Annotated in this window: 33 protein-coding genes and 2 pseudogenes; 23 read left to right on the plus strand and 12 right to left on the minus strand. The window is 67.8% G+C overall.

Annotated elements, in window-relative coordinates:
* From ACIBQ1_RS58730 to ACIBQ1_RS58745, 4 genes are all read left to right on the plus strand, one after another.
* Positions 1–237, plus strand: a 237-nt coding sequence (locus ACIBQ1_RS58730; protein ID WP_397292026.1) for a transaldolase family protein, incomplete at its 5' end; no start/stop codon positions are given.
* A 70-nt stretch (positions 238–307) separates the two neighbouring features.
* Entirely contained in the window at positions 308–1,675 is a 1,368-nt protein-coding gene (locus ACIBQ1_RS58735) for a sensor histidine kinase (protein ID WP_397292028.1), read from the plus strand.
* Between the two features lie 117 nt (positions 1,676–1,792).
* Positions 1,793–3,667, plus strand: a complete 1,875-nt coding sequence (locus ACIBQ1_RS58740; protein ID WP_397292030.1) for a glycoside hydrolase family 15 protein — start codon at positions 1,793–1,795, stop codon at positions 3,665–3,667.
* Positions 3,651–4,532, plus strand: coding sequence for an MIP/aquaporin family protein (locus tag ACIBQ1_RS58745; protein ID WP_397292032.1), 882 nt, complete (start codon positions 3,651–3,653; stop codon positions 4,530–4,532). The genes ACIBQ1_RS58740 and ACIBQ1_RS58745 overlap by 17 nt, the downstream gene beginning before the upstream one ends.
* Before the next feature lie 399 nt (positions 4,533–4,931).
* Here ACIBQ1_RS58745 and ACIBQ1_RS58750 read toward each other — a convergent pair whose 3' ends face one another.
* Entirely contained in the window at positions 4,932–5,570 is a 639-nt protein-coding gene (locus tag ACIBQ1_RS58750; protein ID WP_397292033.1) for a TetR/AcrR family transcriptional regulator, read from the minus strand.
* A 140-nt stretch (positions 5,571–5,710) separates the two neighbouring features.
* Here ACIBQ1_RS58750 and ACIBQ1_RS58755 point away from each other — a divergent pair, with 140 nt between their 5' ends.
* From ACIBQ1_RS58755 to ACIBQ1_RS58775, 5 genes and pseudogenes are all read left to right on the plus strand, one after another.
* The gene (locus ACIBQ1_RS58755) at positions 5,711–6,001 is read left to right on the plus strand and encodes a transposase (RefSeq protein WP_397292035.1); all 291 of its coding nucleotides are present in this window, start codon (positions 5,711–5,713) and stop codon (positions 5,999–6,001) included.
* A 103-nt stretch (positions 6,002–6,104) separates the two neighbouring features.
* Positions 6,105–6,269 (plus strand): annotated as a pseudogene (locus tag ACIBQ1_RS58760) (cysteine--tRNA ligase); the annotation flags it as partial.
* A gap of 144 nt (positions 6,270–6,413) precedes the next feature.
* Positions 6,414–6,893, plus strand: a complete 480-nt coding sequence (msrB, locus tag ACIBQ1_RS58765; protein ID WP_397292072.1) for a peptide-methionine (R)-S-oxide reductase MsrB — start codon at positions 6,414–6,416, stop codon at positions 6,891–6,893.
* Entirely contained in the window at positions 6,890–7,444 is a 555-nt protein-coding gene (gene msrA, locus ACIBQ1_RS58770) for a peptide-methionine (S)-S-oxide reductase MsrA (protein WP_397292037.1), read from the plus strand. Before msrB ends, msrA begins: the two co-directional genes overlap by 4 nt.
* 820 nt (positions 7,445–8,264) lie before the next feature.
* Entirely contained in the window at positions 8,265–8,561 is a 297-nt protein-coding gene (locus tag ACIBQ1_RS58775; protein ID WP_397292038.1) for an HIT domain-containing protein, read from the plus strand.
* Here ACIBQ1_RS58775 and ACIBQ1_RS58780 read toward each other — a convergent pair.
* The 3 genes and pseudogenes from ACIBQ1_RS58780 to ACIBQ1_RS58790 form a co-directional block, all read right to left on the minus strand.
* A pseudogene (locus ACIBQ1_RS58780) lies at positions 8,555–9,064 on the minus strand (family 20 glycosylhydrolase); the annotation flags it as partial. The gene ACIBQ1_RS58775 and the pseudogene ACIBQ1_RS58780 overlap by 7 nt on opposite strands.
* A 36-nt stretch (positions 9,065–9,100) precedes the next feature.
* The gene (locus ACIBQ1_RS58785) at positions 9,101–11,242 is read right to left on the minus strand and encodes an alpha-L-fucosidase (protein WP_397292040.1); all 2,142 of its coding nucleotides are present in this window, start codon (positions 11,240–11,242) and stop codon (positions 9,101–9,103) included.
* Between the two features lie 224 nt (positions 11,243–11,466).
* A complete protein-coding gene (locus ACIBQ1_RS58790) occupies positions 11,467–14,964 on the minus strand; it encodes a ThuA domain-containing protein (RefSeq protein ID WP_397292041.1) in 3,498 nt (1,165 codons plus the stop codon).
* A 450-nt stretch (positions 14,965–15,414) separates the two neighbouring features.
* Here ACIBQ1_RS58790 and ACIBQ1_RS58795 point away from each other — a divergent pair, with 450 nt between their 5' ends.
* From ACIBQ1_RS58795 to ACIBQ1_RS58805, 3 genes are all read left to right on the plus strand, one after another.
* Positions 15,415–19,836 (plus strand): ThuA domain-containing protein, encoded by a 4,422-nt coding sequence (locus tag ACIBQ1_RS58795; RefSeq protein ID WP_397292042.1) that lies wholly within the window; start codon positions 15,415–15,417, stop codon positions 19,834–19,836.
* Positions 19,837–20,192: 356 nt separating this feature from the next.
* On the plus strand, positions 20,193–21,833 hold the full coding sequence (locus tag ACIBQ1_RS58800; RefSeq protein ID WP_397292045.1) for a CAP domain-containing protein: 1,641 nt from the start codon (positions 20,193–20,195) through the stop codon (positions 21,831–21,833).
* 217 nt (positions 21,834–22,050) lie between these two features.
* Positions 22,051–23,565, plus strand: a complete 1,515-nt coding sequence (locus ACIBQ1_RS58805) for a sigma-70 family RNA polymerase sigma factor (protein ID WP_397292046.1) — start codon at positions 22,051–22,053, stop codon at positions 23,563–23,565.
* Positions 23,566–23,717: 152 nt separating this feature from the next.
* Here the strand turns inward: ACIBQ1_RS58805 and ACIBQ1_RS58810 are convergent, their stop codons facing one another.
* The 7 genes from ACIBQ1_RS58810 to ACIBQ1_RS58840 all read right to left on the minus strand — a co-directional run bounded on the left by ACIBQ1_RS58810 (position 23,718) and on the right by ACIBQ1_RS58840 (position 35,084).
* The gene (locus tag ACIBQ1_RS58810) at positions 23,718–28,343 is read right to left on the minus strand and encodes a ThuA domain-containing protein (protein ID WP_397292047.1); all 4,626 of its coding nucleotides are present in this window, start codon (positions 28,341–28,343) and stop codon (positions 23,718–23,720) included.
* A 184-nt stretch (positions 28,344–28,527) separates the two neighbouring features.
* Positions 28,528–29,361, minus strand: a complete 834-nt coding sequence (locus tag ACIBQ1_RS58815; protein ID WP_397292049.1) for a sugar phosphate isomerase/epimerase family protein — start codon at positions 29,359–29,361, stop codon at positions 28,528–28,530.
* Between the two features lie 39 nt (positions 29,362–29,400).
* Positions 29,401–30,609 (minus strand): substrate-binding domain-containing protein, encoded by a 1,209-nt coding sequence (locus tag ACIBQ1_RS58820; protein WP_397292050.1) that lies wholly within the window; start codon positions 30,607–30,609, stop codon positions 29,401–29,403.
* Entirely contained in the window at positions 30,596–31,546 is a 951-nt protein-coding gene (locus ACIBQ1_RS58825; protein WP_397292051.1) for an ABC transporter permease, read from the minus strand. Before ACIBQ1_RS58825 ends, ACIBQ1_RS58820 begins: the two co-directional genes overlap by 14 nt.
* Complete coding sequence (locus tag ACIBQ1_RS58830; RefSeq protein ID WP_397292053.1) at positions 31,543–32,556, minus strand: ABC transporter permease; 1,014 nt, start codon at positions 32,554–32,556, stop codon at positions 31,543–31,545. Before ACIBQ1_RS58830 ends, ACIBQ1_RS58825 begins: the two co-directional genes overlap by 4 nt.
* On the minus strand, positions 32,557–33,987 hold the full coding sequence (locus tag ACIBQ1_RS58835) for a sugar ABC transporter ATP-binding protein (RefSeq protein ID WP_397292073.1): 1,431 nt from the start codon (positions 33,985–33,987) through the stop codon (positions 32,557–32,559).
* Between the two features lie 2 nt (positions 33,988–33,989).
* Complete coding sequence (locus ACIBQ1_RS58840; RefSeq protein WP_397292054.1) at positions 33,990–35,084, minus strand: Gfo/Idh/MocA family protein; 1,095 nt, start codon at positions 35,082–35,084, stop codon at positions 33,990–33,992.
* Between the two features lie 119 nt (positions 35,085–35,203).
* On the opposite strand from ACIBQ1_RS58840, the gene ACIBQ1_RS58845 reads away from it, so the two are divergent.
* The 10 genes from ACIBQ1_RS58845 (at position 35,204) to ACIBQ1_RS58890 (ending at position 46,411) form a co-directional block, all read left to right on the plus strand.
* Complete coding sequence (locus tag ACIBQ1_RS58845) at positions 35,204–36,397, plus strand: ROK family protein (RefSeq protein WP_397292055.1); 1,194 nt, start codon at positions 35,204–35,206, stop codon at positions 36,395–36,397.
* A 130-nt stretch (positions 36,398–36,527) separates the two neighbouring features.
* Complete coding sequence (locus ACIBQ1_RS58850) at positions 36,528–37,679, plus strand: inositol-3-phosphate synthase (RefSeq protein WP_397292057.1); 1,152 nt, start codon at positions 36,528–36,530, stop codon at positions 37,677–37,679.
* Positions 37,676–38,533: an SCO3242 family prenyltransferase gene (locus tag ACIBQ1_RS58855; RefSeq protein ID WP_397292058.1), complete on the plus strand. Its 858-nt coding sequence runs from the start codon at positions 37,676–37,678 to the stop codon at positions 38,531–38,533. Before ACIBQ1_RS58850 ends, ACIBQ1_RS58855 begins: the two co-directional genes overlap by 4 nt.
* On the plus strand, positions 38,530–39,456 hold the full coding sequence (locus tag ACIBQ1_RS58860) for a sugar phosphate isomerase/epimerase family protein (RefSeq protein WP_397292059.1): 927 nt from the start codon (positions 38,530–38,532) through the stop codon (positions 39,454–39,456). Before ACIBQ1_RS58855 ends, ACIBQ1_RS58860 begins: the two co-directional genes overlap by 4 nt.
* Positions 39,392–39,907, plus strand: a complete 516-nt coding sequence (locus tag ACIBQ1_RS58865) for an EboA domain-containing protein (protein WP_397292061.1) — start codon at positions 39,392–39,394, stop codon at positions 39,905–39,907. Before ACIBQ1_RS58860 ends, ACIBQ1_RS58865 begins: the two co-directional genes overlap by 65 nt.
* Positions 39,907–40,749, plus strand: coding sequence for a TatD family hydrolase (locus ACIBQ1_RS58870; protein ID WP_397292062.1), 843 nt, complete (start codon positions 39,907–39,909; stop codon positions 40,747–40,749). The genes ACIBQ1_RS58865 and ACIBQ1_RS58870 overlap by 1 nt, the downstream gene beginning before the upstream one ends.
* Positions 40,750–40,751: 2 nt before the next feature.
* Positions 40,752–41,864 (plus strand): metabolite traffic protein EboE, encoded by a 1,113-nt coding sequence (gene eboE / locus ACIBQ1_RS58875; RefSeq protein ID WP_397292063.1) that lies wholly within the window; start codon positions 40,752–40,754, stop codon positions 41,862–41,864.
* On the plus strand, positions 41,864–43,189 hold the full coding sequence (locus tag ACIBQ1_RS58880) for an alkaline phosphatase family protein (RefSeq protein ID WP_397292065.1): 1,326 nt from the start codon (positions 41,864–41,866) through the stop codon (positions 43,187–43,189). The genes eboE and ACIBQ1_RS58880 overlap by 1 nt, the downstream gene beginning before the upstream one ends.
* 153 nt (positions 43,190–43,342) lie before the next feature.
* On the plus strand, positions 43,343–44,998 hold the full coding sequence (locus ACIBQ1_RS58885) for an RICIN domain-containing protein (protein ID WP_397292066.1): 1,656 nt from the start codon (positions 43,343–43,345) through the stop codon (positions 44,996–44,998).
* Positions 44,999–46,411, plus strand: a complete 1,413-nt coding sequence (locus ACIBQ1_RS58890; RefSeq protein ID WP_397292068.1) for a sigma-70 family RNA polymerase sigma factor — start codon at positions 44,999–45,001, stop codon at positions 46,409–46,411.
* 766 nt (positions 46,412–47,177) lie between these two features.
* On the opposite strand, the gene ACIBQ1_RS58895 is transcribed toward ACIBQ1_RS58890, so the two are convergent.
* Positions 47,178–48,695 (minus strand): tyrosine-type recombinase/integrase, encoded by a 1,518-nt coding sequence (locus ACIBQ1_RS58895; protein ID WP_397292069.1) that lies wholly within the window; start codon positions 48,693–48,695, stop codon positions 47,178–47,180.
* Between the two features lie 609 nt (positions 48,696–49,304).
* Here ACIBQ1_RS58895 and ACIBQ1_RS58900 point away from each other — a divergent pair.
* Positions 49,305–49,541 carry a helix-turn-helix domain-containing protein gene (locus ACIBQ1_RS58900; protein ID WP_397292070.1) on the plus strand — a complete coding sequence of 79 codons (237 nt, stop codon included), beginning with the start codon at positions 49,305–49,307 and terminating at the stop codon, positions 49,539–49,541.
* Positions 49,542–49,875: the final 334 nt, after the last annotated feature.

Here is a 49,875-nt window from a genome sequence, read left to right on the forward strand (position 1 = left end):
ACCACCATGCCGGAGACGACTCTCCTCGCCGTCGCCGATCACGCCCGTATCACTGGCGACACGATCAGCGGCACGATCACGCAGGCGCGGGAGGTCTTCGCTCGACTCGCTGAGGTCGGTGTCGACCTGACCGACGTGTTCCAGGTACTCGAAGACAAGGGCATCGGCACATTCGAGAAGTCCTGGCTGGAACTGCTCGACACCGTGGCCGAGCGGCTCGTGAAGGTGAGTGCCTGACGTGGTGTCGCATGCGTCCGTCCTGCATCGGTTCGGCGTCCTCTACCCGTTGAGAGGCGGCGCGTCGCTTGTGGCACGCCCTCGTTCCATCCGGGCGCGGTGTACGGTCATCGCGGCTCTCTTCGCGCTGAGCATCCTGGTGGTGCTCGGCGCGACCCTGGACCTCACGATCCGCTACCGCTTCCAGTCCGACATCTTCCACCAGGCCGAACGGGTGGCGAGCCAGTGGAGCCCGGTCGCCCGCAGCGGCGTCGTGCCACGCCCGATCCCCGCCAACCCACCCGCCGATCTCATCCAGGTCGTGGACGCCCACCAGCGTGTCGTGGAGTCCAGCCGGACGGCCTCCGCGACCGTGCCGCTGAGCCGGCTCCGGCCTCCGCCCGACGCCCGTTACCAGCTCTACCGCGAGTGCTCACCGAACGACCGGTGCATCCTGCTGCACGCCATCCGCCTGACCCCGGCACCGGACGCGGGCGTCGTGTACGCCGGCATCCCGGAACCGGGCCTGCTGGCCACACACGACCTCGAATACACCATCATGACCGGGATCGCCCTGATCACCGCCGTCGCGGCCTGGACCGCATGGGTGCTGGCCGGGCGCACGCTGCGCCCCGTCGAGGCGATCAGGGCCAGGATCTCCCAGATCACGGTGAGCGAGCTCAGCCTGCGTGTTCCCGTACCGCCGGGCGACGACGAGATCACCCAGCTCGCCACCACCACGAACCAGACCCTCAGCCAGCTCGACGGTGCGGTGAAGCAGCTACGCCAGTTCGCCTGCACGACCAGCCACGAGCTGCGCACCCCTATCGCCGCCCTGCGCACGCAACTGGAGGAGGCGCTGCTCTACCCCGACGACGTCGACGCCCGGCAAACGCTCCAGACGGCGCTGACCACCGCCGACCGGCTGGAGGCGATCGTCAATGACCTGCTGCTGCTGGCCCGACTCCGGGCCGCCGACCCGTGCCCCCCGGAGAAGATCGATCTCGGCGAGCTCGTCGCCACCGAGGTGAGCACGCAGTCCAAGTCCGTGCCGATGAACGTCCACGCGCCCGCCGGGCTGGAGATCCGCGGCTTCCGCATGCAGCTGATCCGCGTGCTCGACAACCTCCTGGCCAACGCGCAGCGGCACGCCGAATCCTCTGTCGAGGTCACTGTCGAGCCGGCCGACGACAGGGTCGCGGTCACGGTGACCGACGACGGGCCCGGCATCCCACCGACCCACCGCGAACGCGTCTTCGAACGGTTCGTCCGCCTCGACGACGGCCGCCGCCGCGACCCCGGCGGAAGCGGGCTCGGCCTGGCCATCTCCCGCGACATCGCACACAACCACCACGGCACCCTCACGGTCGAGGATTCGCCACGTGGGGCCAGGTTCGTGCTGTGGCTGCCACTCATCAGCGGAGGTCCCGCAACAGCACACCAGGAAGCAGGAACCTGACGCGCACCAAGAGCCGCATTAACAGATAGGCCCGCCATGTCGGGATTGACGACACCGCCAGGATCCAGTTCGGACAGTTCGACCAGTTCTTGATGCCAATGGCAGCCGGGAGCACTGATGAGCACCACACCCATCGCCGACCTCGCGTTGGTGTCCGATCGTCATTCCGCCGGCCTGATCAGCCGGGATGGGTCGGCCGAGTGGCTGTGCTTCCCCCGGTTCGACGGGCCGTCCGTCTTCGCCCGCCTACTGGACGACGAGGCCGGGCACTGGGCGATCCGCCCGACCGTCCCGTATGAGACGACTCGCCGCTACCTACCGCAGACGATGGTGCTGGAGACCACCTTCCGCACCGGGAGCGGCACGGTCGTTCTCACCGACGCCCTGCTCACCGGCCCGGACGACGGCGGCCACCGGCTTGGCGTCGGTGTGCCGCACCTGCTCGCCCGACGGGTGTCCGGCGTCGGCGGCGAGGTGCCGATGGAGGTGGAGTACCGGCCCCGGCCGGAGTACGGCCTGATCAACCCGATCCTGTCCGTCGTCGACGGCGGCGTGACCGCCCGCGGCGGCGCCGAGTGGCTCGTGCTGACCACGCCGTTCCCCCTCGGCATCGGCGACTGCAGTGGATACGGCGTGTTCACGGTGCGAGAGGGCGAAACACGGCACTTCGGGATGCACCGCTCGACGCTACAGGAGACTCCCGCGCGGGTGTGGGACCAGGCGGAACTGGCGGCCCGGCTGGACGACACGATCGTCGCCTGGCAGTCGTGGTCCAGCCTCCACCAGGCCTACGACGGTCCGTGGCGCGACCAGGTGCACCACAGCGGGCGGGTGCTGCAGGCGCTGTCCTTCCAGCCCAGCGGGGCGATCGTAGCGGCCGCCACGACGTCGCTGCCCGAATGGGCCTGCGGCGAGCGCAACTGGGACTACCGGTACACGTGGGTACGGGACGCGTCACTGACCATGGGCGCCCTGTGGGTCGCGGCCTGCCCCGACGAGGCGAGCGACTTCTTCGCCTTCCTCACCACCGCCGCCCCGTCCCTGGGCAAGGACCGCGCGCTGCAGATCATGTTCAGCGTCCGCGGCGAGCACGACCTGAGCGAGCGCACCCTTCCGCACCTGCGCGGCTGGCGCGGCAGCCGACCGGTACGCGTCGGAAACGACGCGTGGAACCAGCGGCAGATCGACGTGTACGGCGAGCTGCTCGATGCGGCCGTGCGCCTCGAACGGCAGATCGGCGACATCGACGACGACGTCCGGCGCTTCCTCCGTGTCTGTGCCGACACCGCGGCCGAGCGCTGGATGGAAAAGGACCAGGGCATCTGGGAGACACGGGGGGAGCCGCGGCACTTCCTGTACTCCAAGCTCATGTGCTGGGTGGCGCTGGACCGCGGCATCGCCCTCGCCGGCCTCCTACGGGCGCAGGAGTGTGTCGAGTCCTGGCGGCGGACCCGCGCCGAGATCCGCGAAACCCTGCTGCGCGAGGGCTGGAACGACCGGGTGGGGGCGTTCACACAGGCCTTCGGCTCCGACGAGCTGGACGCCAGCGTCCTCATGGTGCCGATCGTCGGCTTCCTTCCCGCGGGTGACCCGCGAGTGCTTTCCACGATCGACGCCGTCGCGGACCGGCTCACCGACGACCAGGGCCTGGTCTACCGCTACCGCACCGCGGACGGTATCGACGGCCTCGCTGGTGAGGAGGGCACCTTCCTGTTGTGCTCGTTCTGGCTGGCGCAGGCGCTCGCCATGTCCGGGCAGGTCGGCCGGGCCAGGGAGGCATTCGAGCGAGCCGCCGCGTACACCAACGACGTGGGCCTGCTGTCGGAGCAGGTCGACCCCGGGAGCGGCGAGCTGCTCGGCAACTTTCCGCAGGCGTTCAGCCACATCGGGCTCGTCAACACCGCCTGGGCCATCGACGAAACCGAACGAACCGCACGGGCCGGCGGGGCGGCCGGCGCGGGCAGCGGGAACGGCGATGGCCGGATGGCGTGAGATCACCGCCGAGTTCGTCGGCACGGCGCTCCTGCTGCTGCTCGTCGTCAGTGCGATCGTCGCAGGCTTCGCGCCCGGCTCGCCGCTCGTCGATACGGTGCCGAACGAGGACCTGCGGAGGCTCCTGACGGGCGTCCTGACCGCCACCGCGGCGGCGGGGATCATCTACTCGCCACTTGGCCGGATCAGCGGCGGCCACCTGAATCCCTCGGTCACGACCGCGTTCTGGGTGCTGGACAAGATGACGTCAGGTTCGGCGCTGAAGTACGTCTCAGCGCAGGTGGCGGGCGCGATCACCGATGCGCTGGCGGCGCTTCTGGTGTGGGACGGCGCGGCGGCCAGCGTGCGGGTCGGCGCGACTGTACCCAGGCTCGGCGGCGCGGCCACCGCGCTGGTCGCCGAGGCCGTGATGACGTTCCTGCTCCTCACGCTGATCCTCACCTTCGTTGACCGCCCGCGCCTGATGCCGTACACCGCGGCCGCCGCGTCATCGCTCGTGGCCGTACTGGTGTTCACCGAGGCGCCGGTGTCCGGCACCAGCCTGAACCCCGCCCGCAGCATCGGCCCCGCGCTGGTCGGCGCCACTTGGACGGGACTGTGGGTATACCTCGTGGCACCGACACTCGGCGCGGTCACCGCGGCGCTGCTGCACCGGCGTCTGTGGGGGACCGTGGCCTGCGCGAAGCTCATGCACGACCAGGCCTACCCATGCCACTTTCTGAACTGCGCCTACACCTCACCCGACGACCGCATCCGGCGGCCCGTCCGCACCCGCTCCGCAGCTCTGTCGCCCATCCTCGCCGGCATCGGCCGGTGGCGACCGGGCGCCCGTCACCATCGCTCACGGAGGGAGCACCGAAGATGAAGGCGATCGCCGTATATCCCGGGAGGCGGACAGCGCCCACATCACGGACGTACCCAGGCTGGCCGCAGCGCCGTTCTTCCTCGTCGCCGCGCTGGCGCCGGGCATGCCGAGCGCGGACACGACGCGATCGTGAACGTGACCACGATGGTCGCCGGTTCGGCGTCGCCGGGATGGGCCTGTACGGGGCGAGCAAGGCCGCGCCGGAGCTGCTCACCAAGTCCTGGGCCGCCGAGTACGGGCCACGTGGCGTAACGCGTCAACACGGTCAGCCCCGGGCCTACCCGTACGGAGGGCACCCCGCGAGCTCTGACATGCCCATGAGGGTCGCCGCCGTCCTCACCTTACCCACCAGGCAGCACAAAATAAAGGACTATTTCGTCCATATGCGAGAGAAGCTGCTCAGGAGCCCTCATCGGCGGCGTAGGCGCGGATATGGTCGATCGCCATGTCCAGGGAGAGCTTCATGGGGCCCGGGTCGCGGGCCGTCTGAGCGAGCAGATAGCCGCCCTGCACGGCGGCCATCATCCCGGTGGCCAGCGCCGCGGGATCCGCGTCCGGCCGCAGGGTGCCGGAGTCTCGAGCTCTCTCCAGGCCGGCTCGGAGCAGCCCCTCCCACTCCTCGAAGTGCTGGGCGAGTGTCTTGCGGATCCCCTCGTCCTGGTCGGCGAGCTCGCTCGCCAGCGAGCCCAGGGGGCAACCGTACGCGCCCTCACGTAGGGCGACGCGTTCGACCAGCGCGTCCCGCCATCGCTCCAATCCCCGCAGGGACTTCAAACGCGTGAGGTATTGCTGGTGCCACTCCAGAACCTCGGAGGCTTGCAGCGTGACGACATCACGCATCAGGGCATCCTTGTCGGGATAGTGACGATACAGCTGTGACTTGCTCGTCCCGCTGGCTGTCCGGACATCGTCGAGGGTTGTTGCGGCCACGCCACGGACATACATCATGTCCGTGGCCGCTCTCAGGATGCGGTTGCGCGTGGCCCGCCCACGCTCGGTCAGCCGAGCATCGTTCTTGTCCCGCGCCTGATCCGCCACGGGATCCAGCCTAGTGCGAGCGAATCCTAAAAACTCCAATTATGGACTTCAAGGTTCTTTTTGGAAAGCTCTGCAGAGAACGACCGCAGGTGATCTCCGGCAGACGGGCCAATCCGCGGGGCGGATAACGAGAGGAGCTCGTGGTCGGCGTGTTCCTCGGCTACGTCTCCACTGGTGGCCGGGCTGTGCTCGATCGGGAGCTCTATCTGCCCAGGGAATCGTGGATCGCGTCGCCGGAGCACCGCGCGGCCGCACGCGTCCCCGAACAGGTCGGCTTCGCCACCAAACCTCAGCTCCTACGGGCCATGATCGAACGGGCGCTCGCCGCCGGCATGCTGTTCGGCTGGGTGACCGCCCATGAAGCCTACGGCCACAAGTGTGTACTTGTGCGGGCCAACGGTTCAGGATGTGCCGCATGTCCGGACATCTGAGGTCAGCGGTCGCATTTGATCAACTATGGCGTTGGCTTGAGATCGGGCACGGACTCGATGTGACGCTTGTGCGCAATGTCACCGACCTGGACGTGGCAAGATCCTGGCCGCAAGCAAGGTGGCTCGAATCCCGTGGTGGGCATGGGCGTACCGGAACGAGAGAGCGTTCGCACACGCCTACCAGACAATCGGCGTCCGCACTCCAACGTACGAGCCGCGAGCTACTGGCCGCATCGCTGACATGCTCGAGTTCATCGGCAGACTCGTCGACGCGGGCTTTCCGGACCTGACCCTTCCACCCGAACCTGAGATCGCAGTCACAGCGAGTTCTCAGGAACCCGGGACCAAAACGATTCTCTGCGATGTTACTTCCACTGACGCCGCAGCCAGCGACGTCAGAAGAGGAGATATCGTGTCGCACGACTACAGCAAGACTCCGGAGGCGCTGAGCCGCCTCACCGACAGCCAGTTCCGCGTCACTCAGAAGGACGGGACGGAGCCGGCGTTCCACAACGAGTACTGGAACAACCATGAGCCGGGGATCTACGTGGATGTGGTCTCCGGGCAGCCTCTGTTCTCGTCGACCGACAAGTACGACAGCGGCACCGGATGGCCGAGCTTCACCAAGCCGATCGTGGCGGCCGCCGTTCGCTCGGAGACGGACAGGTCGTTCGGGATGACTCGCGCGGAGGTGCGGTCCACCGGAGCTGACAGTCACCTCGGGCACGTGTTCGATGATGGTCCTGCCGACGCCGGGGGCCAGAGGTACTGCATGAACTCGGCGGCGCTGCGCTTCGTCCCGGTCTCCGAGCTCGAGACGCAGGGCTACGGCGAGTACCGCTCGCTGTTCGAGACGGCCGACACCACCAGCACAGAGGAGCACGCATCATGACCAGCGGAATTCATGACACCGGACAGATCACCCGCGAACCGGGCACCGAGACGGCCATCCTGGCCGGCGGGTGTTTCTGGGGCATGGAGGACCTCATTCGTCGGCAGCCAGGCGTGCTGGACACGCGCGTCGGATACACCGGCGGAGACAACGATCACGCCACGTATCGCAACCACCCCGGCCACGCCGAGGCGGTCGAGATCGTCTTCGATCCGGCGCAGACGACCTACCGTGACATCCTGGCGTTCTTCTTCCAGATCCACGACCCGTCGACGTTGAACCGTCAGGGCAACGACATCGGCACGAGCTACCGCTCGGCGATCTTCCCGCTCACCCCCGAACAGGAGAAGGTCGCACGTGACACGATCGCCGATGTCGACGCGTCGGGCCTGTGGCCGGGTAAGGCCGTGACGACGATCGAGCCCGCAGGGCCGTTCTGGGAGGCCGAACCCGAGCACCAGGACTACCTGATCGCGTACCCGAACGGCTACACGTGCCACTTCCCGCGTCCGGACTGGGTACTGCCCAGGCGCGCTGCGACCTCATCCTGAGGGCTCTATTGCGAGGGCGCGTTCACCACTGAGGTGATGAGCGCGCCCTCACCGGTTCCGTCACGAACGGCGCCGATCGTGTGCCCGATGGTGGTGTCGTCTCCGAGGCTGGCCACGGTCCCTGCCCTCGGTCCGGGAAGAATGACGAGTCAGTCCTTTCCGCGTTCAGCGGTTGCCCGCCGGAAGTATCAGGTCGAGACGGAGGCCGTCCGGCAACCGCTCCGCGTGGACCGCACAATATCGTTCGGATGCAGAGCGACGCCGACGTGCCTGGCACCGTTGGGGTTGGCATGGGATCTCACGGAATTCGACGAAGAGCTCACCCGCTTGGCTGGTTGGCAGCCTGATCCCGCACAGCAGCTCTACCGCGAGCAGGACCGTTGGCGTCAGGCTGTGCGTGATGTGAAGGAGAGCTTGCAACGCCTCAACAGAAAGCGCGAAGTTGGCCGCGCGGACGGAGACAAAGGGCAGGTCTCTTCCATCAAATCAGGACGGCGCCGACCAGATGGGAAGAATTAGTAGGCGCCATATTGTGCGCGCAGGACGCCGACCGACCTCGGCTGGGCGAAAGGCTCACGCGGGCTGGCCCGCATGATCAAGAAAACCTCGGTACCTTCTACGACGAGTACATCGCCCTGTTCCTGCGCTACAGCCGTAAGGCCGAAGAGGCCCGCCCGACGCCCGCCCCGTCTACGTCCGTTTCTTCACCCTGCCCGTGGACGAGGAGCGAGGCCGGCTTCGACCACCGCTCGACGGCACTCTCCCCAACCTGATCCGGCGTCGCTACGCTCTGGTTCGATCAAGTGGAGGAAAGGCGGTCATGACCAGGACCTGTACATTCTGCGGCATCGTTGCTGGGGAGATCCCCGCGGAGATCGTCTACTCCGACGAGCACGTGGTCGCCTTCCTTGACATCTCGCAGGCGACTCGCGGTCACACCTTGGTCGTCCCCCGCGAGCACTGTTGCGACCTGACCGACATCGGTCCGGACCGCGCGGGCCTGCTGATGCGGGGTGCTGTGCACACCGCTGCCCTGCTGCGGCGCGCGCTGGAACCGGGCGGGATGAACATCTGGCACGCCACCGGCCCTACGGCCTGGCAGATGATCTCTGCGTAGTCCTGCTTGGTGTAGTAGCCACCGGCGCCGCGGCCGACCTCGGTGCTGCCGCCGAAGGTGGCGAGCCGAGGCCAGCTGTCGATCTGGATGCGCCAGCCCTGGTCGTCGGTGAGATGCAGGTGCAGGATGTTCACCTTGTACAGCGCCGCCTGGTCGATGAAGCGCTTGACCTCGTCCACGGTGAAGAAGTGGCGGGCCACGTCGAGCATGACGCCTCGCCAGGCGAACCGCGGTTGGTCGGTGATCGAGACACCGTTGATCGTCCAGGGGCCTGGCTGGACGGTGAGGCTCTCCACCTTCGGCGGAAGGAGTTGCCGGAACGTTTGCACGCCCCGCATCAGCCCGTCCTGGGTGCGCGCGGTGATGGTGATCCCATGTGTGGTGACCTCGAGCTGATAGGCCTCCTGTGCCATGGTCGCGGCCCCGGACAGGGAGAGTTTGATCCCGGTACCGGACGTCGTGATCGGGAACGGCGCTCGGCAGGGGAAGCAACACCGCCGCAGTCGCGATCACGGCCAGGCGCCGTAAATGGGCCGATTTCATCTCGTACCTCCCACGTAGGTGTCGATGCGGTCGACGACCATGTACTGGCCGGAGCGCTTGACGGCTTTGAGGGTGTGCCGGCCGTAGGGCAGGTCGCGGCGGGAGTAGAGAAGCTGCTGGGACAGCCGGGTGGGGTTGGTGGTGTCGACGGCGGCTTGGTGTTGGCCGTCGAGGTAGAAGTCGACCACGCCTTGGTCGCTGTACTTCTCGGATCGGAAGTCGATGCCGGTGCCGGTGAAGGTGTAGGAGAACGCGTCATCGTTGGTCGTGGTGTAGTGGACGTCCTTGTTGTAGTCGTCGGCGTAGTGCCGGTTGACACTGGTGTGCCAGCTGCCGGTGTAGGTCATGCCCGGGGCGTCGTCGTTGAGGGTCGTCGCTGGATGGAGCTGGGTGGCTGGGACGATCTGCTGGGGTGTGTCCGGGCTGGACCAGAACAGTTTGGCGGCCGACGCGCCGCCGTTCTGGGTGACCTCCATGGTGATGGCGTGTCGCTTGCCGGCCGTGAGGGCGATGGTGCCTTTGTCGATCTTCGCGGCGTGCGGGGTGGTGTTGCTGATGACGAGCTGGTCGTCGATCCAGAGGCGGATGGTGTCGTCGGACAAGGTGGCGAAGGTGTAGGGCTGGCTGTAGCGAGGTTCGATCAGCCCGGTCCATCGGGCGGAGAAGTTCGTGGTGGGGATGGCTGGTGCGGGGGAGCCTTCGTACTTCCAGTCGGCGTTGATGGTGGGGTCGACGCGGGTGACTGCGGGGGTTCCGGTGAAGGTGTCGTTGGTCCAGAACTGCGCGGTCAGTCCGGTGCCTGTGCCGGCGGGACGGGCGGGTGTCGGCGTGAGGTCCAGTTCGATCACTGAGGCGATCGGGTCAGGGGCCGCGCCGGTCGGTCGCAGGTCGTAGCCGTCCCCGGAGGCGGTCACTGGCACCGTGGCACCGGTGGCCAGTACGCGGGCGCCGGTCACCGTCAAGGGCGCCTTGGCGCTCAGGTGCAGCGGTGTGCCCGAGGCGGGCCAGGTGTAGACGGAGGCGTAGAGCTTGTTGCCGTTGCGGCTGACCACTCCCCAAGAGGGCTTGGCGACCAGGCCGGTGTAAAAGGCGCCGTAGACGGCTGGTCCGTTCGCGCGAAGCCAGTCGCCCATCCCTTCAAGCCTGTCGAGCTGCGGCTGCGGGATGACTCCCTTGTCGTCGGGCCCGACATTGAGCAGGTAGTTTCCGCTGCTCGCCGCGATGCCCACCAGGTTGCGTGTGAGGTCGGTGGTGGACTTGTAGTTCGTGTCCCAGGCGGCGTATCCCCACGTGCCGTTGATCGTCATGCAGGATTCCCACAGCTGGCCGTCGGTCGGGGCCGTGGGAATCTCCTGTTCGGGGGTGCCGTAGTCGCCGTCCGCGATGCCCCGTTTGGCGACTCGGTTGTTGACGACGGTGGTGGGGGAGAGGGTACGGACGTACTCCTCCAGCCGCGCGCCCTCCTGCGCGGTCCACGGGTTCTCCCACTCGCCGTCGAACCAGAGGACGGCGATGTCCCCGTAGTTGGTCAGCAGCTCTTTGAGCTGCGCCTTCATCCGTGCTACGTACGCGGCGTAGTTGGGGGAGCCCGGCCGGGCGTCGGGGTCGTGCCAGTCCCAGATGGAGTAGTAGAAGCCGAGCTTCACGCCCTGGGTACGGGCGGCGGTGGCGAGCTCGGCGAGGATGTCCCGCTTGAACGGCGTGCGGTCGCGGATGTTCCAGTCGTTGACCTTCGTGGGCCACATCGAGAAGCCGTCGTGGTGCTTGGCCGTGATGACGAAGTACTTCTGCCCGGCGGTCTTCGCGGCGCTGATCACGGCGTTCGCGTCGAAGCCGGCAGGGTTGAATGTGGTGGCCTTCGCCTCGTACTCCGCCCACGGGATGGCGCAATTGCGCTTGATCCATTCGGCGTCACGGCAGACCGTGCCGTCGGGGCGCCGGTACTCGCCCCGGTAGGCGCTGTAGAGGCCGAAATGCATGAACATCCCGAAGTGCCCGTCCCGCCACCACTGTGTGCGTGACGACGTGAACGCATCATCGGGCACGTAGTTGTCACCGGGTTCGGCCCAGGCGGGCCCATTGGTCAGCGCGAGCGTGGAGCAGAGGATCAGCGAGCTCAGCACGGATCGGATTCGCATGACCTACCTCCTTGAAGGATTTGCTGTGCTCTCCCGCTTGGCGATGGAGCGGTACAGCTGCGACAGCGTGTCCCCGTCGACGGTGCGGGCCGCGCCCGCGTGCTCGGCAGTGTGACTGAACGGCTTCGTTCGGGTTGCCCAGTACCGGCCGGAGTCCGACCGCCAGACACGCCAGCCGGCGACCGGCGGTCTGGCGGTCGGTGCTCCGTTGTATGTCATCGAGGTCAGCTGACCTTGGTGAGGCGGAACTTCTGGTTGTCGGCGTTGGTGCAGTTCCATTGGATGACGGCGCCGCCGTCGGCCTGGGAGACGCCGTTGACGTCGAGGCAGAGCCCGCTCGCGGCGGCGGTCACCTTGTAGGTTCCATCGCTCGCGACGGGGAAGAACCGCTGGTGGACGAGGTGGGCGTGGCCGGATGGGTGGCAGGACCACTGGACAAGCTGGGTGCCGCCCGTGGTGGAGCCGTTGGGGACGTCCAGGCATTTGCCGCTCTTGACGTTCTTGAACTGGTAGCCGCCCTCGGCCACGGGGATGGCCTGCCATCTCTGCTCCGTGCCCGTACCCGCGGTCATCTGCACGATCGGCGCGACGTCGGCGACGGAGGCGTCCTTGGGGGTGACGTTCTTGCCGCTGTGTTGTGCGGTGATGGTGTAAACGCCGGCAGCGGGGCCGCCCTGGGTCTCGCCCGCCAACTGGATGGCGTCCAAGTCAAAGGCGTTGTTCTGGCTGTTCTTGAAGACCGCGTAGATGGACTTGGTGCGGACGTCCGACTTCACCGGGACGGCGGCGGTCATCTGGTAGTTGTCCCATCCGCCGGTGTTGTGGACGGGTGCGGTGGCCAGCAGGGTCCCGGTGGGAGAGTCGGCGTGGAGCTCGATGCTGCCGCCGCCGGACGGGCTGGAGATGCGGAAGGCGGCGGAGGTGATGGCGTTGAGGTCCATCGGGGTGAAGGCGATCCAGTCGTTGTTGCTGATGTCGCCGATGCGCTTGCCGCTCTCGGCGCCCGCCTGGTCGATGACGCGGATCCCGGACATGGTCGTGAAGTACTCGGCCTGCTTGCGCTTGGGCTGCAGGACGGCCTTGGTGTATCCGGTCAGCGGGTATTCGCCCTGGTCGGTGTAGTGGGCGTTGATGGCGTAGTAGAGGTTGGCGCCGGCGGGGTGGCCGCCGAGGTCACTGGTGGGGATGGTGCCTTCGCAGCCGGGCTTGTCGACTGTCTCGTGCTCGTGGTCGTCGTGGCCGAGCGCGGGGTTGACCATGACCTTCGAGCAGTCGACTGTGCCGCCGTCAGGGTCGGTGACCTTGACCTTGTACGGAATGTCCTGGCCGAACTCGATGAGTGTGCCGTTCAGGGGAGTTTCGATGGTCACCACGGGCTTGGAGTTGCCGACGGTGATCTCGACGTTGGCGAAGCCCTCCTTGCCCGTGGAGTCCTTCACACGTAGCTGGGCGGTGAAGCGTCCCTTGGCCTGGTACGTGTGCGACGCCTTGGCCGCGGTGGAGTCGACGGTGCCGTTGCCGTCGAAGTCCCAGGCGATGCTGATCGGATCGCCGTCGGGATCGGAGCTGCCCGCGCTGTCGAACTCGACCGTCAGGGGTGTGGGTCCGTCCGTCTTCGACGCAGTCGCCTTGGCGATGGGGGCGCGGGCGCCAGCGGAGTAGTCGATCCGGTAGAGGCCGGAGTCGCTGTTGCCGCCGCCGAACTGGCTTCCCCACTCCAGCAGGTACATCGACCCGTTGGGGGCGAACGTCATGTCCATGGGCTTGGTGAACGAGCCTAGGAACGGGTCGATTTTGAGCACGTTGTCCTGGTCGTCCAGGTGGATGGTCTTCACGAAGTGCCGGGACCACTCGTAGAAGAAGTTCTTGCCGTCGAAGTAGGCTGGGAACTTCGTGGCGGAGGGGTTGGCGGCGTTGTACCGGTACACCGGTCCGGCCATGGGTCCGGCACCGCCGGTCCCGAGTTCGGGGAAGGTCGGCGAGGCGCCGTAGCCGTACCACATGACGGGCTTCTGGATCGGCGGCAGGTCGGTGAGCCCTGTGTTGTTGGGGGAGTTGTTGACGGGTGCGGCGCAGTTGAACTTGGGGCCGACGACCTTCGTGTCAGGGTTGTAGGGGGCGTAGGGCTGGTTGTCGCCGTGGCAGAACGGCCAGCCGTAGTTGCCTGCCTTCTTGATGATGTTGTACTCGACCAGTCCCTCAGGCCCGCGGTCGGCCGCGTGCACGTATCCGGTCTTCTGGTCCACGGTGAAGCGGAAGGGGTTGCGGAAGCCCATGGCGTAGATCTCGGGCTTGGTCTTGGCCGTTCCCGGCGGGAAGAGGTTGCCCGCTGGGATGTCGTACGTCCCGTCCGTCTTCGGTTTGATGCGAAGGATCTTGCCACGCAGGTCGTTGGTGTTGCCCGCGGTGCGGGCGGCGTCGAGCATCTGCTGCCCGGGACGCCAGTCAAGAGGTGCGTACCCCTGCCAGTCGGGCGACAGATTCGGCGGGACGTCGTCGCCGGTGCTCAGATAGAGCGTTCCGTCAGGCCCGAACTCGATGGCGCCGCCGGTGTGGCCGGGCTCGGGATAGGTGCGCTGCCGGTACGCGGGCACCTCGAGGATCTTCTTCTCCGTGGCCAGGTCGATCTTGTCGCCGCTGACCGTGAAGCGGGAGAGCCGGTTGACATCGGTGGCGCTGCTCTCCGGTGACCAGTAGACGTAGATCCACCCGTTCTGGGCGAAGTTCGGGTCGAGCTCCATGCCGACCAGGCCGTCCTCACCACCGGTGTAGACGCTGAGCGTGGCAGCGGTGACTGTCGTGTGCGTGTCCGGCTTGAAGATCTTGATCTCGCCCTTGCGCTGCACGTAGAAGACCCGCCCGTCAGCGGCGACGTCCAGCTCCATCGGGTCGGCGGTGTTGTCGTCCAGCGTGACCTTCTCGAAGCCGCTGGTCACCGTGCCGCCGCAGTCGCCCTCCGCGGCGCCCGCGGCCCATTGGATGCCGCCGAGCACGTGCTGGCGGAAAAGGGGCTCGGCGTAGGCGGCGGTGTCGTGGCCCATGGCGGTGGCCCAGACCTTGCCGCCCTCGGCCTTGCGGCACCAGGAGATGGGGTGGTCGGGGCCCATCTTGGATGGCCCGGGGTCGTAGGTGGTCTCGTCGGCAGAGACCAGGACGTGCACGTTGCCGCGCGGGTTGGGCGAGAAGTTGTACCACTCCTCGGCGCGCTGCCAGCGCAGCGGCAGGTCCTTGGTGGAGGGGTGGACGCGGTCGGTCACCTTGGCGGTGCCCTGCAGCACGCCCGGAGAGTGGGCGGGCATGTGCGCGCCGCCGTTGATCAGGTCGTCCCACCAGGGGAACTCGCTCTCGATGCCCATGTCGAGGGTGTTGTGGATGCCGACGATGCCCTTGCCGGAGCGGACGTATTTCTGTACGGCCTGCCGCTGGGTGTCGTTCTCCCAGACCATGCCAGAGTTCTGCAGCATGATCAGCACGTCGAAGGTGGCGAGGTTGGCGTCGTTGAAGGCGCTGGAGTCGTCGGTCTGGACGACCTCGAAGTGGTTGGCGGCTCCAAGATCTTTGATCATCTGGATGCCGGCGGGGATGGAGCCGTGGACGTAGCCGACGGCCTTGGTGAACAGCAGCGCGCGGAAGAGGTCGTGCTGGGCGGTGGCGGCGACGGCTGTACCTGAAGGTAATAACAGCAGGAAGGGGGTGATCAGGGCAGCAAGAACTCGACGCATGGGGGTCTCCGGGGTCAGAGCTGGGGCGAGGGCTGGTCAGCCGGTGAAACAGTGCCAATGACGCCCCAGCGCAGGGCATCAGCCGATTTCCGGCCTATATCCCTCATATCGCCGGATGCTATGGCGGCTTATGTCGACCGTCAAGCATAAGTAGGAAAGTAGACGGCACAACCCTGCGGAGGTGTCTGCTCTGCGGTTAGTGGCTCAGGTGTGCCGAAAGATCTTGCAAATGCGCGTAATCGCCCAGTTCTCCTGCCACTCTCTCAAGATAGGAGAGTCCTGTCCGCGTGCAGCGGCGCCGTCTGCCATTCGGCGGGGCGCCCAGAGCATCGGATGATCAACGTGGGAACTTTCGATTTCTGTCAGCGAAACATGCTGGACTTAACCGCGCTCTGTGTCTAAATTCAGGTGAAATTCGCCGCAACCCCCTCGTAACGAAGGATCGCGCGCATGTTTCGTCGAACCCCCCGCTGGCTCGCTCGCCTGAGCGTCTTAGCCCTGGCCGTTTCTGGCATGACGGCCATGGCCCTGCCGGCCCGAGCCCACGACGCCATAGACTCAGCCGACTACCAGACCGTGACGCTGGCCAAAGGCGCCGCTGAAACAGGCGAACCCATGAGCCTCGCCGTGCTACCTGATCTGTCGGTCCTCCACACCTCGCGTGACGGGACGCTCCGCCGTACCGACAAGGGTGGAAACACCCAGGTCATCGGCACGCTGCCGGTCTACAGCCACGACGAGGAGGGCCTGCAGGGAGTGGCCGCCGACCCAGGCTTCGCCACCAACAGGACGATCTACCTCTACTACGCGCCCAAGCTGTCCACCCCGGCCGGTGACGCACCGGCCACGGGCACGGACTGGAGTGCCTGGCAGGGGGTGAACCGGCTGTCGCGTTTCACCTTGAAGACCGACTGGACGCTCGATGTCGCTAGCGAGAAGAAGGTCCTGGACGTCACCGCGGATCGGGGCATGTGCTGCCACGTCGGCGGCGACATCGACTTCGACGCCCAGGGCAACCTCTACCTGTCGACCGGCGACGACACCAACCCCTTCGACTCCGCCGGCTACGCGCCCCTCGACGAGCGGACCGACCGCAACAACGCCTACGACGCCCAGCGCACCTCGGCCAACACCAACGATCTGCGGGGCAAGATCCTCCGGATCAAGGTGAATCCCGCCGACGGGTCCTACACCGTGCCGTCGGGAAACCTGTTCCCGCCGGGCACGGCGAAGACCCGGCCCGAGATCTACGCCATGGGCTTCCGCAACCCGTTCAGGATGAGCGTCGACAAGAAGACCGGGGTCGTCTACGTCGGCGACTACGGCCCGGATGCGGGCGGCACCAATCCCGATCGCGGGCCCTCAGGGCAGGTGGAGTTCAACAAGGTCAGCCAAGCAGGCAACTTCGGCTGGCCCTACTGCACGGGGACCAACACGTCCGCGGAGACCTACAACGAATACACCTTCCCCTCCGGGCCTTCGGGCACCAAATACGACTGCGCAGGAGGCCCGGCCAACAACTCCTTCCGCAACACCGGCCTGACGAAGCTGCCGACCGCGCAACCGGCCTGGATCAGGTACGGCGGCGACGCGGGCAGCCCGCCCGAGTTCGGGACGGGGTCGGAGTCACCGATGGGCGGCCCTGCCTACCGCTACGACCCGGAGCTGCAGTCGGCGGTGAAGTTCCCGCAGGAACTGGACAACATGGTCTTCCTCGGCGAGTTCGGCCGCCGCTGGATCAAGGCCGTCAGCCTGGCCGACAACCACATCCTGAACTTCCCGTGGAGCGGCACCCAGGTGATGGACCTGGCCTTCGGCCCCGACGGCGCGCTCTACGTGCTGGACTACGGCACCGGCTACTTCAGCGGAGACGCGAACTCCGCTCTGTATCGCATCGAGTACATCAAGGGCCGCGACCGGAGCCCGACCGCCAAGGCGTCCGCGGACAAGACCTCGGGACAGCCACCGTTAACCGTCGCCTTCTCCTCCGAAGGCTCGAGCGACCCCGACGGCCAGGCCCTGACTTACGCCTGGGACTTCGGCGACGGCGGCACCTCGACCCAGGCCAACCCCACGCACACCTACACCGCCAGAGGCGAGTTCCAGGCGACACTCACCGTGAAGGATCCGGCGGGAAATTCAGGCACCTCAAGCATGCCGATCACCGTGGGCAACACCGCGCCGACGATCGCTTTCCAGACGCCGCGCGAGGGCCAGCTGTTCGACTGGGGCGACACGGTGCCCTTCAAGGTCACCGTGACCGATCCGGAGGACGGCACGATCGACTGTGCGGCGGTCAAGGTGACCTACATCCTCGGACACGACAGCCATGGCCACGCCATTACCTCGAAGAACGGCTGTGAGGGCACGCTGACCATTCCCAAGGACGGTGAGCACGACAGTGCGGCCAACATCTTCGCCGTGTTCAACGCCTCCTACACCGACAAGGACAAGCTGACCGGCAGCAAGGAACACATCCTGCAGCCCAGGCACCGGCAGGCCGAGCACTACGCCGCCGCCTCCTCGGGCGTCCAGCAAGAGAACAAGCCGACGGCCGCCGAAGGCGGCAAGACGGTCGGGTCCATCGAGAACGGCGACTGGATCTCCTTCAAGCCCTACGAGCTGAGCGGCGCCAAGTCGGCACGCTTCCGGGTCTCGTCAGCAGGTGCGGGCGGAAACATCGAGATCCGTACCGGCTCGCAGGGCGGGCCGCTGGTGGGCAAGGTGGCAGTGCCGAAGACCGGCGGATGGGAGACCTTCACGGACGTCGAGACCGCACTGACCGGCGTCACCACCAAGACCGACAGCCTGTTCCTGGTGTTCACCGGAGGCTCGGGCGCGCTGTTCGACGTCGACTCCTTCATCCTGTCGCCCGAGGCCGTGACGCCACCCGTCACCGGAACGATCGGCGGGCCCGGCGGCGGCTGCGTCGACGTCGCGGGAGCGAACACCGCCGACTCCACCAAGGTGCAGATGTACGAATGCAACAGCACCGACGCCCAGAAGTGGACCATCGACAGCACCGCCGGCACAATCAAGGCGCTGGGCAAATGCCTGGATGTCAGGGGAGCGGTCGCCGCTGACGGCACCGAGGTGCAGATCTACACCTGTAACAACACCAACGCCCAGAAGTGGACCGTGGACGGCACGTCCGGCACGATCAAGGCGCTCGGCAAATGCCTGGACGCCACCGACCGGGCGCAATTGGTCATCCGTACCTGCGACGGGGGTGCCAACCAGAAGTTCAGCCCGCCCGGCAGCTCGTCCGCCGACGGCGGTGACGTGCTGGTCTTCAGCCGCACGACGGGATTCCGGCACGACTCCATCGCGGCCGGCATCCAAGCGATCAAGAACATGGGCTTCAAAGCGACTGCCACCGAGGACCCAGGCGCCTTCACCACGGCGAACCTGGCCTCGTACAAGGCGGTGGTTTTCCTCAACACCACCGGTGACGTGCTGAACGCCGACCAGCAGACCGCCTTCGAGTCCTACATCAAGGCGGGCGGCGGGTACGTGGGCGTGCACGCGGCAGCCGACACCGAGTACGACTGGCCGTTCTACGGCGAGCTCGTCGGAGCCTGGTTCTCCTCTCACCCGGCGATCCAGCAGGCCAAGATCAAGATCGAGGATCGGGCGAACACGGCCACCGCTCACCTGGACACCACCTGGACCCGGACCGACGAGTGGTACGACTACAAGTCCAACCCGCGTGCCACGGCGCACGTCCTGGCCACGCTGGACGAGTCGTCCTACAGCGGAGGGTCGATGGGCGCCGACCACCCGATCTCCTGGTGCAAGACCTACCAGGGCGGCCGCTCCTTCTACACCGGTCTCGGCCACACCGCCGAGACCTACTCGGAGCCAGCCTTCCTGCAGCATCTCAAGGGCGGCATCGCGTACGCCATGGGGACCGCACAGGCCGACTGCCGTCCGGAGACCGGTTACACCGCCCTCTACAACGGCTCGACCACCGGCTGGGAGCAGGCCGGACCCGGCAGCTTCACCAACGCCGACGCCACGCTGACCTCCACGGGCGGCATGGGCCTGTACTGGTACAAGGCCAAGGAATTCACCAAGGGCTACTCACTCAAGGCCGACTGGAAGCTGACCGGAGACGACAACTCCGGGATCTTCATCGGATTCCCGCCCTCCACCGATCCCTGGTCGGCGGTCAACAACGGCTATGAGATCCAGATCGACGCCACGGACGCGGCCGACAAGACCACCGGCGCCATCTACGGCTTCAAGTCGGCCGACATCGCCGCACGCGACAAGGCGCTCAACCCACCCGGCCAGTGGAACACCTTCGAGATCAGGGTCGAGGGCGAACGCGTCCAGGTGCTGCTCAACGGAGTAAAGATCAACGATTTCACCAACACCGATCCGGCACGCTCGCTCAAGGACGGGCACATCGGCCTGCAGAACCACGGCAACGGCGACACCGTCTCCTTCCGCAACATCCGCGTCAAGGAACTCGGCGCGCCCACCGGCGACACCGTCATCCAGGCGGAGGGCTGGTCCCAGGCCAACGGCGTCCAGACCTACCCGCACACCCCGGCACACGGCGGCACCGTGCTCGGCTTCGTCAACCTGGGTGATTGGGCGGCCTACGACGAGGTGGACCTCACCGGCGTCACCTCCTTCACCGCCCGCATCGCCTCGGTCAACCCGACGGGGGGCTTCGAGATCCGCACGGACTCGCCGACCGGGACGGTGCTGGGCCGGGTGACCGTGCCCAACACGGGCGGATGGGAGTCCTACCAGGACGTCTCGAGCCGGCTGACCAACGTGCCCGGCAAGACCGTCAAGCTCTACCTCACCTTCGACGGCTCCAGTTTGGACGTGGACGACTTCACGCTTCGCCGCGACTGACTCCGAGACGGAGCCGGCGCAGGCTGACGCGCGGCGCCCCTGACGGCGACATTCGGTCCCGAGTGCGTCGGCAGGGGCGCGAGCCTCCTCCGGGATGGCACGTCGTGTCCCGTGCCAAGCGCGCCACGACGACCGAGTGCGCTCACGAAACCGCGTAATCCGTACGGGGCGACGAACTCCTTCTTGGTGAGCGAAGGGAGTGCTGCTGAGCGAGAGGAGATCGGAATCTCTTGCTGCCAATGGTGTCAAGAGCGGGTGCGCCGAATCGAATCACGCCACGCACGCATGTCCTCGCGATCCCTTTCCTGACGTCTGGGACGCAAGAGGCGTCCCACGACAGACCAAGGAGTTCCCCTTTGCATCGCATCCTCGCTGCCGGTGGCATCCTCGCGACCGTCGGCCTTCTGTCCTCGGCACTCATCGCTCCGGCTCAGGCCGCCCCTGAAGGGGCCCCCGCATCCGGAGAGCCGGTCGCCGCCCAGGACGCCTTCGATGTTGTCTCGTTCTGGCTGCGAAGCAACGGCAAGGCCCTCAAGGACTCCGAGGAATACCACCCGGACTACAAGGTCAACACCCGCACCGCTCGCCTGAAGTCCACGGGCGCTCCCGCGAGCGACGGCAAGCCGGGTGCCATCCCCGCGATCGGTGACGAGCGGACGAAGACCGCCAAGTCCAAGAACATCAACCTGCCCAAGACCGTGGGCAAGGTGTTCTTCGTTCGTGACGGCAAGCCGTACTGGTGCTCGGCCACTTCTGTGCAGTCCAAGTACCGCAACCTGGTCGCCACCGCCGGCCACTGCGCCTACGACACTGACGACGACGGCCATGTCCTCGACCGCTGGGTCTTCGTCCCGGGCTACTACCAGGGCAGGGCCCCGTGGGGTATCTACGCCGCCAAGCAGGCCTTCACCCACTACGACTTCGACGTCTACGAGGACTTCGACCGTGACTATGCGTTCGTCTCGGTCTACAACGGACTCAAGGTCAAGCTGGTCGGCAGGGGCAGCAAGGCAGAGTACGACGCCTATCTGGGTCCGAAGTGGACCTACAACGGCGAGTGGCGCTACGCCGTCTTGGAGGACGCCGGTCGTCTGGGTGACGCTGTCGGAGGTCAGGGCATGGCCTATAACATCAAGCCAGGCCAGAAGATCTTCGCGTTCGGTTACCCGGCCGGTGAGCACCCCGACGGTGACAAGCCCTACACCGGCGTCAGCCCCAAGTGGCTCTACGGCAACACCGGCAAAACAGCGGTCGACGCCACTCTGAAGATCGAGGAGCAGATCGTTCTCAAGGGCGCGGCCACTTACGGCTTCGACGGAGGCCCCTGGTTGCTGAAGTACAGCAACGACAAGCGCCTCGGCTATGTCAACGGCGTCACCTCCACCTTCATCGACGCCGACGACAACGGCCGCTACGACCAGATCGGCTCCCCGTTCTTCGACGGAGAGACGTACGGCGTCTACACCGCCGCCGCCAACGTCTGGTCCGGCAGCATCCTGCCCAAGGACCCGAAGGTGCCGGACTCAAGGCCCACCAAGGGGTCCCCCACGCCTGCGGCACCCTCACCCAGCTCCACCAAGACGCCCCCGCCGTCATCGGGACCCGTCGGCACGGCAGAGGAGAACGAGGTCGTCCGCCTGACCAACGCCGAGCGGGCCAAGGGCGGCTGCCAGCCGCTCACACCCGATCCGCAACTGCGCGCCGCCGCCTTCGGCCACTCCGACGACATGGCCAAGAAGAACTACTTCAGCCACGAATCAAAGGACGGCCGCAGCTTCATGGACCGCATCAGGGCGGCCGGGTTCACCGGAGGATCCGGCTGGGCCGAGAACATCGCCAAGGGCCAGTCGTCCGCGGCCTCGGTGGTCCAGAGCTGGATGAACAGCCCTGGCCACCGCAACAACATCATGAACTGCGGCTACACCCTGATCGGTGTCGGCCTGGCCAAGAACTCCAGTGGGACGAACCACTGGACGCAGGTGTTCGCCGCCAAGTAGTCCTGCCTGAGCGAGGCGCGTAGGTGGCTCATCCCACCGTCTCCGGCCTCATCTTGCTCGTGGGGCCGAAAATCTCAGAAATCGCGTAACCCGCAGGCGCGACGCAACTCACTCCTAATAGTGAAAGGAGCTCGGGCAAGAAGGTCATGGCCAGGTACGCCGGTGCGTCGTATCCGGGAGGGATGCACAGATTCTTGATCAGATGACGGAAGGTCGTATGTGCGAGGACGCGGAACTGACCCAGCGGGTCAGGACCGGCGACAGCCATGCCGTCGCGGAGCTGTATGAGCGGCACCACGCGTCCGTCCTCGCCTTCGCCCGCCGTCTGTCCCCGGATCCGCAGGCCGCCGAGGACCTGGCCAGCGAGGCGTTCACCCGAACCTTACGGACCGTCCGCACGGGTGCGGGCGGTCCGTCCGGCGGGTGGCGTCCCTATCTGTATGCCGTGGTGCGTAACACGGCGGCCGAGTGGGCGCGGACCGACCAGCGTCTGGTCCTGATGGGCGAGTTCAGGGCTGAGGAGTTCGCCGATCTGCTCGTGACAGAGCCTGAGGTTTCCGACGACCTCGTTGTCCGGGCCTACCGCTCGCTGCCGCCGCGCTGGCAGACCGTACTGTGGCACACCTTGATCGAGGAGGAGGAGCCCGAGCGGGTCGCACGGATCCTCGGCATCACTCCCGGGAATGTGAGCGTGCTGGCCTTCCGCGCGCGCGAAGGGCTGCGTAAAGCATACCTGGCCGCTCATGTTGTGGCTGGCTCGCCTGAGTGCCAAAGTTTCGCCGACCGGATGGCGACGGTTGTCCGCAAGCCCAGCAGTCGCATTCCCCGGGCGCTGCGTGCGCATCTCGACGTCTGCCCAAGCTGCGCACGGGCATTCGCCGAGCTGCGCGACCTCAACTCCACACTGCGGGCCGCGCTGCCGATCGTGCTGCTGCCGCTCGCCTTAGGGAAGGCCACCGCATCGAAGGGGGCCGCCATCGGGATGTCGGGCTGGGCGATCCCGGTGACCGCTGCGGTAGCGGTGGTCGCCGCTACCGCAGCAGCCGTCTTGACCCTGCCGCCGGATCCCCAGCTCCCAGCGGCATCACCCCCACAGGCGTCCGCCGCGTCGACGTGGAGGGCGGTACCGTCATCCACACCCACACCGAAGTCCACCTCCAAGCAGAAAGACACTCTGAAGCCGACCGCGGGCTCCACGGTCAGGACGGCCCCACGCACGCGAATCACCGACGTGGACCGATGCGCCGGGCGGGCAGGCGGCCAGGTCAAGGCACGGTCGTGCACCACCCCACGCCATCCCCGGAAGACCGCCACAGCCCCGCCCGGGCCCACGAAATTGGACATCGACCCGGTCACCACGAGCGCCCTGCGCAACGTCGGCACCCGACTCTGCCTCGACGTCCCCGAGGGCAGCCGCAACACCGTCGGGCAGATCTGGGTCTACAGCTGTAACGGCACGAGCGCCCAGGTGTGGACCAGAACGCCCTCCGGGCAGATCACCGTCTACGACGGCCAGAAGTGCCTGGACGCCGTGGAGCAAGGCAAGACCGACGGCACCGCGGTCGGCATCCGCGACTGCCAGGGAGGAGACAACCAGAAGTGGGCCTTGAACGCTGATGGCACGATCCGCGGAGTCGGCTCAGGCCTATGCCTGGACGTGGACGTGCCAACCTCCCGGGTCCAGCTCTGGTCCTGCTGGGGCGGCGACAACCAGAAGTGGCAGGCGATCTAGCGATGTGGCGGCCGGAGGCCTGTACCGTGCCCCAAGGTCGTCTTCGCCCTGACGTGCTGGTAGTTGCCCTCGGGTGTGTGAACTGGTTGAGAGCATGCCCGTGCCGCTGCCCCGCACGTGGCGGGGCAGCGGCTCATGAGGGCGTTCGGTTGTCAGCCGCTGATGACCGAGATCATCTTGTCGGCGTCGCGGGTGAGCACCTGGCGTACGTCGGCGCGCGGGACGAGCTTCCCGTCCGCGACGAGTTTCTTGAATTCGGCGAGGAGCCGCACCGCTGTTTCGTCCTTGCCGGATGCCTCGGCCTTACGGACCTGGGTCAGTTTCCTCGTCAGCTTGTCGTGTGCGCTCGCCGACAGCCAGCTGGTGGCCCGGAATCGGTCGAGCAGGTTCTGCATGTCCCGCAGCGAGGTGGTGACGTTGAATCGCACCGACGTGGTCACCGCGTTGCCGGCGTTGTCCGTTGACGTCACTGCGACCGTGTGCTTGGCCAGCTCCTGGGTGAACAGTGGCAGCACCGAGCCCGAGGTGTGCGGGGCGCCGTCGAGGGTGCCGGCCGTGGTGCGGATGCCCGAGGTGGCGTCCACGGCCTCCCAGGTGATCACCACGTCCTGTGAATCGCCGTACACCTCGCCGTCGGCCACGCCCGATACAAGGAGGATGGGCTTGGTGCCGTCGATCTTCAGCACCGCGGCCTTCTCTTCCTCGCGATTGCCCGCCGTGTCGGTCGTGCGGTAGCGCAGTTCGTGCTCACCGTCACCGTCGACCACCACGGGCGTTCCTGCGTAGGCCTTCCAGCCGCCGCCGTCGAGCGAGTACTCGATGAGCTTGACGCCGGAGTGGGTGTCCTGCGCGGCCAGCTCGACCGGGACCGAGTCCTTGCTCCATCCGCTCTCGTTCGGCGGGGCGAACGAGGCGGTGGTCTGCGGAGCGGTCGTGTCGATCTTGAGTGTGAGAGAGCGGGCCTGCTCGACGTTGCCCGCGCCGTCCCGCGAGCGGTACTCGAGGGTGCGCGCCCCGTCACCGCTCACCGCGAACGGCATGCTGTACGCGGTCCAGGCTCCGCCGTCGACGCGGTACTCGGTGGCGGCCACGCCGCTGCCGTTCTCCTCGTCCACCGCGGTCAGGGTGACCTCGACGGGAGCGGCGGTGTACCAGCCGTCCTTGCCGTTCGGCTCGGCCGGGTTCTGCTTCGCCGTGGTGGTCGGCGCGGTCTGGTCGGCTGGGCCACCGCCAACCTTGGTGAGGCGGAAGGTCTGGTTGGGGGAGGCTGTGCAGTTCCATTGGATCACCGCGGCGCCGTCGGCCTGGGAGACGCCGTTGATGTCGACGCACAGCCCGGTCTTGGCGGAGACGATCTGATAGAGGCCTTCGCCGCCGCCGGTCGGAACCACGGTGAAGTACTGGTTGGGCGCGTCCCCGCTGCCGCTGGCGTGGCAGGTCCACTGGACCAGCTGGGTGCCGGGTGTGGCCGTGCCGCCCGGAATGTCGGCACACTTGCCGCTGCCGACGTTCTTGAGCTGGTAGCCGCCGGGCGCGGTCATCAGTTCCCACCGCTGGATGGGGTCTTCGGCGGTGCCCATCTGGACGAGCTTGGCGTTGTCCGCGGTCGACGCGTTCTCGGTGGTCACGTTCTTGCCGCTGTGCTGGGCGGTGACCTTGTAGACGCCCGGCTCGATCGCGGGAGGGGGAGCCTCGCCCACGAACTGGACGGCGTCCAGGTCGAAGGCGTTGTTGGCGGAGTTCTTGAACACCACGTAGAGCGTCGAGGTGGTCGCGTTCGCCGCCACTGGGACGGTCTGGGTTTGCTGGTAGTTGTTCCAGCCCCCGGTGTTGGGGACGGCGGCGCTGGCCAGTAGCCGGCCGGTGGGGGACTCGGCGCGCAGCTCGATCAGCCCGCCGCCGGTTGGGCTGGACAGGCGGTAGTTCACGCCCTTGACGGCGTGCAGGTTCATCGGGGTGAACGAGATCCAGTCGTTGTTGCTGATGTCGCCGATGCGCTTGCCGCTCTCGGCCTCGGGTTGGTCGATGACGCGCACGCCGGTCTGGGCGTCGAAGAACTCGGCCTGCTTGCGCATCGGCTGCAGGACTGCCTTGGCACGGCCGGTGAGCGGCATTTCCTGCGAGCCGTCGGTGTAGTGGGCGTTGAGGACGTAGAACAGGTTGGCGCCGTCGGGGTGGCCGCCGAGGTCGCCGGTGTTGACGACGCCCTCGCAGCCGGGGATCTCCACGGTCTCGTGCTCGTGGTCGTCATGGCCGAGCGCCGGGTTGACGAAGACCTTGGCGCAGTCGATCTCGCCGTCCTCGGGGTCGGTGACCTTGATCTTGTACGGCACGTCCTGGCCGAACTGGATCGGCGTGCCGTTCAGCGGGGTCTCGATGGTCACTGTGGGCCGGCTGTTGCCGGCGGTGATCTCGATGTTGGCGAAGCCCTCCTTGCCGGTGCTGTCGGTGACCTTGAGCTGGGCGGTGAACCTGCCTGGGGTCTCGTACACGTGGGTGGCCTTGGCCTGGGTGGAGTCGACGGTGCCGTCGCCGTCGAAGTCCCAGGCGTAGGTGAGGGAATCGCCGTCGGGGTCGTAGCTGCCGGAGGCGTCGAACTCGACGGTCAGCGGGGTGACGCCGTCGACCCGTGAGGAGGTGGCCTTCGCCACCGGCGAGCGGGCGCCGGCCGCATAGTCGATCCGGTAGAGGCCGGAGTCGTTGTTGCCGCCGCCGAAGTCGGTGCCCCACTCCAGCAGGTACATCGCGCCGTCCGGGCCGAAGGTCATGTCCATCGGCTTGAGGAAGGGCGTGGTCCCCAGGAAGCTATTGATCTTGAGGACTTGGTCGTTGGAGTCGAGGTGGATCTCCTTGATGTAGTGGCGCGACCACTCGTAGAAGAAGTTCACGCCGTCGAAGTAGGGCGGGAACTTGGTCTTCGAGGGGTTGTCCGCGTCGTAGCGGTAGACGGGGCCGCTCATCGGCGCCGAGCCGCCCGAGCCGAGCTCGGGGAAGGTCGGGGAGGTGCTGTAGCCGTACCACATGACCGGCTTCTCGATCGGCGGCAGCTCGGTCAGGCCGGTGTTGTTCGGTGACTCGTTGACGGGGGCGGCGCAGTTGAACTTGGCGCCGATCTCCTTGGTGTCCGGGTTGTACGGCGCGTACGCCTGGTTGTCACCGTGGCAGAACGGCCAGCCGAAGTTGCCCGGCTTCTTGATGACGTCGTATTCCACCAGGCCCTCGGGGCCACGGTCGGTGGTGGGGCCGCCCCGGTCCGGACCGTAGTCGGCCACGTGCAGGTAACCCGTCTTGGCGTCGACGGTGAAGCGGAAGGGGTTGCGGAAGCCCATGGCGTAGATCTCGGGACGGGTCTTCGCGGTGCCCGGCGGGAAGAGGTTGCCCTCGGGGATGTCGTAGCCGCCGTCGGCCTTCGGCTCGACCCGCAGGATCTTACCGCGCAGGTCGTTGGTGTTGCCCGCGGTGCGGGCGGCGTCCAGCATGTGCTGACCGGGCCGCCAGTCGAGCGGCGCGTAGCCCTGCCAGTCGGGCGAAAGGTTCGGAGGGACGTCGTCGCCGACGCTCAGGTAGAGGCTGCCGTCAGGGCCGAACTCAACCGCGCCGCCGGTGTGGCCTGGCTCGGGATAGGTCCGAGCGCGATAGGCGGGAATTTCGATGATCTTCTTCTCGGTGCTCAGGTCGATGGTGTCGCCCTGCACGGTGAACCGGGACAGCCGGTTGACGTCTTGGGCACTGTCGGCAGGCGACCAGTAGACATAGATCCACCCGTTCTGGGCGAATTTCGGGTCGAGTTCCATGCCGACCAGGCCGTCCTCGCCACCGGTGTAGACGTTGAGGGTGGCGGCGGTGACGGTCATGTGGGTGTCGGGCTTGTAGATCTTCACCTCGCCCTGGCGCTGGACGTAGAACACCCGCCCATCGGGGGCGACGTCCAGCTCCATCGGGTTGCTGGTGTTGTCGTCCAGGGCGACCTTCTCGAAGCTGCTCCATACGGTGCCCCCGCAGTCGCCCGGCTGGGCGCCGGCCGCCCACTCGACGCCGCCGAGAACGTGCTCGCGGAACTCCGGCTCGGCATAGGCGGCCGACTCGTGTCCCATGGCGGTGGCCCACACCCGGGCGCCTTCGGCCTGGCGGCACCAGGAGATCGGATGGTCAGGACCCATGGCGGAGGAGCCGGGGTCGTAGGTCGTCTCGTCCGCGGCGACCAGGACGTGCACGTTGCCGCGCGGGTTGGGCGCGAAGTTGTACCACTCCTCCGCACGCTGCCACCGCTGCGGGAGTTTCTTGGTGGAGGGGTGCACGCGGTCGACGACCTTGGCCAGCCCTTGGAGCGTGCCGGGCGAGTGCGCCGGCATGTGGGCGCCGCCGTTGATGAGCTCGTCCCACCAGGGGAACTCGTTCTCGATGCCCATGTCGAGCGCGTTGTGGACGGCCACGACGCCCTTGCCCGACCGGACGAACTTCTGCAGCGCCTGTCGCTGGGCGTCGTTCTCCCAGACCATGCCGGAGTTCTGCAGCATGATCAGGACGTCGAACGTGGCCAGGTCGGTGTCGTTGAACACCGAGGAGTCGGCGCTCTGCACCACCTCGAAGTCATGGGCAGCGGCCAGCTCGTTCACCATCTGGATGCCGGCCGGGATGGAGGCGTGCACGTATCCCGCTGCTTTGGTGAACAGCAGGGCACGGAAGCCGTGGAGGGTGGCACTGGTCGCGTGGGCGGGAGCCGGCGCCAGCGCCAGCAACAAGGCTGGGAGTAAGAGGGCAGTGAGAAATCGTCGCATGGCGAATCTCCTGGGGGAGCGGCGACACCTCGGAACGAGGTGTGAAGGAACGCTGCTGCGAAGGCGCGCGCCACTGGGGGCGCACGCCGATGGGCGGTCAGGGGGTGCGCAGGTGAGCTGGAGTCGGACGGCGAGCAGGCGTCGGGGGCGCGAAGGTGACCCGGTGTCGGATGGGCGAGCGGTGTCAGAGGGTGCGCAGGTAGGCGAGCCCGTCCACGGCGAGCGCGTCCTGGCTTCGCGCGAGGGGCCGCCAGATGGAGGCTGCGGTGGCGATGGTCTGGTTGTGCGCGGTGAAGGACTCGATGACGAGCGGCCCCTGATAGCCGGCGTCGTGCAGAGCCCGGGTGAAGCCTGGCCAGTCGAATCGGTCGGCGCCCGGCGTGCCGCGGTCGCTGCCGCACACCTGCACGTGCGCGATCCGGCCGGCCGCGGCCCGTGCCGCGTGCGCGGGGTCTTTCTCCTCGATGTTCATGTGGTAGGTGTCGAGTGCCAGGTGGCAGTCCTCGGGCAGCGCGTCGAGGGCCTGTTCGACGGTGTTGATGAGGCTGGTCTCGTACCGGTTGAGCGGTTCGACCGCGAGCTTGATCCCGCGGTCGGCCGCATAGTCCAGGACGGGCCGCAGGTTCTCACGCAGTTCGGCGTAGGCGGCGCGGCGCTCTTCGGGTGACAGCCGCCAGGTGCGGCCGACCGAGGCGTACGCCGGCCCCCCGATCACGGGGGAGCCGACGGTCACTGCCACGTCGACGCAGTGCCGTAGATAGTCCTGGGTGTCGCGGATGGTTTCGGGGGAGGCGGCCACGAGTTCGCGCCCCGGCGGCATGACCAGCACCGCGGATGCGGTCAGCCCGTGCTCGGCCAGCACCGTCGCGGCCTTGTCCGGGTTCCAGTCGCCGGGTTGCTCGACGGGCAGTTCGATGACGTCGAAGCCCCACCCGGCGATGCGGGGCGCGAGCCGCGTCAGCTCGTCGTCGGTCAGCGGGGAGACCCAGACCCAGGTGTTCACTCCGATGGAGAACATGGCGTCCCTCTTCGTCGTCGAATGGGCGGAGGGAAATGGTCAGCTCTTCTTCCCGCCCCAGGTCTCCGGGAACCCGGGCAGGCTCTCGCAACCGCACAGCGCGTAGTGCAGCGGCGGCATGTTCGGCTTCAGGTAGGCCGACAGGTTCTCGCTGGTGACCTTCGGCTGCGGCAGGTTCCACATCTTGGGCACTTCCTCGCCCTTGAGGATCTTCAGCGCGGCGATGATCGGGGTGCGCCACTGGTAGGTCGGGTACGTGGGCGCGACGGCGGTGAGGTTGGCGTCCTTCCACTTCTGCAGGAAGTCCTGCTGGTCCTCGCCGTTGATCGGCGGCACCGGCACGCCCGCGTCCTCGAACGCCTCGATCGCCGCCACCGCCGTGGCGCCCGCGTCCATCCAGACGCCGTCGATCTTGCCGTACCGCTGGATGTAGTCGCTGACGATGCTCTTGGTCTTGGCGGCGTCGCCGTCGGTGAACTCCACCCCCGCCACCTGGAGCCGGCTCTTGTCGAAGACCACCTTCGCCGCCGACCAGCGGGTCTCCAGCACGTCCACGCCGGGCAGGATGCGCAGCGCCAGCACCTTCCCGCCCGCCGGCACCTTCTCGACCAGGAACTCGGCGGCGTCGGCGCCGAAGGCGTAGCCGCCGATGGGCTTGATGAACGTCACCGGGCAGTCCGTCTGCACGCCCCGATCGAACACGATGACGGGCACCTTCCCGCAGGCGGCCGTCACGGCAGGGGTGAGCGTGGCCGTGGTGTTCGGCGAGACGATCAGCGCGTCGCAGCCCTTGGCCTGCAGCTCGGCGATGTCGGAGATCTGCTTGTCGTCCTTGCCCTCGGCATCCAGCGCGGTGAACTTGGTGATCTCCTTGTGCAGGCCAGCCTCGGCCTGCATCGTCTTCCAGCCGACCTGGCGCCAGGGGTTGTTGACCGCGGCGTTGGAGAAGCACAGGTGGTACGGCCCGTCCTTCTTGTACTTCGCCGTGTCCGTCATCTTTGGGGCGATGGCCTGCTCCCAGGGCTTGTCGGAGGGACCCTCCGGGGTCTGGGTGCGCATGGCCAGCTGGGCGTCGAAGTCCGCCTGCACGAAGAACTTCGACTGCGCGCCCGTGCCCGAGCCCTGGGCACTCTGACCGGCGCTCGGGGCGGAAGCGGCGGGTTGAGTCGTGGCCGTCGGCTTGTCTGTGGTGCAGCCGGCGAGGGCGAGAACGGCGAACGCGGCGACTGCGGCCTTACGACGCGGCATGTGCGTCTCCTCTTCGGGGGGTGAACTTCCAGGGAAGTCGGACGGCTCCCGCCGCGACCGCGGCGATGATGATGACGCCCTGCACGGTGAACTCCAGCGCTCCCGAGATTCCGTACAGGTTGAGCAGGGTGAACAGCGCCTCCAGCGTGAAGGCGCCGGCCATGGCGGCGAGCACGGAGCCGCGCCCGCCGCCGAGCGCCACGCCGCCGAGAACCACGGCGGTGATGGCGGAGAACTCGAGCCCCTGACCCACCTGCGCCGATACTCCGGCGAAGCCGCCGAGCAGGATCGCCGCGACGGCGGCGGCCAGACCGGAGAGCATGAAGGCGAAGATCTTGGCCCGGTCGACCCGGACTCCGGACAGCGACGCGGCGCGCTCGTTGTCGCCGGTGGCCATCAGCGTTTTGCCGAAATCGGCGCGCATGAGCCAGATCGCCGCCGCCCCCATGGCCAGCAGGATCAGCACCGACCACGGCAACGGTCCGAGACTGCCGCGGCCGAAGGCCCTGAAGCCCTCAGAGAGGGCGCCGCGCGGTGCGCCGCCGGTCCACAGGAACACCGCTCCGGACAGGATGAGCAGCATGCCGAGCGTCACAATGAACGACGGCACCCGCAATTTGGTGGTGACCACGCCGTTGATCAGCCCGATGAGCAACCCGATGACGATCAGCAGGGCGATGACCGGCCAGGTCGCCGGTTCCTCGCCGTCGATGAGCCGCGCGGCGATCACCACTTCGGCCGTCACCAGCGAGCCGACCGACAGGTCGAACTCGCCGGAGACGATGACGAAATACTGTCCCGCGGCGAGGATCACCAGCGGAGCGGCCCGTTTGAGGAACGCCAGGAACCCGGCGGGCTCCAGGAAGTAGGGGTTGGCGACCGCGATCGCGGCCAGCAGCACCACGAGGACCACGAGGATGGGAAGTGCCCGCTTCATGCCGACCGTCCCTTGATACGCCGGGCGTAAACGGCCACCGCGATGACGATGACCACGCCGCGGACCACGTCCTTGACGAAGGAGTTGATTTCGAGCTGGTTGAAGATGCTGTCCAGGACGGCCAGCAGCAGGACCCCGCCCACGGTTCCGGCGACCCCGCCCTTGCCGCCGGCCAGCGCGGTCCCGCCGAGCACGACCGCGGCGATGGACTCCAGGTCGTAGCCGCCATCGGTGCCCACCGTGGGCGCGCCGGCGCCGAGCCGGCTGGCCAGCAGCAGGCCCGCGACGCCGGCGCAGACGGAGCAGAGCACGTGCGTGAGCACGATGACCCGGCTGGTGCGGATCCCGGACAGGCGGGCGACCTCCTCGTTCCCGCCGACCGCGTAGATCCGGTAGCCCAGCCGGGTCCTGCTCAGCAGGAACCAGGCCACGACGGCCACGCCCGCCCAGAGCAGGGCGGAGAGCGGGATCGGCCCGATGCGGGAGTAGCCGAGGAGTTGGAACGACTCGGGCACCTTGCCCGCCGGACCGTCGTAGAGGTGGTCGACGACGCCCTTGATGATGAGGGCGACGCCGAGCGTGGCGATGAAGGCGTGCACCTGGAGCCTGGTGATGATCAGCCCGTTGACCAGCCCTACCAGCGCGCTGATGGCCAGCACCGCGGCGACCGCGGGCAGGATGTTCCCGTCCCGGCCCGCCATGATCTCCGCCGCGACCAGCGAGGTCAGGCTGATCAGGTAGGCCACCGACAGATCCAGCGAGCCGGCCAGGATCGCCAGCGTCTGACCGACCGCCACGATGCCGAGGGCCGCCGAGCGCTGCTGGATCCCGACGACGCTCTCCGTGGTCAGGAACTGGCCGCCGTCGAGCGCGACGAGGACCCAGCCGACCGCGATCAGGCCGAGCAGCGCGAGGAACACCACCTGCGTGGGCTCACGTAACCGGGCCGTCAGGCCGCCTCGTGCCTCGCTGCCGAGGGCGGGACGGCGACTGCGTGAGAGGGTGTTCATTCAGGCCACCTCTCCCGCGGCCAGTCGCATGATGGCCTCCTCGGAGGCCCCAGCCGGCAGCGTGCCGGCGATGCGGCCGTCCCGCAGGACGACGATGCGATCGCTCATGCCGATGAGCTCGGGCAGCTCGGAAGAGATCATCATGATGGCCATGCCGTCATTCGCCAGTTCGCGCATCAGGTCGTGGATGGCGGCCTTGGCGCCGACGTCGACACCTCTGGTCGGTTCGTCGAACAGCAGCACGCGTGGCGCCATGGTCATCCATTTGGCGAGCACGACCTTCTGCTGGTTGCCTCCGGACAGGTAGCGGACCTCCTGTTCCTGGCGCGGAGGCGAGAGGCGTACCCGTTCGAGCAGGTCGCGGAGGCCGTTGCGGCTCTTGGCGCCCACCGCGCGGGCGACGAGCAGGGCGTTGTCGCGCACGGACTGGCGCAGCGCGAGCCCTTCGGCCTTGCGGTCCTCGGTCACCAGCCCGATGCCCATGGCCACGCCTTCCCGGACCGAGCGGGGACGCGACGGGGTCATCTCACCCGTGGTGAACGGCTCCGCACCGAAGATCGCTTTGGCGAGTTCCGATCTGCCGGATCCCTGCAGGCCCGCTATGCCGACGATCTCCCCGGCACGCAGCTCCAGATCGATGTCGCGGAGCTTGCGGTTGCCCGCTCCGCGCAGGCTGAGCCGTACCTCGCCGGTCGCGGACGACCGTGGCGGAAAGTAGGTGCCGAGATCGCGGCCGACCATCAGACGGATCAGCTCGTCGGACGACACCTCGCTGATCGGGACTGTAGTGACGAGCTTGCCGTCCTTGAGCACGGTGACCTGGTTGGCGAGGTCGAACACCTCGCGTAATCGGTGGGAGATGTACACGACGGCGACGCCGCGTTCCCTCAGCCGCCCGATCAGCCGGTAGAGCAGCTCGACCTCGTGCTCGGCGAGCGCCGCGCTGGGCTCGTCCATGACGACGAGCCGGGCGTTCACCGACAACGCCTTGACAATCTCCACGACCTGCTGCTGGGCCACCGACAGGCGCTTGACGGCGTCGCGGGGGCCGAAGGAGTTCTCGCCGAGCTCGTCGAGGAGCCGCCCGGTCGCCTGCTCCATGGCGGCCCGATCGACCAGGCCGCGCCGGACCGGCTCGCGCCCGAGGAAGACGTTCTCGGCGACGGTGCGCTCGGGCAGCAGGTTGAACTCCTGGTAGATGATCGCGATACCGGAACGCTGTGCGTCCAGGGGGTGGCCGAAGGAAACCGGCCGCCCGTCTATCTCGACGGTGCCCTCGTCCGGCGCGTGTACCCCACAAATGATCTTCATCAGGGTGGACTTGCCGGCTCCGTTCTCGCCGACGACAGCGTGCACCTCGCCGGCCGCCACGTCCAGGTCCACTCCGGACAGCACCCGTACGCCCAGGAAGCTCTTGCCGATGCCGCGCATGCTCAGCACTCGGTCCACCCCCCGGTCCGCGCCGAGGTCAGGACGGCCTCGCAGATGGCGGCGGCTCGGGCGCCGTCCGCGAACACCGGCAACCCGTCACGATGCTCGCCACGGAGCGCGGCGTAGGTGTCGGCGACGAAGGCGTCGAAGCAGTCATGGTAGCCCTGAGGGTGTCCGGCCGGGAGCGGCGAATACGGCTGGGCCGCCTCGGAAAGGATCGCCGGGTCGCGCATGAGCGTCCGCGATCCGCTGCGGTCGCCGACCCAGAGAAGCTCGGGCTGTTCCTGGTCGAACGCGAGGCTCGCCTCGGTGCCTGAGATCTCCAGGAACAGGCGGTTCTTGCGGCCCGGGGAGACCTGGCTCGTGGCGAGCGTGCCGACGACGCCGGAGGCGGTGCGGAACTGGACGGTTGCCACGTCCTCCGTCACGACGGGTGTGTTGGTCGCCCGACTGGACTGGACAATGGCGGTCTGCGCGCAGACGCTGACGATGCGGTCGGCGGTGACGAACTCCGCCAGGTCGCACCAGTGGGAGCCGATGTCGGCGAATGCCCGGCTGGGCCCGCCGAGTTCGGGGTCCACCCGCCAGTTGTCGTCGTCCGGGCGGAGAAGCCAATCCTGGAGATAGCTTCCCTGGATCAAGCTGATCCTGCCGATGTCACCGCAGGCGACCCGCTCCCGCGCCTCCCGCACCATGGCGTGGAAGCGGTACACGAACGGCACCGTCGCGACCAGTCCCGCCTCGGCCGCCCGGCCCGCCATGAGCGCGGCGGTCATCGCGTCGCTGGCCAGCGGTTTCTCGCAGACGACGGCCAGCCCGGCCGACAGCGCTTTGAGGACGAATGGGGCGTGGAGATGGTTGGGGGTGCAGATATGCACCAGATCGATCTCGCCGGACTCGATGAGCTCGTCGCCGGAGGCGAAGACCCTGGCAGCACCCAGTCCGGCCTCCTGCGCCTTCTCTAATCGCGACCCGGCCACCCCGGCGATCGTTGCCCCGGCCATGCGCGCGGCGCGGGCATGCACCCGGCCCATGAAACCGGTGCCGACGATCCCTACACGCGGAGCATCATCCGGTTTCCGGCTTATGTCCTTCATGCTGCCGGATGCTAGATCGCACTTATGCCGACGGTCAAGCAAAAGTTGAAGTGTAAATGGCATAATGGCGCATGAGGGATCATAGAAAGTGTGCATCTCTCGACGAAATGGAGCGCTTGTTGACTGAGAGCATGCTGACCGGCGCAAGCAGCCCGGCGGCCGGAGCGGGGGCTCTGCTCTCGCTCCTGCGCGACGGGCGGGCCCGCACCCGCGCTGAGCTGGTCGAGCTCACCGGCCTGGCGCGGTCCACGGTGTCCCTCCGCCTCGACGCCTTGCTGAGTCAGCGCTGGGTGGTGCCGGCCGACGACGTGATCTCCTCTGGCGGCCGTCCGGCGACGGCGTTCGCCTTCAACAAGAGTGCGCGGATCGTACTCGCGGCTGACCTTGGTGCGACGCACGCCAGGCTCGCCGTGACCGACCTGGCGGCCACGATGGTGGCCGAGCAGGAAGTGGAGATGCCCATCGCCCGCGGTCCGGAGGCCGTGTTGACCTGGCTCGTGGACACCTTCCGCGAGCTCCTCACCGAGTGCGACCGCCGTCTCGCCGACGTGTGCGGAGTCGGCGTCGGCCTGCCGGGTCCGGTGGAGCATGACACCGGCAAGCCGGTCAACCCGCCGATCATGCCCGGCTGGGACGGATTTCCCGTGCCCGACTGGCTCGGCGCTCGACTTGGTGTCCCTGTGCTGGTCGACAATGACGTGAACATGATGGCGTTGGGTGAATACTGGGCCGGGCGGTCCGGGGCCGAGCACCTCATCTACGTCAAGATCGGCACCGGCATCGGCTGTGGCATCATCAGCGGCCGCAGCCTGCACCGCGGTGCGCAAGGTGCGGCGGGGGACATCGGCCACATCCGGGTGCCCTCGTCCGAGGAGAACGTGGTGTGCCGCTGTGGCAACGTCGGCTGCCTGGAGGCCGTGGCGGGCGGCGCGGCGCTGGCCGCACGCCTGCACGCGGCGGGCCACGAGACCGCCGACAGCCGCGACGTCGTACGCCTGGTGCGTGCGGGCAACACCGAGGCCATCCAGCTGGTCCGGCAGGCAGGCCGGGAGGTCGGCGTCGTCCTGGCCTCCATTGTGAACTTCTTCAACCCAGCCATGATCTTGATCGGCGGTGACCTCGCGGGAGCGGGCGAGCACCTGCTCGCCGGACTTCGAGAGGTGATTTACAGCAGGTCCCTGCCCCTCGCCACCCAGCATCTGAGTATTCGTGTCAGCGAGCTCGGCGACCGGGCGGGGGTGGTCGGCGCGGCGGTGATGATGATCGAGCACATGCTGTCGCCGGAGGCCGTGGACCAGGCGTTGTCGGCCTGACCGGCGCCAGTTAGGGCGAGAGTCGGCAGACTTATGCTTGACCGTCGATAAAAGGGCTCTTACGATCCGCGTAATCCCATGCCGGTATGTCAACTCCATACCGGTATACGCGGAATGAACGGGAGCTCCTATGCGCAAGGTCGGCGTCTGGTTCATCGGAGCACGCGGATCCGTGGCGACCACCGCGACCATCGGTGCCGCCGCGGTCAGGGCGGGTGCTTTACCGGCCCAGGGCTGCGTCACCGAGTCTCCGGATTTCCCCGGAGGTCTGGTTCCGATCGCCGGCCTGATCTTCGGCGGCCACGACATCACTGAAGTCCCCTTACGGAAGCGCGCCGAACAGCTGAGCAAGGCGGGAGTGGTGCCGGCGGGCCTGCCCGGACTGCTCGACCAGGATCTCGACGCCGCCGACGCGGAGATCAGACCGGGTCATGTTCCCGGCGACAACACCCAGGCGGCAGCCGCGGGCCGCCTGGCCGACGACATCGCCGACTTCCGCGACCGGCACCGGCTCGCCCGGGTGGTCGTTGTCAACGTCTCGTCGACCGAGCCTCCCACCGCCCCACGCCCGGAGTTCCAGAGTCTGGCCGACCTCGAAGAGCGGCTCGCCGCGGGCGATGAGGTGCTGCCGACGAGCTCCCTCTACGCCTATGCGGCGTTCCGCGCCGGCTGCGGCTACGTGGAGTTCACCCCGTCGACCGGGCCTGTCCTGCCGGCCTTGGCCGAGCTCGCGGAGTTGCGGGCCGTCCCGTATGCCGGGCGCGACGGGAAGACCGGCGAGACCCTGGTCAAGAGCGCCCTGGCGCCCATGTTCGCGCAGAGGTCGCTGGGGGTCCGCTCATGGTCCGGGCTCAACCTGCTCGGAGGGGGAGACGGCGCCACCCTCGCCGACCCGGCGGCCCGGGCGAGCAAGGCGCTCTCGAAGGACCGGGCCGTCGCCGGGATCCTTGGCACGCCCGTCGAAGGAGAGACGCACATCGACTACGTCGAGGATCTTGGCGAGTGGAAGACCGCCTGGGACCATGTGACCTTCGAGGGCTTCCTCGGCGTGCGCATGAGCCTCCAGTTCACCTGGCAGGGTTGCGACTCGGCGCTCGCCGCTCCGCTCGTCCTGGATCTGGCCCGGCTGGTGGCTCGCGCGCACGAGCGCGGGCGGTACGGCGTGCTGGCAGACCTCGGCTTCTTCTTCAAGGACCCGCTGGGCGCGGATGAGCATGCGCTCGCCGCCCAGTACTCCCGGCTGCGCGCGTTCGCCGCGGACCTGGCTGGGGATGCCTCGTGAAGGCGCTGCTCGAACTGGTCCGTGCCCCCGCCGCGCTGTCGGTGCCGGGGGACATGATGGCCGGGGCCGCCGCCGGGCGGAGCTCCACACCTGGCCTGGCCCTCACCTCGGTGCTCATCTACTGGGCGGGCATGGCGCTGAACGACTGGGCCGACCGCGAGGCCGACGCCGTCGAACGGCCGGAACGCCCCATCCCCTCGGGCCGGGTACGCCCGGGCACCGCGCTCGGCATCGCGGCCGGGCTGACCGGCGCGGGTCTGATCGTCGCCGCGGCGTCCGGCGGTCGCCGCGCCCTGGGCGTGGCCGGGTTACTGGCCGGTGCCGTGTGGGCGTACGACCTGGGACTCAAACGGACCCCGCTGGGACCGGCCACGATGGCGAGTTGCCGCGCACTAGACGTGCTGCTCGGCGCGGGCCCACAGGTCAGGGCCGCCGCCCCGATGGCGTTGGCGATCGGCGCCCACACCTACGGGATCAGCATCCTCGGCAGGGCCGAAGTGACCGGGGCGACGGTGAAGACAGTGCGCGGCGCGCTCGCCGCCAGCACCGCTGCGGCCGGGCTGGCGGCCGTGTCCTGCCTGCGTGACAGTCCTTCTTCGAAGGACACCGCCGCGCGGGCGAGCGCGGTCCTTCTCCTCGCCAGCCATCTCGCCGCCACCATCCCGGCCCAGGCAGGGTTACGCGCCCGCCCCGACCCCGAGCAGGTACGCAAGGCCGTCCGGGCGAGCATCCTCGGCCTGATCCCCCTGCAGGCGGCGGCGGTCGCGGGCAGCGGACGGCTGCCGGCGGCAGGGGTGTTACTCGGCGCGCTGCCTGCGGGCAGGTGGCTCTCGGCCCGGATGGCCACGTCATGACCCGGACCGGCGTGAAGGCTCCGGCCCTGAACTGGGCCTATTGCACCAACGGATTTGCCGGCCATCGACTTCACGAGGCCCTCGTGATCTTGTCCGAGCTGGGCTACACGGGTGCCGCCATCACCCTGGATCACGGCCATCTGGACCCCTACGCCCCCGGATTGACCGCCGAGGTGAACCGCATCGCGGGCCTGCTCGACCGGCTCGGTATGAATGCGGTCATCGAGACGGGTGGTCGCTACACCCTGGACCCCCGCCGCAAGCACCATCCCACCCTCATCAGCGAGGACGCCGAGCGCCGCGTCGGATTCCTGAGCCAGGCCATGCGCATCGCCGCCGACCTGGGCGCTCCCGTGATGCACCTGTGGAGCGGGGTCAAGCACGAGGACGTGCCCGAGGAGACGGCGTGGGCCCGGCTGGCGCGCCAGTGCGAAGGGCTCCTCACCACAGCCGACCGCCTCGGCATCACACTCGGATTCGAGCCCGAACCCGGAATGCTCGTGGAAGACCTGGCCGGATTCGAGGGGCTGCGTGCCATGCTCGGCGGTCACCCTCGCTTCGGGCTCACCCTCGACATCGGGCACTGCCAATGCCTGGAGCCGGACGACGTGGCCGCATGCGTCCGGCGGGCGCTGCCGTATCTCGTGCATGTGCAGATCGAGGACATGCGCCGAGGCGTCCACGAGCACCTGCAGTTCGGCGAGGGCGAGATCGACTTCCCGCCGGTGCTCGCCGCGCTGGCCGGCTACCAGGGGCAGGTGGCCGTGGAGCTCGCCCGGCACTGCCACGCGGCACCGCAGGTCGCCCGCCGGTCGATCGATTTCCTCAGGACGGCGAGTCAGGAAGGAAGGAGACAGTATGGGCGAGATGGAGCCGCGGGCGAGGGAGTGGCTGGCGCAGGCGCTGTCGCAGGTCGAGGCTGACCACGGCGCCGTACACCTGCTCTTCCCGCAGGCCGGACGGCGGGGCGGCACCGGCGCGCGGCGCGCGCTGCTCGCGGCGCTGCACGGGGACCAGGCGACCATACGAGCGCTCTACGAGCGGGGCGACAGCGGTGAGCGGCTGACGATCCTGGCGGCCCTGCCCGAGCTCGGCCTCGGCGCGGCAGCGATCCCGCTGGTCGAGGACGCGTTGCGGACCAACGACGCGCGGCTGGTGGCCGCGGCCCTCGGGCCGTACGGCGCGCAGTGGCTCGACGACCACGCCTTCCGCCAGGGCGTGCTCAAGTGCGTCTTCATGGAGATCCCGCTGGCCTCCGTCGCCGGCCTCGACGGGCGGACCGACGCCGAGCTGACGCGCATGTTGTCGGACTACGCGGCCGAGCGACGGGCGGCCGGACGCCCGGTCCCCCACGACATCCTTGAGAGGATCTGATGCGCATCTTCGACCCGCACATCCACATGACCTCCAGGACCACCGACGACTACCAGCGGATGTACGACGCGGGGGTGCGCGCTGTTGTCGAGCCCGCCTTCTGGCTGGGCCAGCCGCGCACCAACGTCGGCAGCTTCCTGGACTACTTCGACGCGCTCCTCGGCTGGGAGCCGTACCGCGCGGCCCAGTACGGCATCCGTCACCACTGCGCCCTCGCGCTCAACCCGAAGGAGGCCAACGACCCGCGCTGCGCGGAGGTGCTCACCGAGCTGTCCCGGTACCTGCTGAAGGACTCCGTCGTCGCGGTCGGCGAGGTCGGTTACGACTCGATGACCGACGCCGAGGAGCGGGCCTTCGAGGCCCAGCTCGCGATGGCGGCGGAGAACGACCTCCCGATCCTGGTCCACACTCCCCACCGCGACAAGGTCGCGGGAACCCGCCGCAGCCTCGACGTCGTCAAGGCGGCGGGCACCCCGCCCGAACGGGTGCTCGTCGACCACCTCAACGAGCCCACCGTCGGTATGGTCGCCGATTCCGGCTGCTGGATGGGGTTTTCGATCTACCCCGACACCAAGATGGACCCCGGCCGGATGGTGGCGATCCTCAAGGAGTACGGCACCGCCAGGATGCTGGTGAACTCGGCCGCCGACTGGGGCCGCAGCGACCCGCTGAAGACCCGTGAGGTCCGCGACGCCATGCTCGCCGCCGGCTTCGGTGACGACGATGTGGACCAGGTGCTCTGGCGCAATCCGGTCGCCTTCTACGGGCAGAGCGGACGGCTCGATCTGGAGACCGGCTCAGCCGACCCAGACTACGCCGGCAACACGATCAAGCGAGGATGACCATGCGACTGCGTCACCCGGACGGCTCGACCGTGCACCTGGCTTACTGCACCAACGTGCACCCTGCCGAGGATCTCCCCGGCATCCATGGACAGCTCTCAGGTATCGCAGCGAGGGTCAGGAATCTGCTCGGCACCGAACGGCTCGGTCTCGGCCTGTGGCTGTCGCAGCACGCCGCAGCGGATCTCCTTGCTGGGCCCGGGGAGCTCGCCGGCCTGCGTGAGCGGCTGACCACGCTCGGCCTGGAGGTCGTGACCCTCAACGGGTTCCCGTACCGCGGCTTTCACGACGAGATCGTGAAGTACCGCGTGTACGCCCCTGACTGGGCCGACGCGGAGCGGCTGCGCTACACCCTGGGGCTCGCCGAGATCCTCGCCGCACTGCTGCCGGACGACGTCACCGAAGGCACGATCTCCACGCTGCCCCTCGCCTGGCGGACCGGCTGGACGGCGGAGAAGGCGGCGGCGGTCGCGGCCAATCTCGACGCCGCCGCTCGTGGACTGCGCGATCTGGCCGATCGAACCGGCAAGACGATCCGGCTGGGCTTCGAACCAGAGCCTGGCTGCATCGTCGAGACCACCCCGCAAGCCACCCGCCTGCTCGCCGACGTCGACTGCGACCACCTCGGTGTATGCCTTGACGCCTGCCACCTGGCCGTGGGCTTCGAGGAAGCCGCCGCGGCAGCCGGCCTCGGACTCCCCATCGTCAAGCTCCAGGCTTCGTGCGCCCTGGAGGCACCACCCGGCAGCCAGGACACGCTGAAGGCGTTCGACGAGCCCCGCTTCCTGCACCAGACGCGCTCGCCGAGCGGATTCACCGACGATCTGGGCGAGGCGCTGGCCGGCGGGCTGCCCATGGGGGAGCGCTGGCGGGTGCACTTCCACGTACCGCTGCACGCCGCACCACCGCCACCGCTCACCACCACCGCGCCCTACCTGCGGGAAGTGCTGGATGCCCTGCTCGGCGGCCCCGCCCCGCTCACCCGGCACATCGAGGTGGAGACCTACACCTGGAACGTGCTCCCCGGTGCACCGCCGGACCTCGCCGAAGGCATCGCCGCAGAACTCGACTGGACCCGGCGGCAGTTGGCCGCGCTCGGTCTGAAGGAGCTGTGATGGCGCCACTGGTCGTGATCAACGTCGTCGGGCTCACCCCGCGCCTGCTGGCACACATGCCCAACGTGGCGAAAGTGGGCCCGGCCGCCGGCCTCCGCCCGATCCTTCCGGCCGTCACCTGCTCGATGCAGGCCACCCTGCTCACCGGCGCGCCACCGCGCGAGCACGGCATCGTGGGCAACGGCTGGTACTTCCGCGACCTCGGCGAGGTGCTCCTGTGGCGCCAGCACAACGCGCTCATCCAGGGAGACCAACTGTGGAGCGCCGCGCCCGGCCTGCGCACCGCCAACGTCTGCTGGTGGTACGCGATGGGCGCCGCGACCGACCTGCTCGTCACCCCGCGTCCCATCTACCACGCCGACGGCCGCAAGTCGCCCGACTGCTACACCCGCCCGGCCTCACTCCACGACGACCTCGAGGCGGCGCTGGGACCGTTCCCCCTGTTCACCTACTGGGGCCCGAACGCCGGGATCGCCTCCTCCGAATGGATCATCGCTGCGGCCCGCCGCATCCTGGCCCGCGAACGGCCGGATCTGCTGCTGGTCTACGTGCCTCACCTCGACTACGACCTGCAGCGGTACGGCCCCGCCGGTCCCGAGGCGATCGCCGCGGCCCGCGCCGTCGACGCCGCGCTGGTCCCGCTCCTGGAAGAGGACGCCGAGGTGGTGGTGCTGTCGGAATACGGCATCACGCCGGCCTCCCGCCCGGTGGACATCAACCGGGCGCTGCGCACCGCAGGCCTGCTGGAGGTCTACACCCAGGCCGGGATGGAGTACCTAGACCCGTGGACCTCCCGCGCCTTCGCCGTCGCCGATCACCAGGTGGCCCACGTGTACGTACGTGACCCTGCCGACCTCGACCGTGCTCGCGACGTCATCGCCGCCCTGCCCGGCGTGGACGAGGTGCTCGACCAGACAGGCAAGGCGAAGTACGGCCTCGACCACGAACGCGCGGGGGAACTCGTCGCGGTGGCCGAGCCCGACGCCTGGTTCACGTACTACTACTGGCTCTCCGACGATCGGGCGCCGGACTTCGCGCGGCTGGTGGACATCCACCGCAAGCCCGGCTACGACCCGGCCGAGCTGTTCATGGACCCCCGGGACCCGTTCGTCAAGCTCCGCGCTGCGGCAGCGCTGGCCAGGAAGAAGCTGGGGTTCCGCTACACGATGTCCGTCGTGCCGCTGGACCCCTCGCCGGTCCGCGGCAGCCACGGCCGCCTACCCGACGATCCCGCCGACGGCCCCGTCCTCATCGGCCCCTTCGACGGCGACGTCTACGCGGCGACCGAGGTCAAGGACCTTCTCACCGCACTCATCCGCGGTTGACCGCCTTGACCTCGACCTGGTGTGGCGGGCGGTCACACTTGCCGCGAGAGTCCGTCTCTGTAGCAGCTTCCCCAGAAAAATCACGAAGCCGCGTAATCGCCTTCGGCGGACGGACTCCTTTCTGGCGAAAGGAGCTCCATGAAGAGAATCAGATTGCTGTTCCCGCTGTCGTTGCTGTTGTCGATGCTGGCGGGAGTGCTGACCGTACCGTGGTCCACCTCGGCGGTGGCGGCTTCGCGATCGCAGTTCGCCTGCGACGCAGAGGATTCGCCGGACAAGGGATGGGTGTTGCCGATCTACGTCTATCAGCCAGAGCAGGACAAGTACGACGCCGATCTGGGCGCCCTGTTGAACGCCATCTGGGAGACGGACCAGACCTTCGACGCCAGCGCTCAACGGTTCGAGATCTCCCGGAGAGTCCGGTTCCTGCAGGATGGCGACTGCCGTCCCGTGGTGGCGAAGCTGCCCTTCGTCAAGGGCCGAAACCGGGCGGAGATGAGCAAGGCGCTCGGGGAGAACCTCGCTGCCCAGCCGGCCCTGGTGCGCAAACTCTGGCCTACCAATCGTGTCAAGCCGCTGTTCTTCGTCCGGGACAACGACATCACCAACTCGTGCACGGGTGGCGGTGCCGACGCCGGACTCAGCAATGGTGGCGCCATCTTGCCTCGCTGGTGCTGGGGCGAAGCCGGGCTCACCCACGAGCTGCTGCACACCTTTGGGCTTTCGCACTGCAACAACGATCCCAAGAACGGTAACGACCCGCTCTGCCGCAACTCGGGCAGCAAGCCGGAGTGCAAGAGCGACGCCGCGTCGAACTATCACCTCGACTCGTGCCGGATCGACGAGTTCCGCTACTTCGAGCCGACCCCGGTCAAGCAGCCGCCACTGGCGAAGAACAGGAACGTCGCGTTCAGCCCGTACCTGATCCAGGACCAGCGGAGCCCGGTGTGGAACCTCCGCCTCAAAGCAGTCGATAACGGCAAGTGTCTCGACGACAGCGGGCAGCAGGTGGTACAGCGCTCGTGTGCGGACACCAAGAACCAGACCTGGCAGCGGAGCATCGACGCCGACGGCTATCTGACGATCCGCAACGCCGGAACCGGCCAGTGCCTGAAGATGGCCGACACGGTGACGACCGAGAAGTGCGTGGCGAAGGAACGATCGCAGCAGTGGCTGCCCCAGGCGGAGCAGGAGCGGACAAGCTTCGTCAGCCGGGCCGGTGGACGCCTGTCCGTCAAGGACAAGAACGACGGAGCTCCGGCGGTGCGCGACACCGGAGGCAGCTTCGTGGCCGAATTGCTCGGCGGCACCACAGCCGCGCCGACCCCGGCCAAGAACCCGGAGGCAACCACGACTCCCACTCCGACCCGGACGCCTGAATCCTCCGCGGCTCCGACGGCGGTCCCTGAACCGCTCCCGTCGGCTGGGCAGCAGGCACGGACCGCCAGCTTCAAGAGCTCGTACGGGACCTGCCTGACCGCCACCCGCTCACAGGCGAGCCTAGGGGCATGCCGGACGAAGTGGCGCGTCTCACCGGTCGCCCGCGGGGCCGTTCAACTGCGATACAGCAGCCGCTGCCTGGCTCTCGGCGCGGCCCGCCAGGGTAAACGCGCTGTCGTCCTCACCACCTGCCGTGGCACTGCCAAGGGCCAGCGCTGGCTGCTGGAATCCCAGCAGGACGGCACGGCGACGGTGAAGAGCGCGACCACGAAGGCCACCCGGCTCGTCGGTCTCCCCGCCGGCAAGTCGGCTCGCGTGTATGCCAAGGCGGCGTACACGAAGAACGCGCTGAGGTTCGTGATCAGGTAGGTGACGGAGTCCACCATCGAGGACACCGTCCTGACCCGCCTGGTCAGGGCGGGGGACAGCCGCGCCGTCGCCGAGCTCCATGAGCGGCACCACGCGGCTGTCCTCGCTCTTGCCCGCCGTCTGTGTCCAGACCCGCAGACAGCGGAGGATCTCGCCAGCGAGGCGTTCACCCGCACCCTCCGGACCGTCCGCTCTGGCACGGCCGGTCCGGAGGGGCCGTGGCGTCCCTATCTGTATGCAGTGGTTCGCAACACGGCGGCCGAGTGGGCCCGCTCCGATCAGCGGCTGGTCTTGACCTCTGAGTTCAGGGAAGATGCGCTGACGGTGGAGGCGCCGGAACCGCCCGACGACCTGGTGAGCCGCGCCTATCGTTCCCTGCCGCCACGCTGGCAGACCGTGCTGTGGCACACGTTGATCGAGGAGGAGACGCCCGAAAAGGTCGCCAAGATCCTCGGTATCACGACCGGCAACGTGAACGTGCTGGCCTTCCGTGCCCGCGAGGGGTTGCGCAAGGCGTATCTGGCCGAGCACATGGCGGGTGCGTCCCCTGAATGCCGCGAGTTCGCCGAGCCGCTGGCCGCCGCCGTACGCAAGAAGAAGGGGCGGCTTCCGCGGTCGCTGCGCGCGCATCTCGAGTCTTGCCCGAGCTGTACGCGGGCCTACGGCGAGCTGCTCGATCTCAACACCAGGCTGCGGGCCGCGCTGCCGATCGTCGCCCTGCCCCTTGCCATGGGAGCCATGGGCAAGGCGAAGGGTGTCTCCGCCGGAGGACTGGGCTGGGTGACGCCCGCGTTGATCACGACGGCGATCGCGGCCACCGCAGTGGTTGTGCTGGTGGCCCTGCCACCGGATCCCTCAAATCCGTCCCCATCTCCACCCGCGGCCCAACCGACACTGAGGAATTCCCCCGAGCCAAAGCCCACCTCCAAGCCCAAGGGGACCCGGAGATCCACGCCGAAATCTACCCGGAAGCCCACTCCGAGGGCGGTCCCTGGCACCCGGATCTCCTACGCCGGCCGTTGCATCGGTGTGATCAGCGGCCGGATCGCGACGCCGCGCTGCACCGACGCGCGGACAGCCTGGCGCAACAAGGGAGACCCTCAAGGGTTCCAGCTCGTCAACATCGTCAGCGGACTGTGTCTGACTGCGGGGGAGAAGTACGACGACGTCGCCTTCAACGGGGGCGGCATGCGTGCGGTCCGGCTCTCGCGCTGCTCCGACGCCTCCGCCCAGCGCTGGCACACACCCACCTTCTCCGATGGGGTACCGCGTCTGATCAGCGTGTCCTCCGGCATGTCGCTCTCGATCGGCAAGGAGTTCGCCGGCAAACGCCCGCCGACGGCGTTCATTCTGTATGGCGCTTACACGGGATCTCTCGACCAGCGAATCACTCTCGTGTCCACTCGCGGATGATCGTGAACTATTTCTTGTCGCATCCATACCGGCGATGCTCTCCCGTCACCGGCTCATCGAAGCGTCCAGGGTTTCCCTGGTCCAAGGGCCAGGGAGAGCCGTGCTGGTGTGCTCTCGTGTCCCGCGAAGGCCGTCCTGCTGGATCACAGGGAGCGCCCGGTAGTAAACGTCTTGAGACGACCGTGGAGCGCGAACCGGCTGGGTGATGAAGCCGCGGGCTCCTCCAGACGGTGGGAAGATGGCTCCTGTGGGGCGCCCGACGGAGCGTTCGGGTGTTGGAGCACGTCCCGAGCGCGGCGACCGTCATCTACATGTAGTGCCGGCGTGCTGCGGGGGCAGGATTCATTCGTGCGGCCCCACCTACGTTGATCAATTGGGGTGTCAGCCGTGCTCGGTGCGTGCTCGCACGCCCCCGGCGGGCCCCGTCAGGACCCGGCACCGCCTGACACGCAAAACGCGCTGAGGTGGCACGAACCATCACCCGACGGCACGACGCGACACAAAAGGATCTTGCTTCTAATCCGACGGTCGCAGGTTCGAATCCTGCAGGGCGCGCTTTGATCATGTCCTGACCTGCGGTTATGCGGGATCGGATGCGTTCTAGAATTTTCGTCTAGCGCTTGCGTGCTCCGTACGTACTCGCGCGCACCAACCCCGCACACGCCATGATCGACATCGGCCTTCTGGGGACTTCCTTGGCAAAGGAAACGGCCCCGTCCCGCCGTGCGAATACGGCGATCACGGGGCCGGTTCCTGATGTGGCGGGTCAGGCCCGCAGCGGGATCACCTCTCCCGGCCCTTTCTGGTCCTCCTCCTCGGCGAGCAGCAAGGCCGCAGTCTTCTCTGCGGCCGCCGTCGCCACCTCGGGGAAGACCGAGGTGTAGGTGTCGGCGGTGAAGGAGCTGGAGGTGTGCCCCAGCGTCTCCTGCACGACCTTCATCTCTACTCCGGCGGCCAGCATCAGCGAGGCGGCGCCGTGGCGGAGATCGTGGAGGCGGATGGGTGGCAGGCCGGCGAGGTAGGCCAGCCATAGGAACTGGTCGGTGACGTGCTGGGGATGCAGCCGATCTCCATCCGGTTGGGTGAAGACGAACCCGGTGGCCTTCCACGCCTCGCCCATGGCCAGTCGTTCCTGGAGTTGCCGCTGCCGGTGCGCACGCAGCGTCGCGGCGGTTTCGGCGTCCAGGGCGATGGTGCGTACCGAGGCGTCGGTCTTGGGCGTGCCTTCGTGGACCTGCCCGGCCAACTGCACCAGTTGCCAGTTGATCGTGATGGTCTGGGCGTCGAGGTTGACCTCCTTCCAGCGCAGCCCGCACGCCTCGCCCCGGCGCAGACCACGCAAGGCGATCAGCCGGTACAGGGCGAAGAGGCGGTGCCGCTGGGCCTCTTCCAGGAACAGCCGGGTCTGGGCCGGCGTCCAGACCATCACCCGGGAAGGCCGGGGCGTGCTGGTGTAGGCGTCGACCGGATCCACCCGCCGCCCGTCACGGCACCGCCTTTCTGCACGCAGGCGCTCGTGGAAGGCGGTCTGCCAGTCCTGGACCCGGTCGTCGGTCCACACCAACGCTTTGGGGCGGGTCTTGGGTGGCAGTTCCAGCACGGCGGCGGGGTTGAAGTCGAGCAGCCGGTCTTGGCGGATGGCCATGTTCAGGGCGTGTCGCAGGGTGGCGCGGATGCTGTGCATGGTGGCGATGCTGACCGGCCGCCGGTATTTGACGCTGGCCCGCACGCTCGGGTCGGGGCTGGCGCGGCGTTCGGCGATGGTGTCGCTGAACTCTTCGATCTGCTCGAACATCACCGCGATGTCGCTGACCTTGAGCCGGTCCAACGCCAGCCGGCCGAGGTAGGGAATCAGGTAGAGGCGGATGTGACCCTCGTAGGAACGCCGCGTGCTCTCCTCGATCTTCCGCTTGCGTTGGAGGAACTCCTCCAGCCACTGCTCGACGGTGATCTCCTGGGTCAGGTCCAGCCCGGTTTTGATTTTGCGGCGGACCGTCTCCATGTTGGGCAGCGTCTTGGTCTCGGCCAGCGTGCGTTTGATCAGGTCGGCGATCTGGGTGCGGGTGGTGGGTTCGCGCGGGCCGGCCAACGCCAGCAGGGCGCGTACCTGGGCGAGTTCGGCTTCGGCGTCGTCTTGGCTGGTGAAGCCGCCGCGGCGGAGCGGGCCGCGGCGCTTGCCGTCGGGGGTGGGTGGCAGTTCGATCTGGTAGTGCCAGATGCCGTGCCGGTGGTTCCATCCGCCGCTGGGGCGGCGCAGCTTCGGGCATTTCTGAAAGAGATACACCGGGTTACGGAGCGCGATCTTGCCCGTTCTTTACCTGCACTCGTGTCCGGATTCGCGCCTGGAGACGGGTATTTAAACAGTGACAGGGACCAGGTGACTCGGATGATCGGGCCACATCACCATGACACGACCCAACCACATCACCCTTCGAAGTTCGTCATTCACCACGCCCATCAGGCCCAACGACCTCAGCCAGAAGAGGCCCTGGCATGCGCCGCCGAACGGCTCGCCTGGGCCGGCTCAATGCGATCAAGGGTCTGCTGAGCACCTCAGGTCAGGGTCGGTCACCAGATGGGGTTTGTTTCCGCTTGTCCGCCGTGCGCAACCATCCCCGAGCGCACAACCTCCCGATCCACGCCGGGACCCCCGACGGGCTGCTCATCATCGTCGCGGCGCCTCACAGCGCCATGCGATGCGTGGCTCCCGGGGCGACGATCGAATCGGGCTTGAGTGCCGCCGCCGAGGTGGGCGTCGATACGTCGTGCCCAGTACGGCTTATGGGGCGGTGGACAGCTGTGGAAATCATGCTCAGCCGATCACCTGCACCGCTCCGACCGTACCGGGCGGGCTCACAGCAGTCGCGCGTCCTTCTCGGCCTGGAGGCCGGCGATGAGGCGCGCGCTGACGTGGGCCGAGATCCAGCAACTGCCGGCTGTGGTCGACGTGGTCACCGCGGGACGGGCGCTCGGATTGGGACGCACCACGGCCTACCAACTCGCCAGGGACGGCCAGTTCCCCTGCCGGATCATCCGCGTCGGCAAGAGGTACCTGGTGCCCACCGCCGCCCTGCTCGCGCTGCTCGGCGATCACACCCTCATGGAGGAGGACAGGACAACCGATGGCTGAAGGCAGCACGTTCAAACGCTGCTCCTGCCGCGACGGCGACGGCAAGGAACTCGGGTCTCGGACGCTTGGTCAGCGACCAGAGCCAGCTGCTCGAAGTTTTGATCTGAGGACAGGTCGTGGTCGAGCCGCACCACTGAAAGCAACCGGTCCAAAGCGGTCGCCTCATCCCGGCACCAGCGAACCCGGCCATCCTGCATATCCACCTTTGCACCGAGCGGTTCTCGGTCGCGTCCTCGGAGGACACTGTTGGCGAATCTGGTAGTGATCTAGGGCGGTCGTAACCTGGCGAACGGCGAGACCCTGGTTCTGGCCAGAGGAATCCCTGCCAGCCACG

It is taken from the genome of Nonomuraea sp. NPDC050153 (assembly GCF_044460125.1).
In the GTDB taxonomy this organism is placed as follows: Bacteria; Actinomycetota; Actinomycetes; order Streptosporangiales; family Streptosporangiaceae; genus Nonomuraea.

Coding starts and splice junctions, on each gene's coding strand:
- ACIBQ1_RS58740 (WP_397292030.1), top strand. CDS start 1,793: ATGAGCACCACACCCATCGCCGACCTCGCGTTGGTGTCCGATCGTCAT.
- ACIBQ1_RS58745 (WP_397292032.1), top strand. CDS start 3,651: ATGGCCGGATGGCGTGAGATCACCGCCGAGTTCGTCGGCACGGCGCTC.
- msrA (WP_397292037.1), top strand. CDS start 6,890: ATGACCAGCGGAATTCATGACACCGGACAGATCACCCGCGAACCGGGC.
- ACIBQ1_RS58775 (WP_397292038.1), top strand. CDS start 8,265: ATGACCAGGACCTGTACATTCTGCGGCATCGTTGCTGGGGAGATCCCC.
- ACIBQ1_RS58785 (WP_397292040.1), bottom strand. CDS start 11,242: ATGCGAATCCGATCCGTGCTGAGCTCGCTGATCCTCTGCTCCACGCTC.
- ACIBQ1_RS58790 (WP_397292041.1), bottom strand. CDS start 14,964: ATGCGTCGAGTTCTTGCTGCCCTGATCACCCCCTTCCTGCTGTTATTA.
- ACIBQ1_RS58795 (WP_397292042.1), top strand. CDS start 15,415: ATGTTTCGTCGAACCCCCCGCTGGCTCGCTCGCCTGAGCGTCTTAGCC.
- ACIBQ1_RS58805 (WP_397292046.1), top strand. CDS start 22,051: ATGTGCGAGGACGCGGAACTGACCCAGCGGGTCAGGACCGGCGACAGC.
- ACIBQ1_RS58810 (WP_397292047.1), bottom strand. CDS start 28,343: ATGCGACGATTTCTCACTGCCCTCTTACTCCCAGCCTTGTTGCTGGCG.
- ACIBQ1_RS58815 (WP_397292049.1), bottom strand. CDS start 29,361: ATGTTCTCCATCGGAGTGAACACCTGGGTCTGGGTCTCCCCGCTGACC.
- ACIBQ1_RS58820 (WP_397292050.1), bottom strand. CDS start 30,609: ATGCCGCGTCGTAAGGCCGCAGTCGCCGCGTTCGCCGTTCTCGCCCTC.
- ACIBQ1_RS58825 (WP_397292051.1), bottom strand. CDS start 31,546: ATGAAGCGGGCACTTCCCATCCTCGTGGTCCTCGTGGTGCTGCTGGCC.
- ACIBQ1_RS58830 (WP_397292053.1), bottom strand. CDS start 32,556: ATGAACACCCTCTCACGCAGTCGCCGTCCCGCCCTCGGCAGCGAGGCA.
- ACIBQ1_RS58835 (WP_397292073.1), bottom strand. CDS start 33,987: ATGCGCGGCATCGGCAAGAGCTTCCTGGGCGTACGGGTGCTGTCCGGA.
- ACIBQ1_RS58840 (WP_397292054.1), bottom strand. CDS start 35,084: ATGAAGGACATAAGCCGGAAACCGGATGATGCTCCGCGTGTAGGGATC.
- ACIBQ1_RS58850 (WP_397292057.1), top strand. CDS start 36,528: ATGCGCAAGGTCGGCGTCTGGTTCATCGGAGCACGCGGATCCGTGGCG.
- ACIBQ1_RS58860 (WP_397292059.1), top strand. CDS start 38,530: ATGACCCGGACCGGCGTGAAGGCTCCGGCCCTGAACTGGGCCTATTGC.
- ACIBQ1_RS58865 (WP_397292061.1), top strand. CDS start 39,392: ATGGGCGAGATGGAGCCGCGGGCGAGGGAGTGGCTGGCGCAGGCGCTG.
- ACIBQ1_RS58870 (WP_397292062.1), top strand. CDS start 39,907: ATGCGCATCTTCGACCCGCACATCCACATGACCTCCAGGACCACCGAC.
- eboE (WP_397292063.1), top strand. CDS start 40,752: ATGCGACTGCGTCACCCGGACGGCTCGACCGTGCACCTGGCTTACTGC.
- ACIBQ1_RS58880 (WP_397292065.1), top strand. CDS start 41,864: ATGGCGCCACTGGTCGTGATCAACGTCGTCGGGCTCACCCCGCGCCTG.
- ACIBQ1_RS58900 (WP_397292070.1), top strand. CDS start 49,305: ATGAGGCGCGCGCTGACGTGGGCCGAGATCCAGCAACTGCCGGCTGTG.